The following is a 57,274-nucleotide window of genomic DNA, read 5'->3' as shown; positions in this document are numbered from 1 at the left end:
GGATCCTGGTGATCTCCGCCTCGGGCACGCACCTGGTCACGCCGATTGCGGCGCGGATCGGCATTGATGAAGTGTTGGGGATCAACCTTGACGTCAGCCATGGTGTGTACAGCGGGCGTACGGTCGATGTGCTGACGTATCGCGAGGGCAAGATCACGCGGCTGCTTGAGTGGCTTGAGCAGGCAGGCGAATCGCTGGAAGGCGCGTACTTTTATTCGGACTCGCGCAATGATTTGCCGTTGTTGCTCAAGGTGGACTACCCGCAAGTGGTGAACCCGGACCCGGTATTGCGCGAGCATGCCGAAACGGCCGGCTGGCCGATCCACCACTGGACCTGACACAGCCCCTTCAGAAATTGAAATGCGATCAACATGTGGGAGCGGGCTTGCTCGCGAAGGCGATGTGTCAGATGAAATATTCTTCACTGATACACCGCCTTCGCGGGCAAGCCCGCTCCCACATTGACTGCATTTCAATCCAGGTCAGACCAGGGTTTCGTCAATCACCAACACCAATTTCCCGGAAATCTGGTTAGTCGCCAACTCGGCGAACGCCGCTTCGGCATCCTTGATCGGGAAAGTCTTGGCCAGCTGCGGGCTCAACCGCCCTTCAACAAACAACGGCCACACATGCTGGCTCAAGTCACTGAACAGATCAGCCTTGAACTGATCACTGCGGCTGCGCAGGGTCGAACCCAATAGCTGAATCCGCTTGCCCAGCACCTGGGCCAGATCCAGCTGCGCGTCGCGACCGCCCATCAAGCCGATCAATACCCAGCGCCCATCGAGGGCCAGCAACTTGAGGTCGAGCGCCGCATAGCTGCCACCCACCGGGTCGAGGATCACATCGAACGGCCCGAAATCCCGCAGCCCTTCGATCCCGTCGGTGCGCACCACGCCGCCTTGGGCACCCAGTTCCTCACAATAGGCCAGGCGGTCCGCCGAGCCAACGCTGACCCAGCACGGGCTGCCAAACGCCTTGCACAGCTGGATTGCGGCAGAGCCAACGCCACTGGCGCCGGCATGCAGCAGCACCTTCTCGCCGGGCTTGAGGCCCGCCAACTGGAACAAATTGAGCCACGCCGTGCTGTACACCTCAGGCAGCGCCGCCGCTTCGATCAGCGACAAGCCTTCCGGCGCAGGCAGTACGTGGCGCGCATCCACCACCACTTCTTCGGCCATGCCGCCACCGGCGAGCAGTGCGCACACGCGGTCGCCCACTTGCCAGGATGAGCCCGCCCCCACTTCGCTGATCACCCCGGAACACTCCAGGCCCAACACGTGGCTGGCACCCGGTGGCGGCGGATAGAGCCCCGCGCGCTGTAACAAATCGGCGCGATTGAGGCCCGCTGCCGCCACGCGAATGCGAACTTGCCCTACATCGCAGGTAGGACTGGGTTCGTCCAACCACTCCACATGACCGTCAACGCCTTGCAATGCTTTCACAGTGCCTCCATAGTGAGTCTGGACTGAGCCCGTAGCTGTATCGCCGGGCTTTTTGCATTATGCGACCGGACCATATGGAACCGGCTCCCTCAAAGACGGCCTAATATGCGTTATCAATTGCCCCCGCGTCGAATCAGCATGAAGCATTTGTTCCCCAGCACCGCCCTCGCTCTTTTCATTGGTCTCGGCTTCGCGTCGATGTCGACCAATACGTTCGCAGCCAACAGCTGGGACAACCTTCAGCCGGATCGCGATGAGGTGATTGCCAGCCTTAACGTCGTCGAGTTGCTCAAGCGTCATCACTACAGCAAGCCGCCGCTGGACGACGCGCGCTCGGTGATCATCTATGACAGCTACCTCAAGCTGCTGGATCCGTCGCGCAGCTACTTCCTGGCCAGCGATATCGCCGAGTTCGATAAGTGGAAGACGCAGTTCGACGACTTCCTCAAGAGCGGCGACCTGCAACCCGCCTTTACCATCTACAAGCGTTACCTGGACCGCGTCAAAGCGCGTCTGGACTTCGCCTTGGGCCAGTTGGACAAAGGCGTCGACAAGCTCGACTTCACCCAGAAGGAAACCCTTCTGGTGGACCGCAAGGACGCGCCTTGGCTGACCAGCACCGCCGCCCTCGACGACCTGTGGCGCAAACGCGTCAAGGACGAAGTGCTGCGCCTGAAGATCGCCGGCAAAGAGCCGAAGGCCATCCAGGAGCTGTTGACCAAGCGCTACAAGAATCAGCTCGCACGTCTGGACCAGACCCGTGCCGAAGATATCTTCCAGGCCTACATCAACACCTTCGCGATGTCCTACGACCCGCACACCAATTATCTGTCGCCAGATAACGCAGAAAATTTCGATATCAACATGAGTCTGTCGCTGGAAGGCATTGGTGCCGTCCTGCAAAGCGACAACGACCAGGTCAAGATCGTGCGCCTGGTGCCGGCAGGTCCGGCGGACAAGACCAAGCAGGTCGCTCCGGCCGACAAGATCATCGGCGTTGCCCAGGGCGACAAAGAGATGGTCGACGTGGTCGGCTGGCGCCTGGACGAAGTGGTCAAGCTGATCCGTGGGCCGAAAGGCAGCGTGGTGCGTCTGGAAGTGATTCCGCACACCAATGCGCCGAACGACCAGACCAGCAAGATCGTGTCCATCACCCGTGAAGCGGTGAAGCTCGAAGACCAGGCCGTGCAGAAGAAAGTCCTCAACCTCAAGCAGGATGGCAAGGACTACAAGCTGGGCGTGATTGAAATCCCGGCGTTCTACCTGGACTTCAAGGCCTTCCGCGCTGGCGATCCGGACTACAAGTCCACCACCCGCGACGTTAAGAAAATCCTGACAGAACTGCAGAAGGAAAAAGTCGACGGCGTGGTCATCGACCTGCGCAACAACGGCGGCGGTTCACTGCAGGAAGCCACCGAACTGACCAGCCTGTTCATCGACAAGGGCCCGACTGTGTTGGTGCGCAACGCTGACGGCCGTGTCGACGTGCTGGAAGACGAGAACCCAGGCGCCTTCTACAAAGGCCCTATGGCGTTGCTGGTCAACCGCCTGTCGGCCTCGGCTTCGGAGATTTTCGCCGGCGCCATGCAGGACTATCACCGCGCGATGATCATCGGCGGCCAGACCTTCGGCAAAGGCACCGTGCAGACCATCCAGCCGCTTAACCATGGCGAGCTGAAACTGACACTGGCCAAGTTCTACCGGGTTTCCGGGCAGAGCACCCAGCACCAGGGCGTACTGCCGGACATCGATTTCCCGTCGATCATCGACACCAAGGAAATCGGCGAGAGCGCTCTGCCGGAAGCCATGCCATGGGACACCATCCGCCCTGCGATCAAGCCGGCCTCTGACCCGTTCAAGCCATTCCTGGCGCAGTTGAAGGCCGACCACGACACCCGCTCCGCCAAGGATGCCGAGTTCGTGTTCATCCGCGACAAGCTGGCCCTGGCCAAGAAGCTGATGGAAGAAAAAACCGTCAGCCTCAATGAAGTGGATCGCCGCGCGCAGCACGCCGACATCGAAAACAAGCAACTTGCACTGGAAAACATCCGCCGCAAGGCCAAGGGTGAAGATCCACTCAAGGAGCTGAAGAAAGAAGACGAAGACGCGCTGCCGACCGAAGCCGAAAAAACCAAGCCGGAAGACGACGCCTACCTGGCCGAGACGGGCCGGATCCTGCTGGATTACCTGAAGATCACCAAACAGGTGGCCAAGCAGTAAATGATGGCGATTTAATGTGATGGCTCCCTGGAGTGTCATCATATAGACATCATTCTGTCGTGAAATGAAGGACCGCAGGCTGCCAGCCTGCGGTCCTTTTTTTCGATCGAGATCGCCATGACCATGACCGAACAGCTGAATGCATTGGGCTCTATCCTGGCTCAAGGCAGTTTGCACAGCCTGTTCCAACCGATCATCAGCCTCTCTGACCGACGCATTCTCGGCTATGAAGCCCTCAGTCGTGGGCCGTCCAACAGCCCGCTGCACTCCCCCGTCGCCCTGTTCTCCGTGGCCAGCCAGGCCGGACGGCTCAGTGAACTGGAGATCGCCTGCCGTGAAAGCGCGTGCCGCCGCTTCAGTGAACAGAAGCTGCCGGGCAAGCTGTTCCTCAACGTTTCGCCGCAATCCCTGATGGAAACCGCGCATCAGCCGGGGCGCACCCTGCAACTGCTGCATGACTTCGGCATTCCACCGAGCCAAGTGGTGATCGAACTCACCGAGCAAACCCCCACCAACGATATCGACCTGCTGCAAACGGCGCTGCACCACTACCGCAACATGGGTTTCTCGATCGCCTTGGATGACCTGGGTGCCGGCTATTCCAGCCTGCGTCTATGGTCGGAGTTGCGCCCGGATTACGTGAAGATCGACCGACACTTCATCGACGGCATCCATCAGGATGCGCTTAAGCGGGAATTTGTCGGCTCCATCCTGCAAATCGCCAGGGCGTCGCGTGCCCAAGTGATTGCCGAAGGTATCGAGCTGCCTGAAGAGTTGGCGGTACTGACCGAGATGGGGGTGGACCTGGTTCAAGGCTACCTGCTCTGCCGTCCGCAGGAGCAACCGCCGCAGGAAGCACGCCTGATGCTGCCCAAGCCTGACAGCGCCAACGTGGCGCTGAACGATGAAGGCAGCGACCTCAGCGCCTTGCTCAACGAACAACCGGCGGTGGATCAGGACACCGCCACCGCCCAGGTGCTGGAAGCGTTCCGGCGCCAAGCCAACCTCAATTCCCTGGCGGTGCTGGATGGGCGCGGGCACCCGATCGGTATCGTCCACCGGCATTCGCTGTCGGACGCGCTGCTGAAACCCTTCGCCACCGACCTGTTTGCGCGCAAACCCATCAGCCGCTTGATGAGCACCGACTTCCTGGCGGTGGAGCTGAGCCAGTCTCTGCAGCAGGTCAGCCGTTTGCTCACCAGCCGTGCACGGCAACGCATCGAAGAAGACTTTATCATCACGCTCAATGGTGATTATCTGGGCCTGGGCCGGGTGATCGATGTGCTCAAGCTGATCACCGAGTTGAAGATCCAGCAAGCGCGCTACGCCAATCCGCTGACCCTACTGCCGGGCAATGTGCCGATCCAGCAATGCCTGACGCGCCTGTTGCAGCAACAGCGCGAATCGGTGATCTGCTATGTGGATATCGACAGCTTCAAGCCGTTTAACGATATCTACGGCTATGGGCGTGGGGATGAGGTCTTGTTGTGCCTGGCGCAGTGCTTGAACGACCGCGTCGACCCCAGCCGCGACTTTGTCGGGCATATCGGCGGCGATGACTTTTTGCTGGTGCTGGGCCCGCAGGATTGGCGTAAACGCCTTAATCAGCTGCTGGATGACTTCCACACCCAATGCCGACGTTTCTACCGCGCCGAACACCTGGAGGCCGGTTGTTTCGTGGCGCTCAACCGCCAGGGCGTACGCCAGGAGTTTGCGCTGCTGTCACTGTCCATCGGCGTGGTGCATTTGTATCCACAGGCCTGTGGACAACTCGATGCCAGCCAGTTGGCGGAGCTGGCATCGCAAGCCAAGCACCATGCCAAGGATATGGCCGGCTATAGCATCCATGTGATCGACAGCATGGACGCACTACCCCAGGCGCTTTAAGCCTCGGCGGATTCCGGGTACTCGTATTCGAACACCCGCACCACTTCGGAGGCGTGCCAGGACGCGGCGGCCACGCCATCGGACGGCCCACTGAAACGCCCCAGGCGCTCCACACATTCAAAAAAACCGGTACGCGGCAGGCGACTGGCGCCCTGGCTGATCACCAGCGAGCTGCGCAACGGCTGCTCGGCCTTGGCGTCCAGCGCCGCCAGGTGCTCCAAAGCGGCAGCCAGGGTTTGCATGGCGGGCGTGGGAAATTGCAGGCGCTCCAGCAGCGCGCGGTAGGTCAGCAGATGGCGCTGGCGGCGAGCCTGGTCCAGTTCGTTGAGTAATCCATCCCAGTGTTGACGGCTGATACGTAGGCTCAAGATTCATCCCTCCAACCTGCAACGCCCAATTCCCAGGCCAGGCTGCGGCGGATCGCGGCATCCGGCTGGCGTTCACCACTTTCAATCAATCCAAGATATGAGGGGCTGATCCCCACAGTGCGTGCCAGGGTTTCGATCGCCAGGCCCTTGGCCTCACGCAAGCCGCGCAGGTCTGCAAGCGGGCGCAGGTCCTGGTCAGGGGCGGCTTGGGCAGTCGATGAGAGAGGAGGTAACGTCGGTTGTTGCTGACCGGCAGCTTTTAGCAGCGCCTGGTACTGATCCCATGGCAACACCGCGTATTCGGGTTCGCCATTGCGTGAAATTATCTGAATATCCATGACCGCCCCGTAGGATAACAACACTTACTGAGTAAGCTCTTTCCTTAGGAGTGTAATCCTAACAGCCACAAAGGTCGCAGGGGGATATACCGTGTCATCCGTTTTTTTGCGGGTTTTCCTTGGCCAGCAGCGCGGGCGTCGCAGGCAGTCGCTCAACCACGGCGAGCTTTTCCGGGCGCTGGGCGTCACGCCAGGCACGAAAGGCGCTCAGTTCGCCTTCCAGGGTCTTCATGACCCATGCCAGCACGGCAATGTCGTCGAGCATGCCGAACATGGGGATAAAGTCCGGAATGGCATCAATCGGGCTGAGGAAATACATCAACCCCGCCACCACCGAGATCAGCGCCTTGGGGCTGATCGCCCGGTACTCGCCGCGCCAGTAGGCCAGGCACAGCGCCTGGAGCAACTTGAAGTCATCCTTGAGTTTGCCCAGGCGATTGCCCTGGCTGGAGCCCTTGGCCGCCACCGCGAACAGTAACGTCGGCAAACGTCCACGCCCTAGGAGACGCGCGGCCATGGGCAGGAAACGGGTGAAATTGAAGGGTGGTTTCATCTGTCACTCCAGTTCCAGGCGACATAAAAGGTTATCCACACAAATTGTGGATAACCTTGTGAACAGAGCCTATTTTCCGCGCTGAAAGCCACGTGTTACAAGGCTTTCAGTCAGATCGGGCATTTTTTGCGCACTGAAAAAAAACCCAAGATTTCATTGACTTGGCGTTGATGTGCGGCTACCCGTACTCGAGTCTTATATCAGACTGTTACCTGCCACAGACGTTCGTTTGGATCTGCGCAGCTCCCCCATTTAGAACGATGCCCCCCAGAAACAACAACGCCCCGTCTAGACGGGGCGTTGTATGTTCAGGCGCCGATTACTTCTTGGCGGCTGGTGCTGCAGGTGCTTCTGCTTTGGCTGGATCCTTGATGGCCAGCAGCTCCAGGTCGAATACCAGCACGGAGTTGGCTGGGATCGCTGGGCTTGGACTTTGTGCGCCGTAGGCCAGGTCCGAAGGGATGTACAGCTCAACCTTCTCGCCGACGTGCATCAGTTGCAGGCCTTCGACCCAACCTGGGATCACGCCGCTGACCGGCAGGTCAATCGGGCTACCGCGATCCACGGAGCTGTCAAAGGTGGTGCCGTTGGTGAGTTTACCGGTGTAGTGCACAGTCACCACGTCAGTCGGCTTAGGCTGTGCGCCATCGGCTTTCTTGACGATCTTGTACTGCAGACCGGAAGCGGTGGTGACGACGCCGTCTTTCTTGGCGTTGTCTTCGAGGAATTTCTTGCCGGCGGCTGCCGACTCTTCGCTCATCTTGGTCATGCGTTCTTCAGCACGCTTTTGCAGTGCGGCAAACGCTTCAACCAGCTCGTCGTCTTTGAGCTTCTGCTCTTTTTTGCCGACAGCATCTTCGATGCCTTGGGCTACTGCTTTGGAATCCAGGTCATCCATGCCTTCTTGGGCAAGGCTTTTGCCCATGTTCAGGCCGATGCCGTAGGAAGCTTTCTGCGCCGGGGTTTTCAGCTCTACGCTGGTCTGCGAATCACAACCCGCAAGTACCAGGCTAACCAGGGCCACCGCCGCCGCCAACCGATGCTGTTTCATGCTATTTCCTTGTTCATGCGCCAATAGGGCATTCGAATAAAGTCGCGAGCTTATCAGGCGGCCACGACCAATGGCTACCGGCATGTGAGCAGGAAACTTCTGATAAGTTCACGTGTTTAAAAGCATTTTCATTCATGATGGGGCCCCGCGAAGGATCGTGGGGCCGCCTGCTACCAGGCTCATGGCCACTTGCCGCCCTTGTGGCGTAGTGGCATAACAACGCGACACCTCGACAAGGCCGAGACAAGGATAGCCATCTTGCGCATTTTTTCCCGTGTTTTACTCCTGATATTAATAGCACTGGGCCTGATCCTGGCCGTGGTGCTTTATTACACCATCAACCCCAAGCTGCCGGACTACGTGCCCGTGGAGCAGGTGCACTACCAGGACCAATGGAGTGCCGCCGACCGCCAGACCTACTACTTCACGCCCCAGGGCACCCAGGTAAAAGGCCTGCACTACGACTGGTTCACTGCCCTGGAATTGCCGTTTTCCGAGCAGCGCTTTGCCACGCCAGCGTATTTGGCCCGCTTCGGTTTCCTGGTCGACCCCAAGCAACTGCCCACGGCGCAAAACCCCGGCAACCTGCCCGTGGGTTTCGCCCGGCACAAAAACGCCGGCAGCAACGTCGAGTACCTGGATATCACCTGCGCCGCCTGCCACACCGGCGAACTGCATTACAAAAACCAAGCCCTGCGGATCGACGGCGGTTCCGCCCAGCACGTGCTGCCCTCCAGCGTGCCGACCTTGCGCGGCGGCAGTTTCGGCCAGGCCCTGGTCGCGAGCCTGGCGGCCACCTATTACAACCCATGGAAGTTCGAACGCTTTGCCCGCCAGGTGCTGAAAGATCGCTACGACGCCGAGCACAAACAACTGCGCCAAGACTTCAAGCAGTCGCTGAACAAATTCCTCAAGGTGGCCTGGAACGATACCCACCGTGGCCTCTACCCCACTGAAGAAGGTCCCGGCCGCACGGACGCCTTTGGCCGCATTGCCAACGCCAGTTTTGGCGACGCCATTTCTCCCGACAACTATCGCGTCGCCAATGCGCCGGTGGACTACCCGCAGTTGTGGGATATCTGGACCTTCGACTGGGTGCAATGGAACGGCTCGGCCCAACAGCCCATGGCACGCAACATCGGCGAAGCGCTGGGTGTCGGCGCGACCCTGACCTTTTTCGACGACGCCGGCCAACCGCTCCAGGGCGATGCGCGCTACCCCTCCAGCGTAAGGGTGCGCGACCTCAACCTGATCGAAGAAACCCTGCAACGCCTCAAGGCCCCGACCTGGCCCGAGGATCTGTTCGGCACCATCGATAAGCCGCTCGCCGCCCAAGGCCGCGTACTGTTCGCCGAAAACTGCGCCGGCTGCCATGTGCCCACCGCCACCCAGGAAAACGGCCGTCCTGTGCAACAGCTGAAAATGCTGCCAGTGGCCTACATCGGCACCGACCCCGGCACTGCCAGCAACATCGCCGATCAGCGCTACGACCTCAGCGCCCTGCAATGGGACCTGGCGGAACTGGCCAAACTCAACGTCGAACTGCACCCCACGCCGACCGAGCCACTGGACCTGAAAAAAATGTCCGTGGCCAAGGGCCTCGCCTACGTCACCGCTTTCGTCGAAGAACATGCCTACCGCGCCGCCGGCGTGACCCCAGACGAGCGCCCGCGCCTGGACGGCTACGGCCTGCCCATTGGCGTGCGTGAACTGCGAGCTTATAAGGCGCGGCCATTGGCAGGCGTCTGGGCGACACCGCCGTTCCTGCATAACGGTTCGGTGCCGACGATCTATCAGTTGCTCTCGCCCCAGGACGAGCGCAGCACCACCTTCTATAAAGGCACCTTCAACTACGACCCGCGCCACCTCGGCTTTGAGACCGGTGCGTTCAAGAATGCCTTTCTGTTCGACACCAAAATCACCGGCAACCACAACAGCGGTCACGAATTCCGTGCCGGCAGTCGTGGCAATGGCGTGATCGGCCGTGGCCTGCTACCGCAGGAACGCTGGGCGCTGCTGGAATACCTCAAAGTACTGGGCGGCCCGCTGGAGCAACAACTGCCATGATGATTCGATCCCCCTACGACCGACCTTCCCTGCTCGCCCGCCTATGGCTGCGCATCGGCGCGTTTCTGGGCAAGACCCTGCTGTGGCTGGTGGGCCTCGGCCTGCTCGGCTGGCTGGCCGCTACCGCCTGGTACGCCTGGCAACACAGCGGCCCGGTGTCGCCGAATGAGCAGATTCCGCCGGGCGAAGCAGCGATGACGCAAGGCATTATCCAGACGGCCGTGCGCATCGTTGACCAGCACCGCGAAGGCACGCGCTACCTGCGCGATGCCCATGCCAAGGCCCATGGTTGCGTCAAGGCCGAAGTCAGCGTGTTGGCCGATCTCGACCCGGCGCTGCGCCAGGGCGTGTTCGCCGAGCCGGGCAAGACCTGGCAGGCGATGATGCGACTGTCCAACGGCAACGCCTACCCACAGTTCGACAGCATCCGGGATGCGCGGGGCATGGCACTCAAGCTGCTGGACGTGCCGGGCAAACAACTGCTGGCCGATCAACAGGCACGCACGGAACAGGACTTCGTGATGTTCAGCCACCCGAACTTCTTTGTCAGCGATGTAGCGGAGTATGCGCAGAACATCGGCGCACAAGCGGACGGCAAGAAAGTCCTGGCGTTCTTCCCCAAGGCAGACCCGCGGACCTGGCAGGTGCGCCACCTGTTTATCGCCCTGGCGACCCTGGCCCCCGCACCGGCCAGCCCGACGCAAACGACGTACTTTTCGGTCTCGCCCTACAAGTTCGGGGCGGCCAACGCCAAGTTCCGCGTCGCGCCCGACCCGCTCAGCTGCCCGGAATATCAACTGCCCAAGCAAAACCAGGACTTGCCGAACTTCCTGCGCAGCGCCTTGAGCCAGCAGTTGTCCACCGACCGCATACCTGCGTGTTTCGTGCTGCAGATCCAGCGGCAGAACCCGCAGACCTTCATGCCCATCGAAGACACCAGCATCGAATGGAAGGAGAGCGATGCGCCCTATGAAACGGTGGCCAAGGTGCGCATCCCGGCGCAGGATTTCGATACACCCGAGCAGAACCTGGCGTGCGACAACCAATCGTTCAACCCCTGGTTTGGTGTAGCGGAACACCGCCCTATCGGCGGTATCAACCGCTTGCGCAAAGCGGTGTACGAAGCGGTCAGCGATTACCGCCACAGCCGCAACGCCCCGTAAAGAATGCATAACATCAGGCCCGACGGCGTAAGGATTGCGTCGGGTCTATTGAGCCCTTATCACCCCTGCCTCTACCGTGAGCACCTACCCCATCACCCGTAGGAAGTCACCGTGGAAAGCTCAACCCTCGGCATGATCGTACTCACCCTGATCGCCGTGTTCGGCACCGCTTCTTTTTGCTTCGAACACCTGGCGACGCGCCAGACCAAAAGAAAAATACCGGCCAGCACTGACACTCAGTCAGCGAGTCCAGCCTCTGCGGTACGTGCCTGCAACCATTGACGAAAACTGCGCACCGCCGCGGGCGGATTGCGATGATGCGGCTGCATCAGGTGCAGGCGGCCGCGACTGTGCATGCTGTGGGGCAAGGCTATTTGCAGGCGTCCGGACTCAAGGTCAGTCTCCAGCAAGCGCTTCCACCCCAAGGCGACGCCGTGCCCCATCACCGCCGATTGCATCAACAATTGATAGCTGTTGGTGCGCAACGCATGGCGCGGAGAGTAGTAGTCGGCACCGGCGTCGGCGAACCAGTCGGCCCAGGTCAGCCAATCGTGGTGGTGGTCCTCGACGATCAGCAAGGTGTGAGCGTGCAACAAGTGGTGCAGGTCGCGAATTGGGCCGTGGCGCTCAAGGTAGCCGGGACTGCACACGGTGATGACCTGCTCGCTGTCGAACACCGGTGACAGCTCAAGGCCGTGGGGCGCGGCCAGTTCATCCAAGTGATAGAACAAACCAAGGTCATATTCGCTGACATCCAAGTGGCTGGGGCTTTCGCTGCACAGGATGCGGATATCCAGGTCCGGATGGTCGCGCTGGAACTGCGGCAACAGGCCGGCAAGCCAGATAGAACTGATGGTGGGCGTGCTGGCCAGGGTCAACTGGCGATCGGCACCACGCCTGCGCAACTCGGCGGACTCGCGATCAAGCTCACGCAACAGGCGTTGGACGGTACGGAAGTAACGTACCCCGGCAGGGGTCAGGCTCAAGCCTTGGGCCAGCCGATAAAACAGCGGACGGGCCAAGTCTTCTTCGAGGCGTTTGACCTGGCGGCTAACCGCGCTTTGGGTCAGATTCAGTTCATGGGCCGCCTGGGTAAAGCTCAAATGGCGTGCGGCCGCTTCGAACGTCTGCAGGCAGTTGAGGGGCGGAAGATCGACATTTCGGCGCGACATGAGCAAGTCCATTGGCAATGACGGGCCCAGGTTACCCCAGGCCCGCAGAGATCACGTTGACAGGCATCCTGCCACTTGCCTGCTTACAGTGCGACCCTGGCCACGCGCTTACTCCATTGTCGACGATGTTCCAGTTGGCCATTTTCCCAGGCGGTCTGCTCCGCTTCGATGTAGAACCACTCGGCATCGGCGTGCACGCTCAGGTGGCTTTCCACCTCCACGGCCCACTGGTCGCGGCCGACACAGTAGTGCCATTCGATGTCGGCCCGCGTCGACAGCGGATCCCAGGGCAAGGTGCGGTATTGCTCGGTGCAACGCTGGTCCACTGACAAGCCATGGTCGGTAAAACGCACCGAACCCAGGTCGTCTTCAATTTTCACACAGACTTCGCCACTGCCCACGTCTTCGATCAGTGTGCGTTTCGGCGCGGCACCGCGTAAGACTTCCATCGCTACCGGTGTAGCCGACTGCGGCGCTTCGAACGGGCACTCCACCGCCTCGCCGGTAAACACCGGCAGTTGCAGGCTTTGCAGGCCTGGTAGCAACGTCAAAGTGGTCAGCTCGCGGCTCGGCCACAGCAACGGGAAACTCGCCGTGCTGAGCGCCAGGCGCAAACGGTAGCCGGCAGGCAGGCGCATGCCGATGTGGTCGAGGTTCAACTGCACATCCATCGGTTGACCTGGGACGACAGGCGTTACCTGGGAAAAGTCCTCACGCAGTGTGAGATTAAGCACGCCGTAGCTGACTTGCGTGACCTGCCCATCCGGCGCTATCGCATTCAGCCTGGCGACCAATTGACCACAGGATGTGTCACTTGCCAGACGCAACTTAAGCCGTGCATCGCCGAGCAACGACAGCGGCTCGGTCAGCGGCTGCGAGTCGAAGCACAGCGACTGGGCGTCATCGCGACGTTGATCCGTCGGGCCATCGGGGCCAAACCAGATAGCGCAGTACTCGCCCTGGTGCAGGCCGGTGGTCAGCGGCGAACAAATGCTGCGCGGCGCCGCCAAAGGTTGTGCACCCGTACTCAGGCCATGTTCACCCAGGCTGAAATCCGTCCATTGCACTTGCGAGTCGGGCCAGCCCGCCGTCTGCACCCAGATCCCCGGCCGCTCGGCATAACTGCCCTTCGGCGGCAGAATATCCTGTAAGTAAAAGGTGCAGGATGCGTCATCCATCACCCCGTTATCGATGCCCTTGAGCCAGTGATCCCACCAGCGCTTGGCTTCTTGCAGGAAGCCGATGGCCGGGTTGGGCACGGCAAAATGCGGGTACTTGTGAATCCACGGTCCGATCATGGCCTTCTTCGGGCCGGGCAGGTTTTGCATCAGGCGCGAAACAGTGTTGCGATAGGCATCGCCCCAGCCGCCCACCGCATACACGGCCGCCTTGATCTTCGCGTAGTCCTCGCACACCGAGCCGTGGCGCCAGTAGTCATCGCGGGTCTGGTGTTGCAGCCAGGTTTCGGCGAGCAGCGGCATGGCGTCCAGGCGTTGGTGCCAGAGGTCTTTCCAGTCGTCGCCGACCAGCAAGGGATCAGGCACCGCTGCGCTGAAGTTGAGCATGGTGGCGGCCCAGCCGAAGTTTTCCATCAACAGGTTGCCGCCCTTGTAGTGGATGTCGTCGGCATAACGGTCATCGGTGGAGCACAAGGTGATGATCGCCTTCAATGCCTCGGGCTGGCGCGCCGCGACTTGCAGGCCATTGAAGCCGCCCCAGGAGATGCCCATCATGCCGACATTGCCGTCGCACCAGGGTTGCCGGCACAGCCAGTCGATCACTTCAAGGGCGTCTTCCTGTTCCTGCAGCAGGTACTCATCGGCCATCAAGCCTTGGGACTCACCGTTGCCGCGCATATCCACCCGCACACACACATAGCCCTGCCCCGCCATCCACGGGTGGGTCAGCGCATCGCGCACGGCGGTGCCGTCGCGCTTGCGGTACGGCAGGTATTCCAGGATCGCCGGAAAGGTCTGCAGGCCGGCGACTTCCGGCAACCAGATGCGTGCGGCCAGCTGGGTGCCGTCCTTCAAGGGGATCAGGCAGTGCTCGATTTCGCGCACGGTGTAAGCAAATTCAGTGACGATTTCCATCAGTAACTCCAACAGCGGTTCAATCGATCAGCGGGCGAAATCCGGCGCCGGGCTGGCGCTGTGCAGTTCCGTTGCGGGGGTCCGCTGATGGCGTTTCACATCCAGCAATGCGGGATTTTTCAACCAGAAGATCAGTGAGGTGCTGGCCAGCAACACCAGGAGCATCCCCGGCAGACCGCCGAGGTTGGAGAGCATCTTCACCCCGTCGATGCCGACGAATGAGACCATCACCCACGATACCGAGCCGATGATCACGCCCCAGACGATCTTCAACGCTGGGTTGCCATCCAGGTCGGAATCGGCGGTCACGCCTTTGCTGCACAGGTTGGCGATCACATCGGTGCTGGAGTCGGCGGCGGTGACAAAGGAGATGAACGCCACGAACAGCAGGAACGCGATCATCAGACCGCTGGCCGGCAACTGCTGGAACATCTGGTACAGCACGTGTTCCACGCCCTGCTCGTTCAGCACACGGTTGAGGCTGCCGTCGCCCAGCGCATCGAAGTACAGACTGGTGCCGGAAAAGATGCAGATCCACACCGCCGTGAACAACGCCGGGTAGAGCATGTTGATGTGGATGAATTCACGCACCGTGTAGCCACGCCCGATCTTGCCGAGGAACAACGCACTGACCGGCGCCCAGGCAAACCACACCGACCAGTAGAACACCGTCCAACTGTGTGGCCAGGTGTCGCCACTGGCGGCGCCGGTGAACAGGCTGCGGCTGAAGAAGGTGTCGAGGTACACGCCGAGGGACTCGACGCCAAGGCTGAACATGTACAGGGTCGGCCCGCACAACAGCACGAACAGCCCCAGGGCGAGCATGATCCAAGTATTGAACGAGGACAGCATCACGATCCCTTTCTGCAGGCCGCTGGCGGCCGAGGCGACAAAGGTAATAACGATGATCGCGATGATGATAGCCAGGCGCAACGGTGTGGTTTCACCGCCGATGTACTGAGCCAGCCCCCCGGCCAAGGTCAGCGCGCCGGTACCCAGGGACGAGGCCATGCCGGCCACCAGGGCGAACATCGCCAGGGTGTCGATCAGCCCTGCATAGCGCTTGACCCGCGCTTCACCGAGCAACGGTTCAAGCATGGCGCCGATGGAGAAATTGCTGCGTCGGTTGTAGAACACCAACGCAAACACCAGCGAGGGCACCAGGTAGATGGCGTAGGGGGTGATGGTCCAGTGCAGGAACATCGTCGACATGGCAAAGGTCTTCGCCGCCGAACTACCCGCCTCGATCGGCAGGCTGGTGGGCGGGCCATACAGATGATAGAGCGGTTCGGCCGTGGTCCAGAACAGCACGCCCACCGCGAGGGTGGTGCACAGCGCCACCATGAACCAGCGCCATTTGCTCAGCAACGGCTGGGCGTCTTCGCCGCCGATTCGCACCTTGCCCAGCGCGGAGAAGTAGACGATCGCGGTCAGCACCACCATGGCAAACGAGCCGGCACTGAACAGCCATGAGAAGTTTTTCAGGATCAGGTTGTTGAGCTGTTTACTGACCGCAAGGAATGCATTCAGGTCGATGTAGCTGGCGATCACCGCCGCCAGCAGGATCAGGAACGTTGGCCAGAACACCAACGGACGCAGTGGATATTTCATAGAGAGCCGTTCCCCTTGCAGACTATTTTTATGTTGGAGAGCGAGCCCCCGCAGCATCCTGCTGCCGGTCACTCGCCTGGAAGTCTTCGCGTGGCTATAGATAAACGGTTAAGCGGCCGAGGGCGCAATCAACCAATGTGCATGGGGGTATTCCCCCACGTCATGGCGCACCCACACAGTTCAGGGCGAATAGGCAGTGCACAATGGCAGAGCGCGGAGAGGATAAAACGCAGACGAAAAAAAGCCCGCTCAATGAGCGGGCTTCTTGTGGTGACCTGGCGTTCAGTGTTCCAGGTTACCGAATATGGCGCAGCGGACGGGACTCGAACCCGCGACCCCCGGCGTGACAGGCCGGTATTCTAACCGACTGAACTACCGCTGCGCGTAACACTTGAAGCGAATGGTGGGTGATGACGGGATCGAACCGCCGACATTCTGCTTGTAAGGCAGACGCTCTCCCAGCTGAGCTAATCACCCTTCACTTTCGGTGTGGGCGGCATCATACACCAAAAATCCGCAATGTCTTGATTTAAATGCAATTTATTTGAAATATTTTCTCAGCCACGAGAAACCCCAGCAAAAACGGGCTTCTACGTCGTCAAATGCGAGTCTGTTGCGCTTACCCGCTGACTGGCCGCCCAATGAGATACCATTCTCGATAATGCTTGAGCCACGCCGATTCTATGGGTGAACCGCGCACCTTCAGGGTGACTACACGCGGGGATGTCTAATCGCCCAATAAAAACGCCGCCGGTCATCGGAAATGATCGGCGGTGTTTTTTGGCTTTTTGCAAACCCCAGACAGCAAAAAAGCCCGCTCATTGAGCGGGCTTCTTGTGGTGACCTGGCGTTCAGTGTTCCAGGTTACCGAATATGGCGCAGCGGACGGGACTCGAACCCGCGACCCCCGGCGTGACAGGCCGGTATTCTAACCGACTGAACTACCGCTGCGCGTAACACATGAAGCGAATGGTGGGTGATGACGGGATCGAACCGCCGACATTCTGCTTGTAAGGCAGACGCTCTCCCAGCTGAGCTAATCACCCTTCGTTTCGGTGTGGCGCGCATTCTACGGAGCGACCTTAAGTCTGGCAAGCACTTTCTGAAATCTTTTTTTTGATAGCTTCCAATGGCTTAGGCAGGGTTGGCCTGGGACGTTATCAAGAGAATAATGCCCCCCTTTGTATAAAGGAGAGACTCACCCCATGTGGTTCAAGAACCTGCTTATCTATCGCCTGACCCAAGATCTGCCTGTTGATGCCGAGGCGTTGGAAGCGGCCATGGCCACCAAACTGGCGCGCCCTTGCGCAAGCCAGGAATTGACCACTTATGGTTTCGTCGCGCCTTTTGGTAAAGGTGAAGACGCTCCCCTGGTTCACGTCAGCGGTGACTTCCTGCTGATCGCCGCGCGCAAGGAAGAACGTATCCTGCCGGGCAGCGTGGTGCGTGATGCACTCAAGGAGAAGGTCGAAGAGATCGAAGCCGAGCAGATGCGCAAGGTCTATAAAAAGGAACGCGACCAGATCAAGGATGAAATCATCCAGGCCTTCCTGCCACGCGCCTTTATCCGTCGCTCGTCGACCTTCGCCGCCATTGCGCCAAAACAGGGCCTGATCCTGGTCAACTCGGCCAGCCCGAAACGCGCCGAAGACCTGCTGTCGACCCTGCGTGAAGTGATCGGCACCCTGCCGGTTCGTCCACTCACGGTTAAAACCGCGCCAACCGCGATCATGACCGATTGGGTTACCACCCAAAAGCCGGCCGATGACTTCTTTGTCCTTGACGAATGCGAGCTGCGTGACACCCACGAAGACGGCGGCATCGTGCGCTGCAAGCGCCAGGACCTGACCGGCGAAGAGATCCAACTCCACCTGACCACCGGCAAAGTCGTGACCCAACTGTCCCTGGCCTGGCAGGACAAGCTGTCCTTCATGCTCGACGACAAGATGACCGTCAAGCGCCTGAAGTTCGAAGACCTGCTGCAGGACCAGGCGGAACAGGACGGCGGCGACGAAGCCCTGGGCCAACTGGATGCGAGTTTTACCCTGATGATGCTGACGTTTGGGGACTTCATCCCCGCGCTGGTCGAAGCACTCGGCGGTGAAGAGACCCCACAGGGCATCTAACGCCTTGTGAAGATCAAACTGTGGGAGCGGGCTTGCTCGCGAATGCGGTGGATCAGTCAACATATTCAGCGACTGACACACCGCATTCGCGAGCAAGCCCGCTCCCACATTTGATTGGGTTCCCAGGCAGACATCAGCATTACCGAACCTAACTGACAACAAGGACACCCCCATGCGCGCACTCGCCGCCTTGAGCCGCTTCGTCGGTAATACCTTCGCCTACTGGGTGTTGGTTTTCGCCGTCGTCGCCTTCTTCGAACCCAGCTGGTTCATCGGCCTGAAAAGCGCCATCGTTCCGTTGCTGGGCCTGGTGATGTTCGGCATGGGGCTGACCCTCAAGATTGATGACTTCGCCGAAGTCGCCCGCCATCCGTGGCGCGTGGCCTTGGGCGTGGTCGCGCACTTTGTCATCATGCCCGGCATGGCCTGGTTGCTGTGCCAGGCCTTCCACCTGCCGCCGGAAATCGCCGTCGGCGTGATCCTGGTCGGTTGCTGCCCGAGCGGGACTTCGTCCAACGTGATGACTTGGTTGGCCCGTGGCGACCTGGCGTTGTCGGTCGCCATCGCCGCCGTCACCACCCTCCTCGCCCCGCTCCTCACCCCGGCGCTGATCTGGCTGCTGGCGTCGGCCTGGCTGCCGGTGTCGTTCATGGAGTTGTTCTGGTCGATCCTGCAAGTGGTGCTGCTGCCGATCGTGCTCGGTGTACTGGCGCAACGCGTGCTCGGTGAGCGGGTGCGCCATGCAGTGGATGTGTTGCCGCTGGTGTCGGTGGTGAGCATTGTGATCATCGTCGCAGCGGTGGTTGCGGCGAGTCAGGCGAAGATTGCCGAGTCGGGCCTGTTGATCATGGCGGTGGTGATGTTGCACAACAGCTTCGGTTACCTGCTGGGTTACTTCACCGGCCGCGTGTTCCAGTTGCCTCTGGCACAGCGCAAGTCGCTGGCGCTCGAAGTCGGCATGCAGAACTCAGGACTGGGCGCCGCCTTGGCCAGCGCCCATTTTTCGCCATTGGCGGCGGTGCCGAGTGCACTGTTCAGCGTCTGGCACAATATTTCCGGGGCGTTGCTGTCCACCTACTTCCGCCGCATGAGCGAAAAGGAAGACCGCCGCGTGCTGGAGAACACCCCGCAAACTTGATCAGCCGAGCACTTTTCGGCACTCTACCGAGCTTCGCGGGGACGACCCCGCGACGCTTCCAGCGCCTAATCCGGGGACGACCCCACCTAACGTTAGGAGGTCATCATGTCCTGGATCATTCTGTTTTTCGCGGGTCTGTTTGAAGTCGGCTGGGCCGTCGGCCTGAAGTACACCGACGGTTTCAGCAAACCGCTGCCGACTGCGTTGACGATTGCCGCCATGGCCGTCAGCCTCGGCCTGCTGGGCCTGGCCATGAAAGAATTGCCGCTGGGCACGGCCTACGCCATCTGGACCGGCGTAGGTGCCGTGGGCACCGTGATTGCCGGGATCATCCTGTTTGGGGAGTCCATGGCGTTGTTCCGGTTGGCCAGCGTGGCGCTGATCATTTGCGGGCTCATTGGGCTCAAGATCAGCACCTGATCCATTACCGCTGTCGAACCGCCGCTCCCACACCAGACCGCGTTCGCTAGAACAACGCGGCCTGGTGTGGGAGCGGGCTTGCCTGCGAAGAGGCCAGTAACCCAGCCCACAACTACCTGACACTCCCCCGCAACACCCCCACCCGTTCCTGCAACTGCGCAGGCGTCGCGGCCTCTACCGCCACCGGCTCACCGGCCACCAACACCACCCGCGACCAGATGCGATGGAAGAAGCCCTTGTTCGGATCGCGGCTGAAGAAACTCCCCCACAACCCCTGCAACGCCATCGGAATCACCGGCACCGCCGTCTCTTCCAGAATCCGCGTCACACCACCGCGAAACTCGTTCATCTCGCCATCGGCGGTCAGCTTGCCCTCGGGAAAGATGCACACCAACTCGCCTTCCTTCAGGTACTGCGCAATGCGTGTGAAGGCCTTTTCGTAGATCTGGATATCTTCGTGACGGCCGGCAATCGGAATCGCCCCGGCGGTGCGGAAGATGAAATTCAGCACCGGCAAGCGGTAGATCTTGTAGTACATGACAAAGCGAATCGGCCGACGTACCGCGCCGCCGATCAACAGTGCATCGACAAACGACACGTGGTTGCACACCAGTAACGCCGCGCCTTCATCCGGGATCGCCTCCAGGTTGCGATGCTCCACCCGGTACATGGAATGGCTGAGCAGCCAGATCATGAAACGCATGGTGAACTCGGGAACGATCTTGAAGATGTAGGTGTTGACCGCGATGTTGAGCAGCGACACCACCAGGAACAGCTCGGGGATCGACAGCTTGGCCACGCTCAGCAACAGGATCGACACGATGGCCGAGACCACCATGAACAGTGCGTTGAGGATGTTGTTGGCCGCGATCACCCGCGCGCGCTCGTTCTCGGCGGTACGCGACTGGATCAGTGCGTACAGTGGCACGATATAGAAGCCGCCAAACACGCCCAGGCCAAGGATATCGAACAACACCCACCAGGCCTGGCCGTAGCTGAGCACGGCGAGCCAGTCGTTGGCCTGCACGTTCTGCGGGAAGCCGCCGGAGTGCCACCACAGCAGCAGGCCAAACACCGTCAGGCCGAATGAACCGAACGGCACCAGGCCGATTTCTACCTTACGCCCGGAGAGTTTTTCGCAGAGCATCGAGCCGAGCGCGATGCCCACCGAAAATACGGTGAGGATCAGCGTCACCACGGTTTCGTCACCGTACAACCATTCCTTGGCGTAGGCGGGAATTTGCGTGAGGTAGATCGCGCCTACAAACCAGAACCACGAGTTACCGACGATCGAACGCGAAACCGCGGGCGTCTGCCCCAGGCCCAAACGCAAGGTGGCCCAGGATTCGCTGAAAATGTTCCAGTTCAGACGCAACCCAGGGGTCGACGCCGCTGCCCTTGGGATACTGCGGCTGGCCAGATAGCCCAGCACCGCCACGCCGACGATCGCCACTGACACCACCGGCGCGTAATGGGTGGACGACATCATGATCCCGGCGCCAATGGTGCCGGCCAGGATCGCCAGGAACGTGCCCATCTCCACCAGGCCATTACCGCCCACCAATTCATCATCGTGCAAAGCCTGGGGCATGATCGAGTACTTCACCGGCCCGAACAGCGCCGAGTGGGTGCCCATGGCGAACAGCGCCAGCAGCATCATTTCCAAGTGGTTGGTGAGGAAGCCCGTCGCCCCCACGGCCATGATCACGATCTCGCCAATCTTGATCGCGCGAATCAAGGCGTCTTTGTTGAATTTCTCGCCAAACTGCCCGGCCAGCGCCGAGAACAGGAAGAACGGCAGGATAAACAGCAAGGCGCAGAGGTTGACCCAGATAGAGCGGTCACCGTCGATGGTGAGCTTGTAGAGAATGGCGAGGATCAGCGATTGCTTGAAGATGTTGTCATTGAACGCGCCCAGCAACTGGGTGATGAAAAACGGCAGGAAACGCCGTGTGCGCAGCAAAGTGAATTGCGAGGGGTGGCTCATCGTCCGTGTTCCTGCGTGGCCTGTTTTTTTGTAAAAGCATTCAGGCCACGACTTTACCTAATCCGGCTTACTTATTCGCTAGTCCTGCAATGCACGGCGAAACAAAAAGCTCACCTTTATAAGCACCCTGCACCGTGCGCTTGGCCACGATCAACCACATCAGCGCCAACGCGACCACCAGCACACTGCCGAATACGCTGAAGAAACCCAGGTGCAACAGGCTCGCCAGCTTCAACGTGGCCAGGGCGTAGACCCCCAACGGAAAGGTGAAGCCCCACCACCCCAGATTGAACGGAATACCAGCGCGCAGGTAACGCAGGGTGATCAATACCGCGATCAGCATCCACCACAGGCCGAAGCCCCACAGCGTAATCCCCGCGACCACGCCGAGACCGTTGGCCATCTCACCGACGCCCGGTAAACCATTGGCCGCGAAGATCGCCGGCGCATCGCCCCCCAGCAGCAACATACCCAAGGCACCGGTGCCGATGGGCCCCAACGCCAGCCAGCTCGACGCGGCCATATTGGCGTGAGGCAGCTTATGCAGGGCCATGCGCAACATCAGGATAGTGAGGATGCTGAACGCCACCGGCAGGGAAAACGCCCACAGCACGTAGCTGGTCACCAGCATCACCAGCTGTGAATGGGCGTCCGCCAAGTGCGGTGCCAGCAGCCCACCGCTGGCGGCGGCGACTTCGGCGGCCACCACGGGTAGCAGCCAGACAGCCGTCATCTGGTCGATGCTGTGTTCTTGGCGGGTGAACATCATGAACGGGATCAGCACGCCGCAGGCCAGGGCCATGGCGACATCCAGCCACCATAGCGCTTCAGCCAGGGGGATCACGTCGCTGCCCCACCGCGGCAGGCCGAACAACAGCAGGCCGTTGAGAATGGTCGCGAGCCCCATGGGGATGGTGCCGAAGAACATCGACACCGTGGAGTGCCCGAATATCCGCCGCGCCTCATCGAAAAACATCACCCAACGGGCCGCGTACAACACGCTGAACAGCACAAACAAGCCGATGGTGAAAAACCACAGCGCTTCGGCAATCGCGTGCAAGCCAGGCACATCGGCCGGCAATTGGGCCAAGGCCAGCGCCAGCACGCCGGTGCCCATGGTGGCAGCAAACCAGTTGGGGGTGAATTGGCGGATCACTTCCCGTGGACGGGTCAAGTGACTGAAGGGTTTGTAGCTGATGGTATTCGAGCAGGTCATGATGGCAATCCTCTTCCTCGCATGAGGTTGAGACCATGGTAGAACTTGATCGAATATCTATATAACGGGTAATATCTCTAACTGTTATCTACTTTACCAATATAGGGGTCAAACGCTGCCTTCGCTTTCGATCACCAGGATGCGCGCCGGGCCTTGGGGATGTGCCACGTGCTCGGTGCCGACACTGGCGTAGAAGATGTCGCCGACGGCCAGCTCCGCCACCTGCTCGAAGCCATTGTCGCGATAGTGCATCTGCACCCGGCCATCCAGCACCACAAACACTTCTTCGCCGTCATTGACGTGCCAGCGGTACGGCTGGTCGGTCCAGTGCAGGCGCGTGGTGATGCCGTTCATGTTGGCGATGTCCAGCGCCTCCCAGGCCCGGCTGCCGGTGAAGTCCTTGCTGCGGATGATCTTCATGCTTGAATCTCAGTCAGGCGATACGGAAGGCGATTATTACTCATCAGCCGCCTGTCGTCGCCCTCGCGCGCGCCGAATCCTGCCACAGCAGGCCGACCAGTGCGCCGAGGGCCAGCAGGATGAGTACCGCGCCGTAGCCGTCGGTGGTGACGATCAGACCAAAGCGGCGAATCAGATTGCCCGCCAGCAAAGACGGCAGGCAGAACGCCAGGTAACTCAGCACATAGAACGCCGACATCAAACCCGCGCGCTCATGGGGCAAGGCCAGCGGCACCACACTGCGCAGGGCACCGAGGAAGCCCGCACCAAAACCGCTGCCGGCGATCAGGGTGGCGATGAAAAACAGCAGCACGCTGGCGCTGTGCACGGCCGTGAGGATCAGTGCCACACCGACTGCCAGCAAGCCGGCCCCCAGGCGCAGCACTTTGTCGGCTGGGCGATTGCGCAGCGTGAAGATCATCAATGCGCCGCTCACGGTCAACACCGCCACCAGGCCGCCACCGATCAGGTTGGAGGTCGAACCGGTGGCGGTTCGTACCAGTGACGGCGCCAGGGACAGGTAGAACCCGCCCATCGCCCACACCGCCACATCCACCGGCAGCGACAACCACAAGGCCCGGCGCGCTTGGGGCGGTACGTGCAAGGTCGGGCGCAGCGAAGCCAGTGCGCCAGGGATACGGCTGACGCTTTCCGGCAGGCGCCATACGTAAACGGCCTGCAGCAGCATCAGCACGAACAGCGTGCAGTAGATCAACTGGGTCGGCAGCGGCGCGAACTCCACCAGCAGACTGCTGCCCATCGCACCGCAGGCCATGCCCAGCAACGGCGCTACGCTGTTGACCAGTGGACCTTGCTGGCGATCCGTGTCCAGCAGTGCCGCGCCCAGTACGGCAGTGGCCATGCCCGTAGCAAAGCCCTGCAGCGTACGTGCGGCAATCAACCAGGCCACGCTGCCTTCATTGATAAACAGCAGCATCGCCAGCATGTTCAAGATCAACGCGGTAAAAATCACCGGCTTGCGTCCCAGATGGTCCGACAGTGAGCCAACGGTCAGCAGTGCCACCAGGAGACTCAACGCATAGACGCCAAAGATCAGCGTGAGCATGCCTGCGGAAAAATGCAGGCCCTCCTGATACAGGTGATACAACGGCGTCGGCGCACTGGAGGCGGCGAGAAACGTCAGCAAGGTGATCGCGAGGAACACCAGGCTGGAACGCTGAGAAATCGGGTTGGACATACGCACGCTCCGCTAAAGCTAATATTTTGCTTTTGTGCAGTGTGCTACCAGGCCAGGCTTAAAGCAAATTCTTTGTGTTAAGGTCACAATCATGGCGATAAAAGAAGGCCTCCGCCCGGGGGGCCGTAGTGCCCGGGTACAAGAATCCGTCCATTCAGCCGTGCGTGAACTGCTGGAAGCCCATGAGCGCTCCAGCGTCACTGTGCCGATGATCGCTGCGCGCGCGGGGGTTACGCCCTCGACCATCTACCGGCGTTGGGGCGATCTTTCTGTGCTACTGGCGGATGTGGCGTTGGCGCGGATGCGCCCGGACAGCGAGCCGGCGAATACCGGCAGCCTGCGCGGTGACCTGCAGGCCTGGGCCGAGCAGTATCTGGATGAGATGAGTTCGGAGCCTGGACGGAACATGATGCGGGATGTGCAGTGCAGCCAGACGCCAGGCTATTGCGTGAGCATCCTGAGCGGGCAGTTTCAGGCGATTGTCGATCGCTATCCGGACAGCAGCCCGCCGAGCGTGGATCACCTGATCAATCTGCTGGCGGCGCCAACGGTGTTTCGTATTCTATTCTCGACCACGCCGCTGACGGTTGAAGAGCTGCATAGGCTGATCGAACTGGCACTGAAGGTCTGAAGCCCTTACACAAAACCAAATGTGGGAGCGGGCTTGCTCGCGAAGGTGGTGGATCAGTCAGTACATTCTGTAACTGACATACCGCCTTCGCGAGCAAGCCCGCTCCCACATTTTTGACCGCGTTCAGGTCAGCGCTTACGTGCGCATCCCGCGTCCGCTCACCAGTAACTTCGCGCAACCGATATACAGCACAACGGTCGCCACCAACATGAACGTGATCGCCACGCTGATCTTGATGTCCGACACCCCCAGGATGCCGTAGCGGAAGGCGTTGACCATGTGCAGCACCGGGTTGGCCAACGACACGGTCTGCCAGAACGGCGGCAGCAAGCTGATGGAGTAGAACACCCCGCCCAGGTAGGTCAGCGGCGTCAGCACGAAGGTCGGAATAATCGAAATATCATCGAAGTTGCGTGCAAACACGGCGTTGATGAAACCCAGCAGCGAGAAGATCGTCGCCGTCAGTACCACCACCAGAATGGTGACCCCGAGGTGATGCACCTGCAGGTGGGTGAAGAACAGCGACAACAGGGTGACGATCACGCCCACCATCAACCCACGCAGCACACCGCCGAGGGTGTAGCCGATCAGGATGGTATGGGGCGACACCGGCGACACCATCAGTTCTTCGATGGAGCGCTGAAACTTGCTGCCGAAGAAACTGGAGACCACGTTACCGTAGGAGTTGGTGATCACCGACATCATGATCAGGCCCGGCACGATGTACTCCATGTAAGTGAAGCCACCCATGTCGCCAATCTGGCGGCCGATCAGGTTACCGAAGATCACGAAGTACAGGACCATGGTGATCGCCGGCGGCAGCAGGGTCTGCGGCCAGATCCGGGTAAAGCGCTTCACTTCGCGATAGACGATGGTTTGCAGCGCGACGAGGTTGGGTTGCAGTTCGGAACTCATACCGCCACCTTCGCCAGATTTTTCTCCACCAGGGACACGAACAACTCCTCAAGGCGATTGGTTTTGTTACGCAGGCTCAGCACTTCGATGTTCTGGGTTGCCAACTGCGTGAACAACGCGGTGATGCCCATGGCCTTGTCCACCTGCACTTCCAGGGTGTGGCTGTCCACCAGGCGGCTCGGGTAGCCGAGCAGTTGCGGCGGCGCCGACAAGTTGTTTTTCAGGTCGAGCAAAAAGGTTTCCACATGCAACTGCCCCAGCAGGTTTCGCATGCTGGTGTTTTCGACGATGGTGCCGTGGTCGATGATGCCGATGTTGCGGCACAGCTGCTCAGCCTCTTCCAGATAGTGGGTGGTGAGGATGATGGTGATGCCCTTCTCGTTCAGCTCGGTGAGAAAAGTCCACATCGAGCGACGCAGTTCGATGTCCACGCCGGCAGTAGGCTCGTCGAGGATCAGCAGGCGCGGCTCGTGCACCAATGCGCGGGCGATCATCAGCCGGCGTTTCATGCCGCCGGACAGCGAACGCGACGGCACATCGCGCTTGTCCCACAGGCCCAGTTGGGTCAGGTACTGCTCGGCGCGTTCCTTGGCGACTTTCGCCGGGATGCCGTAGTAGCCGGCCTGGGTCACGACGATGTCGAAGGTCTTTTCGAACTGGTTGAAGTTGAATTCCTGGGGCACCACGCCGATGGAACGCTTGAGCGCCGCCGGGGATTTGTCCAGGTCATGGCCGAAGATATTCACCGTGCCGCTGGTCTTGTTGACCAGGGTCGAGAGGATACCGATGGTGGTGGATTTGCCGGCGCCATTGGGGCCGAGCAAGGCGAAGAAGTCACCTTCGGCAACGTCCAGATCGATACCACTCAGGGCCTGGAAACCGTTGCCGTAGGTTTTGGTTAGCTGCCGGATGGACAGAGCGGAACTCATATCGGATTACGCACCAAAGAAGGGAATAGAAAGAGTAGATGAGGGCGCAGCCCAGGTAGTTCAACGGCGGCGCATGACAAGCATGGTGCTTGCCCGCGCCGCACAAGTACAGTCACCTGTATTAATAGTCAGTATTAAGTCAACGCGGTCATGACCGCTTTGCGGTAAGCCGGACGCTGCTGCAGGCGCGCATACCAGGCCTCTAGATGGGGCATTGCGGGCCGTTCGATGGGCATTTCGAACCAGGCGTAGATAAAGCTGCCCAACGGGATATCGCCCATGCCGATCTCGTTGCCCGACAGATACGGCTGTGTAGCAAGCGCTTCATCAACGGTTTTGAGCACATCGATACAGGCCTGGCGACCGGCGTGGATGGTGTCCCAGTTCTGTTTTTCCGCCGGGGTGCGCAGCACGCCCCAGAATACGATCTTGAACGGTTCGGCAAAGGTCGACGTGGTCCAGTCCATCCACTTTTCCGCGTTGGCGCGGGCTTTCACGTCTGTCGGATACCAGCGGCAAGCCTGCTTGGCGCAGAGGTAGCGCACGATGGTGTTGGACTCCCACAGCACGAAGTCACCGTCTTCGATCATCGGCACCCGGCCGTTGGGGTTCAACGCCCGGTATTGCGGCGTGTCGACCACACCAAAAGCCCCGCCCGCATCAATTGCTTCATAGTCCAGGCCGAGTTCCTCGGCGCACCACAGTGCCTTCCTGACGTTTGATGAATTTTTACGACCCCAGATTTTCAGCATGACCGCGCCTTTGTTGTTGATGAACATGGCTAGATGAAGGCAGCAGCATACGCCGGTTCACACGCGGCTCAAATCGCTCTGCATGTCGCCCAGTAACGGCGGCATATCCTCGGCAAACAGATGGGGGTAACACGCTTGGATGTGGGCGAAGAAGAAGGCCTCGGGCACGTCAGGAAATTGCCCGTGGTCGACCACGTACTCCATCGATCGCTGGCCTTGGCGATTGAACGCGTGGAAGACGCTGTCGTGGAGGCCGTCGAAATCCAACGGCGGTACATCGAACACATCGCACAGTTGCTGGTTGAACGCCGGCGTGGCCTTGACCCAACGATCGTTGAGGTAAAGCTCGGTATAACCGTGCATGGCAAATACATCACTCTTGAGCAACGCGATCAGGCGTGGCGTCGACAAATGATTGCGCACATCCGCCAGGCCGATGCGCGCCGGAATGCCGCAGTGGCGGGCACAGGCGGCGAGCAAGGTGGCTTTGGGCACGCAATAGCTTTCGCCGGTGGACAGGGCGAAGCTGGCATTTAATGTGTCTGGATCGCGGCTGAAGGTATAGGGGTTATAGCGAATCGCCTCACGCACGGCGTAATAGAGGCTGACTGCCTGGTCACTAAAATCCCTACGGGTTCCACGGTGTTTTTCGGCGAACTCCACCACCGCAGGGTGGTCACTATCGATGAAGCGGCTGGGACTCAGGTAGGTATCCATGAGCTTTATCTCCGAAGGAAGCCTGGAGTCTAACCACAGGCCTGTCTTGGAGATAACGACGAATCGGCCAAATCTCGTTACACCCTGATCACCCCGCTTGTTCGGATGCCGACTAAGCTCCCTGGTGGTTTCGCCCCTGTTTTCACGGAGGATTGAATATGCTGTTGTTGTGGATACTGGTGCTGGTGGTCGGCATTGCCTACCTCGCACACCGCCGCGTCGCGCCCCTGCCCGCCCTGGGCGTGGTCGCCGTCTACCTGCTGGCGATGGGCGCCTGGAGCCATGCACCGGGTTGGCTGCTGCTGATCTTCTGGGTGTTGATCGCCTTGGTGGCCGCTCCCCTGCTGCTGCCCGACCTGCGCCGCCAATACTTCACCAAGCCACTGTTCAGCTGGTTCCAGAAAGTCCTGCCGCCGATGTCCGAGACCGAGCGCGATGCCATCGACGCCGGCACCGTCTGGTGGGACGGCGAACTGTTCAGCGGTCGCCCGGACTGGGACAAGTTGCTGGCCTACCCCAAGGCGCAACTGACCGAAGAAGAACAGGCGTTTATCGATGGCCCCACCGAAGAACTCTGTGCCATGGTCAGCGACTGGGAAATCGGCCAGGCCATGGACCTGCCGCCCGCGGCCTGGGAACACATCAAGACCCACGGTTTCTTCGCCCTGATCATTCCCAAGGAATATGGCGGCAAGGGCTTCTCCGCCTATGCCCACTCCCAGGTCGCGATGAAGCTCGCCACCCGCAGCGGTGACCTGGCATCGACCGTGATGGTGCCCAACTCTCTCGGCCCGGCCGAACTGCTGCTGCACTACGGCACCGAAGAACAGCGCAACCACTACCTGCCGCGCCTGGCCCGTGGCGATGACATCCCCTGCTTCGCGTTGACTGGCCCACTGGCCGGCTCCGACGCGGGCGCGATGCCGGACACTGGCGTGATCTGCAAAGGTGAATGGGAAGGCAAGGAAACACTCGGCCTGCGCCTGAACTGGGAAAAACGCTACATTACCCTCGGCCCGGTTGCGACCTTGCTCGGCCTGGCCTTCAAGGCCCACGACCCGGACCATCTGCTGGGTGAAGAGGAAGACTTGGGCATCAGCCTGGCGCTGATCCCCACCGACACCCCCGGCGTGGAAATCGGCCGTCGCCACCTGCCTTTGGGCGCCGCCTTCATGAACGGCCCCAACGCCGGCAAGGATGTGTTCATCCCCCTGGAATTCCTGATCGGTGGCCAGGAAATGCTCGGCAAAGGCTGGATGATGTTGATGAACTGCCTCTCGGTGGGCCGTTCGATCTCCCTGCCCGCCGTGGGTACCGGCGCGGCCAAGTTCACCAGCCTGGTGACCGGCCAATACGCCCAGGTGCGCGAGCAATTCAATGTGCCGCTGTCGGCCTTCGAGGGTATCCAGGAAGCCCTTGCGCGTATCGGCGGCAACGCCTGGCTGATGGACAGCGCACGCATGCTCACCGCCAATGCCGTCGACCTGGGGGAAAAACCCTCGGTGCTGTCGGCGATCCTCAAGTACCACCTCACCGAACGCGGCCGCGAGTGCATCAGCCACGCCATGGACGTGCACGGTGGCAAGGGCATCATCATGGGCCCGAACAACTACCTGGGCCGCAACTGGCAAGGCGCGCCGATCTTCATCACCGTAGAAGGCGCGAATATCCTGTCGCGCAACCTGATGATCTTCGGCCAGGGCGCGATCCGCTGCCATCCGTTCGTGCTCAAGGAAATGGCCCTGGCCGGTCGCGACGACCATGACCAGGCATTGAAGGAGTTCGATGGGCTGTTGATGCAACACATCGGTTTTGCCGTGAGCAACGCCGCCAGTACCTTGGTGTTGAACCTCGGGGTGGGGCATTTCGAGAAGGCGCCGGGCAATCGTTTGAGCCAGGGCTACTTCCGTGCACTCAACCGCCAGGCTGCCGCATTCGCGCTGCTGGCTGACCTGAGCATGATGCTGCTGGGTGGCGAGTTGAAGCGTCGCGAACGCTTGTCGGCACGCCTGGGTGATGTACTGAGCCATATGTACCTGGCGTCGGCCGCACTCAAGCGTTATCACGACCTGGATTCGCCGGATCACCTGGAACCGCTGTTTGCCTGGGCCATGGAAGAAAGCCTCGGCGAATCGGAACGTGCGCTGGATGAACTGCTGAGCAATTTCCCGAACAAGGTGCTGGGCTGCCTGCTGCGCGTGATCGTGTTCCCGTTCGGCCGTCGCCATACCGGGCCGTCGGATGCGCTGGATGCCGAAGTGGCTGCGGTGATCGGCCGTGCAAAGGGCGACCCGACCCTGGAAGAGTTGCTGGCCGGCTGCTACCGACCGCAATCGGCGGAAGATCCGGTAGGCGCCTTGCAACATGCCTACGACCTGCTCGGCGCCAGCCATCCGCTGCAGAAGAAACTGCACATGGCGCTCAAGAGCGGGCAGGTCAAGCCGACTGCCGGGGAACACGCCATCGACGCAGCGCTGCACGCAGGCGTGTTGCAGCCGGCCGAAGCGCACACCTTGCGTGAGGCGGAAGCGGCACGGCGCAAGGTGATCGACGTGGACGATTTCAGCAAGGAAGAGCTGACCCAGGCTGAGGGTAAAGTCCGCTGATCCCAGTGGTCATATAAATACGGGCGCGAGAGCTATATACTCTCGCGCCCGTTTTTGCTTTAGAGGACTTATCTCGTGTCCAACGTCGTTGCCGATCATCTCGTCTTGCTCGACCACCTGCGCAGCATCCTGGTTGCCGTCGGCGAAGCCGAACAGGTGCCCGAGGAAAGCCATTCACTGTTCCTGGAGCGCTTCGACGAATTGCGCGCCCTGCTGCCGATCGACCCGATCGAAAGCCAGTACCTGGGCCAGGACCTGATGAGCCAGGTCATCCTGCGTTACCCGCAGATTGCCCACTTGGTGCCGCGCGACCTGCTGTGGTTCTTTGGCGGTGACTGCCTGCACTTCATGCCCGACGAAGAACTGGACCTGTACCAGGCGCTGGAAGAACGTCGCTTCGAAGCCGAACAGAACGACGAACCGTTCGACTGGAACCAGGAAAAGCAGCTACTGGCCATGCCGGACGACCAGAGCAAGCACTGATCAGCGACCTGGAATGGGCCGACGCAACGTCGGCTCCTTCGCCATGCACGCCACCAGATAATCGATAAATACCCGTAACTTCGGCGGCAGATACCGCGTGGGCGAATGCAGCAACCACGCCTCGCCATGGTAGGACGCAATAAAGTCCCACGCCGGCAACACCTGCACCAACCGCCCCTCCTCCAACGCGTGGCGCGCCGTGAAATACGGCAAGCTGGCGATACCCACATGCTGCAACACCGCATCCAGCCGAACCCCGGTGTGGTTCGCCGCATAACGCCCGCGCACCGCAACCGTCACGGCCTTGCCAGCCTGGCGGAATTTCCAGCGTGAATCACCGGGTGTCTCCCCCAGGTAGATGCAGCTGTGCGCCAGCAGATCATGGGGATGCCCCGGCGTACCGTGTGCGGCCAAGTACTGCGGCGTCGCGCACAGCAAATGCTCGATGGGCAACAACTGCCGACCCACCAACCCCGGCGGTGGGCTGTCGGTGATGCGGATGCTCAGGTCGACATTGTCATCGATCATGTCCACCTGGCGATCCTCCAGGATCAACTGCACATCCACCTTGGGATAACGCCGCAGGAATTCCGGCATATGCGGGTGCACCACAAACCGCCCCAACGCCTTGGGCACGCTGACTCGCACCAGCCCTTCGGCTTCATGGGTGAACTGGCCGCTGATCTCCATCACCGAGCGCGCCGCGCTGACCATCTCCTGGCAGCGCTTGAACACCTCCTCCCCGCCTTCGCTGAGGCGCAACTTTCGCGTGGTGCGCTGCAGCAAGCGCGTCGCCAGGGCCTTCTCCAGGCAAGAAATGCTGCGGCTCACCGAGGAAGGCGAAGCCCCCAGCTGCCGGGCGGCCTCGGAGAAGCTGCCGGTTTCCACCACTTTGACGAAAATCGCCATTTCGCCCAGCAGCGGCAAAGGAAGATTGATGCTCATGGTGCACAGGTCCATTGATAATTGAATGGATTATCACCTATCCACGCACTATTTATACTGCCCGCAGAACCCTGATGCGGATGTAGATCATGACCGAGCGCCTGTTTTTTACCCACGACCACCTGACTGCCGAGCTAGAGGTGTTGAGTTGCACACCTCACGGGGAGCAGTTTGCAGTCATCCTGCAGTCGACGATTTTTCACCCACAGGGCGGCGGGCAACCTTTCGATACCGGCTGGCTCGGTGAAAGCACTGTACTTCGCGTCACCCAGGAAGCCGACCGCGTGGTGCACTATGTCGACCGCCCATTGGAACCCGGTCCGATCACCGCTCGGGTCGATGAACAGCGCCGCACGTTACACACCCGATTGCATTCCGCCGGGCACCTGATCGGCAACGCAGGCGAGGCCCTGGGCTGGATGCCGATCAAGGCTCATCACTGGCCCGGCGAAGGCAAGATCACCTTCATCCGTGGCGAAGCGGCGCAAGCCATGGAAGCCGAGGCGCTCCAGCAACAGGTCAACCAATGGATCGCCGCGGATTACCCGCGCCGCATGAACCTGGAAGACGGCACCCGCGAAGTCGGCTTCGGCGAATTGCCCGCGTATGCCTGCGGCGGCACCCACGTGCAGGCGCTGAGCGAATTGGGCCAGGTGAGCATCCTGGCCCTGTCGGAGAAAAAGGGTGCGCTGTCGGTGCGCTACGAAATCGCTTAAACCTCAATCGCCCCCGCCCGCCCCGACTCCACCACAAATGACTTGAGGGTCGACACCGTGGCCGCCGAGTCGCGGGGGTCGGTAATCACACGCAGGTTCGTGAGCATCTTGTGTGCTTCCACCTCCACCGACACATACCCCCGCTGGCGACTGTCGAAAAACTTCACATGCGGGTTGAGCGGCAGCAGCTTGCTGAACGCGTCAAAGGGCGGGCCGTCGGACGTCACTGAAGTGCCGACAAATTCCGTGGCCACCACCTGCGAGTCCGGGTTGTTGCCATCAGCCTGCAGATCCGTCACCCAGAACGAATGGATATCACCGCCCCAGAACACCGGGTTGCTGACCCGGTTACGTTCGATGGAAGCCAGCATCCGTGAGCGATTGGCCATGTAGCCATCCCAACCGTCGGTCCAACGTCCCGGTTTGTGGTTGGTCAGGTCACGCTGGGTCAACGGGGCCACCAGCAGGTCCTGGGCGATGATGTTCCATTGCGCCTTCGACTGGGCAAACCCTTGGTCCAACCAGGCCTCTTGCTGCCAACCAAGCAGGGTTCGGCCAGGGTCGCGCAAGTCGTGACAGAGGTTATCGGCAATATGCCCCTGGTGACTGCCATTGGCCAAAATGCACGGTTGTTCGGAACGATATTGCCGACCGTCCAGCACGTGGAAGCGGGCCAGTCGGCCGTAGTCCAGGCGTCGATAAATGCGCATGTCCGGCCCCTTCGGCAAGCTGCTGGCACGCAACGGCATATGCTCGTAGTAAGCCTGGTAGGCCGCCGCCCGCTGCTGCATAAATTGTGCGACAGGGACCCTGGGATCCTGGGACCAGCGGTTGGCGTAGTCGTTCTGCACTTCGTGATCATCCCAGGTCGCCACGCTCGGTGCGGCGGCGTGCAGGGCCTGTAGATCCGGATCGGTTTTGTACAGGGCATAGCGGTTGCGATAGTCGCTCAGGCTCACTGCATTGCCGCTGCCGTGGGAGCGAATGATCTTGCCCGAATCCGCCGCGTAGGAACTGTCGTAGATGTAGTCGCCGAGAAAAAACACCAGGTCGGGCTGCTCCTCTGCCAAGTGGCGATAGGCACTGAAATAACCGCGCTCCCAGTGGGAACACGAGACAAACCCAAGGCGCGCCGACGTCATGGCATGCACGTTCGGCGCCGTGCGCGACTGCCCCACCGGGCTTTGTGCCCCAAGCCCTTCGAACTGATACCAGTAAGGCCGGCCCGCCTCCAGCCCCGCGACTTCCACATGCACTGAATGCCCCCAGCGCTCGCTGGCCATGACCTCGCCCTGGCGCACCACGCGGCTCATGGCGGCATCGCTGGCGACCCGCCAACGCACCGGCACCGATCGGCTCAAGCCACCCCGGCCATCCGCGGCATTGAACAAAGGCGCCAGGCGTGTCCAGATCACAAACCCGTCGGGCAACGGGTCTCCGGACGCCACGCCGAGGGTGAACGGATAGTCCACTCCGGCACTGCGCGCAAACGGACTGAGGATCGAAAACGTGGTGGCGACGGCCAGCCCGGCAAGCACCCGGCGCCGGCCATGATCAACCTCACCACTCACCGCCGTAACTCCCAATCCTCACGCACCGTGGCGAACACCAGCATGTCCTCATGCACGCCGTTCTTGAGGAACGCCCCGCGCATGCAGCCTTCGTACCGCAAGCCGATTTTCTCCATGACCCGCGCCGACTCTTTGTTGCGACTGAAACACTGGCTGCCCACACGGTGCAGGTCGAGTTCGGCAAAACCGTAGTCCATCAGCGCACGCGCCGCCTCTGCTGCATACCCTTGGTTGCGCGCATCCGCCGCTACCCACCCGCCCAAATGTCCATAGCGGTGGGCCGGGTTGATGCGCAGGCTGACGATGCCGATCAGTTCACCGCAGTCACGCCGATGCATGCCCAGGCTCAACAGGTGGGCCGAGTGAAATTTTTGCTGCATGCCCTCGATAAAGTTCTGCGCCGTTTCGAGGGTGTAAGGCGAGGGAATGCTCGCCGTGTTATCTGCGATGTTCGGACCGTTGGCGAGGCCCCACAACGTCTCGGCCTGATGGTTTTCCAGTGCGCGCATTAACAGTCGCGGCGTGGATATTTGTGGCAGCTCACGGCTCATTTCCAGGGGCCCTCGAAGTAAAGTTTTTGAGAGTGCTCCTGCCACATGTCAATTCTGTTACGTCACAAAAATGTCTTGAGATTCGCCTGTAAGACGCGTCCTAGAGCCCTCAAAACGTCAATTAAAGTTAACCAATCGGTCATTTTTGGTTGTTAGCGTGTCGCCCCTAATTCAATAACGGGGTAGCGGAATGAGAACCTGGGACGAACCGAAAAAACGCAAGGCGCACATCGAACTGATCCCGATGATCGACGTGATGATGTTCCTCCTGGTGTTTTTCGTACTCGTGAGCCTGAACGTGATTCCGGCCCTCGGCATGAAGACGCAACTGCCCAGCGCCAGCAGTTCGCAGCAGCTCAAACCACAGAAAAAATTCATCCTGACACTGGGCCTGGAAGGCCAGCTGCAACTGGATGGCAAGGACCTCACGGTCGACGCGCTGGTGCCGGCGCTGAAAGCGGCGGAAAAGCCCGACACCAAGTCGACCATCATCGTTAACAGCGACAAAGGCGTGGAGGTTTCGCGCCTGGTGGAAGTGATGGACACCCTGCGCCTGGGTGGCTTTACCTCCGTGTCCATTGCTACGCGTAAGTCCTGATCATGTACGTATTGTTTCGTGCGCGTCAGCTGCTGGGCAGCGTTCCGGCCCTGATCGCCCTGGTCCTGATTGCAGTGGGTATCCAGTCCCAGACGTTGAAGGTCGAGCCGGTTTATGACGAATCGGCGGTCGAGTTGGCGTTGGTCGAGCCGGAGCCGGAAGTGATCCCGGAGCCGGTGGTGGAACAAGCGCCGCCACCGCCGGTGATCGAGGATGAAGAGGCCGAGCCAGCCCCGCCGCCACCGCCGCCAAAACCGCTGCCCAAACCCAAGCATGAGCCCAAGCCGAAACCTGTGCCCAAGCCCGTAGTCGCCCAACCGACACCTGCACCGGCTCCGCCACCGGTCACTGCCAAACCGGCACCGGCGGCTGTGGCACAGGTCGCGCCGACGCCCGCGCCGCCTGCGCCACCTAAGGTCGATGGCCAAGCACTGGAAGGCGGCTATCTCAAGGGGCTGCGCAACGAGTTGGACACCTACAAGCAGTATCCCACCGGGCGTCAGGCCTCCCTCGAACGCCCGACCGGCGAAGTGGTGGTCTGGTTGCTGGTCGATCGCCAGGGCCGGGTTCTCGACTCCGGCTTGCAAACCCAGGCCTCGAGCATGTTGCTCAACCGGGCCGCCACCAACAGCTTGCGTCGCATCAAGCAAGTCAAGCCGTTCCCCGAGCAAGCCTTCGGGGGCCGCAATGAGCAGCGCTTCACCGCCACCTTCAACTACAGCGTGCAATAAGCACCCGACACCAGGACGACAGAGATGAGGTTCACACGGATTCATCTGGCACTCGTTGCCGCAAGCATGGGCCAGGGAATGGTCATGGCCGACACCAACAACAGCGACGTCGGGACTATTGGGGTTCAGGGCAAAGCCACGGCAGGTGGCGGCTACATGGTGCAGGAAGAAAGCATCAAGGGCCGCTCCACCGTAACCAAGGAAGCGCTGGATAAACAGACCGCCACCGGCAACGCCGTGGACAAGCTCAAGTACACCCCAGGCTTGAACATTTCCAGCGAAGACAACACTGGCCTGTCCGGCTTTCGTTTCACCATGCGCGGGCTCAACTCCGACCAGGTGGGAATGTCGGTGGACGGCATGCCGATCAACGACTCGGGCAACTACGCGCTGTACTCCAACCTGTTGGGCGACCCGGAAAACATTGAGCAGATTTTCGTCACCCAGGGTTCCTCGGAAGCCGACGGTCCGCACATCGGTTCCAGCGGCGGCAACATCGGCATCGTGACCATTCGCCCGACCAAGGAAACCGGGGCATTCGTCAAACAGGTGATGGGCAGCAACGCCACGCGCAAGACCTTTGCCCGTCTCAATACCGGCGAGATCAACGGCCTGAGCAACTGGTTGTCGGCGTCGCATACCGAAGGCCAGATGTGGCGCGGTTCGGGCGCCGTGCGCGCGGACAAGGTCGAATGGAACAGCTTCTTCGACGCCGGCGATGGCAACACCGCCAACCTGATCCTCAAGTACCACGAGCAGGACAACAACAGCTACAGCCAACTGACCAAGGCCCAGTACCAGCAGAACGGCCGCAAGTACGACCCCTACCCCGCCACACCTACCGTGGGCAGCAACGGCAAGTACAACAGCTACTACGCGCTGGCGCAGAACCCGTTCCAGACGTTCACCGCCGTGCTCAATACCCAGTTCAAACTGGCGGACAACCTCGCGCTGTCGGTGATCCCGTATTACTACTGGGGTAACGGCAGCGGTGTCGGCTCGTCCAGCTATGCGCTGAACCGCGGCTCGAACCAGGGTGGCGTATTCGACCTGGGCAACCTGCCCACCGGCGCCCAATACAACGCCGACGGCACCCCGAACAGCGGTGTGTACTACCGCCCTTCGCGCACCCAGACCTGGCGTCCGGGCATCACCACCAAACTGAACTGGGACCTGGGCGACCACAGCCTGCAAGTCGGCTACTGGTACGAACGCGCACGCCAAAGCCAGACCCAGCCGTTCATTCCGCTCAAGTCCAATGGCAAGCCGGTGGACACCTGGCCGGATTCCAACGACGCCGTGGCCGATGCCAACGGCAACACCATCCAGGGTCGCGACCGCTTCACCATCACCCCGGCGCAGAAGGTCTGGGCCCAGGACACCTGGTACATCAACTCGGACTGGACCCTGATCGCGGGCCTGGCCTACATGAACGTCAAGCGCGACGGCACCAACCACGGCAGCCTCACCGAGCAGCCGGAAAAACGTAACCAGACCTACAACAAGTTGCTGCCCAACGCCGGCCTGAAATACCAGTTGGACGAACGCGACCAGTTGTTCTACAGCCTGTCGCGCAACATGCGCATCCCGCAGAACTACGTGCTGTACGACAAAGGCGTCGGCTCCATCGACTCCAAGCCGGAAACCAGCTGGAACCATGAGTTGGGCTGGCGCTACACCGATGAAGACATGACCGTGGCCGCCACTTTGTTCTACATGCAGTTCAAGGATCGCCAGGTGTCGTCGCGCGACATCAACGGCGACTTCGCCGACATCAACGCCGGCTCCGTCAACAACAGCGGCCTGGAGCTGGAGTGGAGCGGCCTGTTGCCGAATCACTTCAACTACTACACCTCCTACACCTACACCAAGGCCGAGCAGCAAGACGACCTGACCGTCTACAACGCCGGCAAAGCCATCGTGTTGCCCACCAGCGGCAAGCAGTTCGCCAACGTGCCGAAAAACATGCTGGCCGCCAACATCGGCTACGACGACGGCCGTTTCTACGGCACCTTCGGCGGCAAGTACACCAGCAAGCTCTACGGCGACCTGACCAACGACGAAGCCATCTCCGGCCGCACCGTGTTCAACGCCGGCGCGGGTATTTACCTGCCGGTGGACAAAAAGGTGGTCAAGGACGCGACCCTGCGCCTGAACGTCGACAACCTGTTCGACAAGAAATACCTGGACGGCGTCTACACCACCAAGACCAATGCGGCCAGCTACAGCGGTTTCCGCGACGGCGACCCTGCCTACATCGTAGGCCTGGAACGCACCGTGACGGTTTCTCTGGAAGCCAACTTCTAATTGCGAGGTAAGTGAACATGGACATGAACCTGCTCCACGACATCACCTTTTATGTGATGTATGCCGCGATGGCCATCGCGATCTTTATCACCATCGAACGCGGGATTTACTTCGCCTATGTACGCAGGCAAGCCCGTGCGCTGACCGAGGTGCTGGGCGCCAATGTGCACAGCGAGCGCGACCTGCCGGAAAGCCTGATCCGCCGTGACAGCCTGCCGCTGAGCATGGTGTTGCCGGTCCTGGCACAGAAAGCCTCGCAAGGTTCGCGCAAGGACCTGGATGACGTGATCGAAACCCAATACCTGACCACTCGTGCGCCACTGGCCCGCAGCCTGTGGATCATCGAAACCATCACCACCGCCGCCCCGCTGTTGGGTTTGCTGGGCACCATCCTCGGCATTATCGACACCTTCAAGGCGCTGGCCACGGCGGGTGTGTCTGATCCAGGGCAGATTTCCGGTGGTATCGGGACGGCCTTGTTCGCCACCGGCCTGGGGATCGCCATCGCGCTGTTCTGCGTGGTGTTCCACAACTTCTTCCAGGACAGCCTGGAGCGTATCAACGATCAGCTGAAAATCCTGCTGATCCGCGCCGCCACCGGCGCCCGCGTGCAGAGTGACGTGCCGCACCTGGTGCCGACGCCGCTGCACAGCCGCACGGCGTAACCGTAACAGCGGGCGCGCAATGCGCCCGCTTTTCTTTTCCGATGGGAATCCCTATGTCCGTTTCCTTGAAATTGCGCATTGCAGGCCTGGCAGGCTTGCTCATGAGTCCGCTGGTCCAGGCGGACTTTTCGATTCCGGGGTTTGAACTGGTGCACACCGTGCCGGTGGACACCGCCCTCGGCACCGACGACTTGCGTCAACCGGGCCCGGTATGGAGCGAACTGTTCGACGGTGCAAAAAGCAGCATCGATATCGGCCAATTCTACGCCGTCGATCATCCGGGCTCGGTGATGGACCGCGTGATTGAACGCCTGGAAGCCGCCGGTAAACGCGGTGTGAAGATTCGCTTTCTGCTGGAAGAAAAAGGCATCAAGTTGTCGGAAGCCTCCACTCTGGAACGCTTGCGGGCGATCCCCAACCTGACCTTTCGTGTGTTGCCCTACGCGCGTGTGAGCGGCGGCATCATCCACGCCAAATACTTGGTAGTGGACGGCAAGCAGGCCTTCGTGGGCAGCCAGAATTTCGATTGGCGCTCACTGGAACACATCCACGAAACCGGGCTGCGCATCACCGACCCGACCGTGGTAAGCCAGGTGCAAGCGATCTTCGAGCAGGACTGGAAAGCCCAGCAGGCCTTGACCGACAACCAACCGGTGCCGCTGCCTGTCACACGCAATGCACCACCGCGCACCGGCAACTACCTGGTCGCCAGCCCGCAACGCTACAACCCACCGGGCGTGGGCGACTCACAGTTGGAACTGCCACGCCTGCTGAACGAAGCGAAGCACGAGGTGCGCGTGCAACTGTTGGACTACGCGCCACTGTCCTACGGACCCGACAAGACGCGTCCGTACTACGCGGTGATCGACAACGCCGTGCGCGCGGCAGCGGCACGTGGGGTGTCGATCAAGCTGATGGTGTCCAACTGGAACACCGACGCGCTGGAACTGCCCTACCTCAAAAGCCTGGCGGTGTTGCCCAACGTCCAAGTCAAGATCGTCACCCTGCCGCAAGCCAAGCAAGGCTTTATCCCGTATGCGCGGGTGATCCACAGCAAGACCATGGAGATCGACGGCCAGGTTGCCTGGATCGGCACCAGTAACTGGTTGGGTGGGTATCTGGATAATTCGCGCAACCTGGAAGTGGTGATGCGCAGCGAAGCGATGGCCAAGCGTGTCGGGGAATTGCATGCGCAATTGTGGGATGGGCCCTACGCTAGAGCCTTGAACGTGACCGAGGAGTACCCCGAGCCCCACCCTGGCCAGCATTGACCAGTGGCACCTGAGTAGTGGTAGTGTGTGGAAATGTTTCTGACAGATTGATCAGAAACTTCCCACTCACTACCTGCAAAGGAATGCTTCTCTCCATGCACTTCCCACTCAAGCAATTGGCGGCTGCCACCCTGTTCGCCGCGAGCCTCTCGGCCCTATCCAGCCCCGCGTTCGCTAACATCACTCCAGACCAGAGCACGGCGATTCTCAAGAGTTTCAGCGAAACGTCCGTCACCGATTTTCGCGGTTTCCTCGGCACACTGGCCAAGGGCGATATGGGCAAAACCAGCGACGTGGGCCCGGCGATCAATGCCTTCCTCGACAATAAAACCCTGAGCGCCGACCAGCAGAACGAAATCAATCGCCTGCTCGGCATCTACACCCGTGTGAAATACGGCAAGGCCGCCACCGAAACCCTGCGCGAGCTGGTGGAAATCCCGACCTTTAATGTCGACGGTCTGCCGCAATACAAGAACCCGGAATTCATCAAGATTGCCGGCAAGATCCAGGACCTGGCCAAGGCCTTTAACCTGAACTTTCGCAACATCGACAACCGTGTGTACGAAATATCCCTGGAAGGCAGCGGTGATGAAGTGGTCGGCATCCACGCCCACGCCGATGTGGTGCCGGTGACGCCGGAAAATTGGGTGCTGAAAGACGGCACCAAGCTCGATCCGTTCAAGGTCACGCTGATCGGCGACCGCATGTACGGACGTGGCACCGAGGATGACAAGAACGGCATCGTGGTAGCGATGTATGCCATGAAGGTGATCAAGGAAGAAAAACTGCCGCTGGCGCGCAATTTCAAGCTGCTGGTGGACACCACCGAAGAAACTTCCGGCGACGCGATTCCGTATTACTTCGAAAAGAACCCGACACCGCAGTACAACCTGGCGCTGGACGGCGGCTACCCGGTGGTGATTGCCGAGAAAGGCTACGGCACGGTGATGGCTACCTTCCCGCGTCGCAAGGGTGAAGGCAAAGGCGCGGAAATCATCGCGATGACCGGCGGCATGGCCACCAACCAGATTCCGTCGGCCTCGGTGGCAACGTTCGTCAGCGACAAGCCTGCCGAATTGGCCGCCAGCCTGCAGAAGGCCGGCACCGAATACGCCAAGCGCAACGGTGGTGATTTTGAAGTGGCCACCAAGGTCGATGGCAAAGACGTCAAGCTGACCGTCACCGGCGTGTCCGCGCACTCGTCCGAGCCGGAATCCGGGGTCAACCCAGTGGCGCGCATGCTGGAGCTGATTCACAGCGTCGATGGCAAGATCGCCCTCAAGCACAACCACATCACTGACGCCGCCCGTTATGCATCCGACAACTGGGGCCTGGACTACTTGGGCGGCAAGCTGGGCGTGGGCTTCTCCGATGAGTTCATGGGCCCGCTGACCACTTCGCTGACCTTTGTCGGCCTGGATGACAAAGCCTTCAAGCTGGCGGTGAACCTGCGCGTGCCGAAGGGCAAGTCGCCGGAAAAACTCAAGGCCGAGATCGCCGACAAGCTGAGCGCCTGGGACAAGAAAACCAAGGTCAAAGTGGACTTCACCTACTCGGTGGCCGAACCGATGTACCGCAACCCTGAAGGTGAGTGGGTCAAAGCGCTGTTGGCGGTGGCCAGCGAAAACCTGGGCATGGATCACACGTTCGGCACATCGGCCGGCGCGACCTCCGTGCATGAACTGCCCAACGGCGTGCAATTCGGCCTGGCGCGTCCGGAAGTGAAGTACACCGGGCACACCGACAACGAATTCAAGACCGTCGACCAGTTCCTGCTGGACCTGCAGATCGTGACTGAAATGATGGGCCGTATCGGCCAACTGCCGAAGCTCTGAGCCAAGCGCTGATGTAAAGCAGCCCGCCGCAAAGGCGGGCTCTTCACGCTTGCAGCATCAATATATCCTCGAAAAAACCACCGACCGGTTCCGTGGGATGGCACAGCTGGATTTCCAGCACCCAGGCCATTTCGCTCGGTGGGATCTCCAGATCGGCCAGGTCCTTGCACTCGAACAATGCGTGAGGAAAATCCGCAAGGCGATGCCCCGCGAGATTGCGCGCCAGCCTCCAGCCTTTTGACACCGCGCTTTGCTCGGCAAAGTCATAGAGTTCGCGCCCGGTGAGGCCGCGCAACCAGGCCTCGCGGGTCTCGTCGAAGACCTCGTGCAGTGCCGCGCGGCATGCCAGGTGCAACGGCAAATCACCGAACACAAAGGTATCGCCATAATCGCCTTCATAGCCGTCCCACACCGGGCCCAGGTCGACCACGGCGATATCGGAGGCGCGCAGCCTGCGCTGGCGGTCAATCCCTTCGCGGGGGGGCCGGACCGTGTCGTCGCCAAAGCGGATATAGGTCGGATGCCAGGTGTGGGATGCGCCCATGGCCTGCAGCTGCTCGGCGGCCATGTCGAGGGCTTCGCCGGTGGTCATGCCAACCTTGAGGCGGCTCGCAATCGCCGCCAGGGCACGGATGGATTGGTCACGTGCCGCCAGCATGCCGTCAAACGAGTAGCGGGGGCCGACTTTTTCCCAGATCGGGTCAAACGCGGGCAAGGGCGTTTGCGCGCCTGAGCAACCACTGGGCACAAAGGCTTCGGCAACAAACCGGTGCGCCGGCAAGCCCGCGTCGAGACACTGCTCGCGGGCCTGGCGGATCATTGCGGCGTTACCGCACGCGTACACCTGCGCTTGCTCCCAGGCATGCCCGTGACTCAACGCAACCTCCTGCACCCTACCCTGCGACGCCAGCACCGGATGCCAGCAAAAACCCGGGTGCGCGGCGCTCGCGTCAGCCAGGAATGCACGGTCATAAAAATCCGCAGGTTGCGCCCCTCCCCAGTACAGCGTGACCTCGACGTTGCGCGCCAACGCTGTCAGCAGGATCGGCTTGATGCCCGCATAACCGGTGCCGGTGGCGAACAGGACGACAGGGCTGTCATCCGTTTCCTGCCAGGTACAGGCACCAAACGGCCCTTCCAATTGCAACAGATCACCGGCATCGAGGTCGCTGAGGAGCGTCTCGGAAAACAGCCCACCGCTTACCTGACGAATCTGAAACACCAGGCGCCCATCGTCTTCGGCCGGCAGGTTAGCGATCGAGAAGCACCGCGAGTCGCCATCGACCAGGCAGAACTTGAGATACTGGCCCGCCCGCACCACCAGCGGCCTGTCCGGCATCATCACCAGTTCAATGATGTCGGGGCTCAGTGCGCGCTTGCTCACGACCTGCGCCTCGACCACCCGCGCGGGCGTGTCCAGCGACCATCCGGGGATTTCCAGGCGCATGTCGCCGCAGGCGTGGCTCTGGCACAACAGCATTTCATTGGCTGCCAACGGATAACACGGCGCGGGTGCATCCGGCGCCAGGTATTTGGCCCGGTATGTCCCTTCTGCGACCACCACCTTGCATGAGCCACAGGCCCCTCGTCGGCAGGAAAACGGCACCGACAAACCGTTGGCGAGCATCGCATCCAGCAACAGTTCGTCACCGGCCTCAAAGGTTTTCCCCGAGGGGGACAGTTCGACGATATGGCGTGTATTCATAACAACCTCGGGGTGAGTGAGGCTTGATTGTTGCGTTAGACTAGGCCCATTAAAACCTCCAGTTTTGGATACTTCAGATGGTCCAGATGCGAAAATGGCGCCCGCTGCTCAAGCTGGACGACACTGCCAGGCAGGCGTCCTACCGCAAGATTGCCGAAGGCCTGGTGGCCGCAATCGTGGAAGGACGATTGGCGCCCGGCACCTTGCTACCGGGCACACGGGAGATGGCGCAGTTGCTCGACGTCAACCGCAAGACCGTGATCCTGGCCTACGAAGAGGCCTTGACCAAGGGTTGGCTGGTCAGCGAGCCGCGGCGCGGAACGTTCGTCAATGCGCAGTTGACGTCAAAACAACTGCCGAGTCGCGCGCAAGCGTCCTTCGCTCCGCCCATCCTGGCGCAGACCACCGCTGCGTATTTCACCCAGAACGCCCAGGTGACCGCGCTGAATCATCGGCATGACGCGCTGTTTTTCGATAACGGCACCAGCGACCACCGCTTGCTGCCCCAAGCCGTGTTGCACCGCTATTACCGCAACGCCCTACGCAACAGCTTCGCGTCCAACACCCTGCGCTACGGCAGCGAGGGCACCGGCTACCATTTGCGCTGCGCCCTGGCCGAGATGCTGCGCAACAACCGTGGGTTGACGGTCAGCGCCGAAAACATCTGCCTGACCCAAGGCACCCAGATGTCGCTGTACCTGACCGCCAGCCTGTTGCTCAGACCCGGCGACGTGGTCCTGGTGGAGCGCCTGAGTTACCCACCGGCGTGGGAAATCTTCCGCAAGCTGGGCGCGCAACTGGTCACGGTGGACATCGACGAAGAAGGCTGTCGCACGGACCAGATCGACCGCCTGTGCCGCGAACATCAGGTACGGATGATCTATCTCACGCCGCACCACCAGTTCCCCACCACCGTGAGCCTGCACGCAGCACGGCGGCAACAGTTGCTGGCATTGGCGGCGCTGCACGACTTCTGCATCATCGAAGAAGATTACGACCACGAGTATCACTTCAATGGGCGGCCCTACTTGCCCCTGGCAAGCGATCGCGCCCAGCGCCATGTGATCTATGTCGGCTCCTTATCCAAGGCCCTCGGCTCGACGTTTCGCTGCAGTTATGTGGTGGCTCCCGCGCAGGTGGTCGACGCCCTGCACAGCAACGCCGCATTGATGCTGGGCGATGCCGATGCAGTCGCGCAAACCATGCTCGCAGACCTGATCAACGACGGCGAACTCAAGAAACATCTGCGCCGGGTGTCGAAGGAATACCGCGCCCGCCGTGAAACCTTGCAGACGTGCCTGCATGAGGCGTTCGGCGAGCGGATCAGTGTACGGGAGCCAGAAGGCGGGCTGGCGCTATGGGTGCGGTTCGACGCTCAGATAAACGTCGACCGGATGGTAGCAAGCGCATTGGACCACGGGCTGGTCGTCCGCAGCGGCCGACAGTTCTCACCGATGGACCAGGCGGAAAATGCGCTGCGCCTGGGCTTCGCATCGCTGAACCAGGAAGAAATCCGCGAGGCCACATTGCGCTTGGCCAAAGCGGCGAATGCACGATAAAACGCGCACAAGCAAAAACGCCGATCATTGCTGATCGGCGTTTTTGTTGAATATGGAGCGGGAAACGAGACTCGAACTCGCGACCCCGACCTTGGCAAGGTCGTGCTCTACCAACTGAGCTATTCCCGCAAATGGCGTCCCCTAGGGGACTCGAACCCCTGTTACCGCCGTGAAAGGGCGGTGTCCTAGGCCACTAGACGAAGGGGACACGCTACTGAAACACATGGTGTGTATTTCAGTGCCCAGAGGTTAGATCCGAAGATCATGCCCTGGTTTCACTCAGTGCCACCCGAAGGCCACACTGCTTAAATTGGAGCGGGAAACGAGACTCGAACTCGCGACCCCGACCTTGGCAAGGTCGTGCTCTACCAACTGAGCTATTCCCGCAAATGGCGTCCCCTAGGGGACTCGAACCCCTGTTACCGCCGTGAAAGGGCGGTGTCCTAGGCCACTAGACGAAGGGGACACACAACTGAAACACATGGTGTGTATTTCAGTGCCCAGAGGTTAGATCCGAAGATCATGCCCTGGTTTCACTCAGTGCCGCCCGAGAGCCACACTGCTTAAACTTGGAGCGGGAAACGAGACTCGAACTCGCGACCCCGACCTTGGCAAGGTCGTGCTCTACCAACTGAGCTATTCCCGCAAATTGGCGTCCCCTAGGGGACTCGAACCCCTGTTACCGCCGTGAAAGGGCGGTGTCCTAGGCCACTAGACGAAGGGGACACACGTACAACATTCACTACCTAGCCGCGTTTCGCTGTGTGCTTTACGCGTTAAGTGGCGCGCATTCTATGGATGGATTGAAAGGTCGTCAACCCCCAAGGATAAATTTATTAAAATCAATGACTTCGACCTGCTTTGCGGGCTTGCGGGCAGATTGTGCGCGGCCGGGCTTTGACGCCTATATTCTGGCGCCCGACAAGACGCTATAGTTCACGCTGGCAAATGATGGCAATGTGCATCCATGCAGGGAGCGCCTATCTATATAGAAGCAAACTACCCGGGCAACTGGTCGATCAGTCCTATCCGCCGGATGGCCCAGTCACTACACTCTACTGTAAACCCTATAAAGAGGTCACACCGGTGACACCACTCATGATCACCCTGCTGGTAATAGCCGGGATCGCAATACTGATCGCCATTGGCTACATGAACCACGTGGTGGAAAACAACAAGCTTGAAAAGAAGCGCACCGAGATCGAGCTTAATGATCGTCTGCGCCGTTGCGGTGAAATCACCGAAACCTTCCCCGGCCAGTTGATGACCCCGGCACTCAAACTGTTGATCATCCGCCTGGAGCTCAACGTCAACCAGCGCCTGCTGAACCTCAACAAAGGCAGCGCAGCGCTGAAAGCCCGCATCGCCGAGCTGAATGCGCTGGTGGCCCAGGGCGAATCGATCCCGGTGAACAACCCGCCTGCGCCGATCCAGACCGAAGCCAAGGCCAAGGACGTGCGTTTCCTGCTCGAAGCCCTGCACGGCCAGGTCACCCGCGCCGCCCAGGACGGTTTCCTGCCGGCCAACGAGGCCAAGCACTGGATCCGGGAAATCCGCCATATCCTGGTGTTGCTGCATATCGAGTTCTTCAACAACCTTGGCCAGCACGCCCTGCAACAGGCTCAGCCGGGCCAGGCACGCCTGGCATTCGAGCGTGGCGTGCAGTACCTGCGTAAACAGCCGGAGCCGGCGATCTACAGCGCGCAGCTGCAACACCTGGAAGCCCAGCTGGTCCGCGCGAACTCGACGGTGCTGACCAACAGCAAGCCCGCCGAAGACGAAATCAACGAACTTACCGAAGGCCTCAAAGTGGTGGATGCCGACGCCGAGTGGAAGAAAAAAGTCATCTACGACTGATTGTGCGGTCGTGGGGCGAGCCTGTGTTGAGCGGGCTTGCCCGGCTCACTACAACCTCATGGCTTCACAAGATGCCATCACTTTGCATCTATCCCCGCGCGCCCGACTAGCGTAAAAAAGTGCCCCTTACTCCGTGAAGTCAGAGGCCCGTTATGCCCGTCGCCGTCATTGATGGACAACCGCTGCACTACGTAGACCAGGGCACCGGCCCAGTCGTCCTGCTCGGTTCAAGCTACCTGTGGGACGCCGACATGTGGTCGCCACAGATCGAGGCCCTGTCGCAACAGTACCGGGTGATCGTGCCCGAACTGTGGGGCCATGGTGAATCCGCTTCGTTGCCGGCGCAAACCCGCTCCCTTGATGACTTGGCACGCCAGGCCCTGACCCTGATTGACCAGTTGGATATTGCACAGATCAACCTGGTGGGGCTCTCGGTCGGCGGTATGTGGGGCGCACGCCTGGCGCTGCGGGCTCCCGAGCGGATCAACAGCCTGGTGCTGATGGACACCTACCTGGGCGCCGAGCCCGAGGCCACGCGCCAGTACTATTTCTCACTCTTCAAGATGATCGAAGACGCCGGCGCGATCCCCGAGCCGTTGCTGGATGTGGTGGCGCCGATCTTCTTCCGCCCGGGCATCGACCGCGAATCAGCGCTGTACCAGGATTTCCGCAAGCAATTGCAGGGTTACTCCAAGGAGCGCCTGTTGCAGAGCATCGTGCCCCTGGGTCGGTTGATCTTCAGTCGCGAAGACATACTGGAGCAGCTCCCACGCCTGGACGCCGATACCACGCTGGTGATGTGCGGCGAGCAGGACAAACCACGCCCTCCCGCCGAGTCCGAGGAAATGGCCGGGCTGATCGGCTGCAGCCTGATCCTGATTCCGGAAGCAGGCCATATCAGCGCAAGGGAAAACCCGGACTTCGTCAACGAAGCCCTGTTGACTTTCCTCGCCAACAACGCCTGACCGCCCTTCCCCTGCGGTCGCTGCCAACGTGCAGCGATCACAGGCGGAAGTGTCCCACCATGCCCTTGAGTTCCGCCCCCAACTGCGCAAGCTGAATGCTCGACGCGGCGTTGCCTTGCATACTCAACGCCGACTGATCGGCACTGGCGCGGATACTGGTGACGCTGCGGTTGATCTCTTCGGCCACCGAGCTTTGCTCCTCGGCCGCCGCGGCAATCTGCTGGTTCATCTGCTGGATCAACGACACCGCCACCGCGATGCTGCCCAAGGCACTTTCGGTTTCCAGGGCATCGCTCACCGCCAGCTTCACCAACTCCCCGCTTTGCTGGATCTGCTGCACCGAGGACTGTGCCGCGCTGCGCAAGGTGCTGACCAGTCGTTCGATTTCTTCGGTGGAGTGTTGAGTGCGCTTTGCCAAGGCCCGTACTTCATCGGCAACCACCGCAAAACCACGACCCTGCTCGCCAGCGCGGGCGGCCTCGATGGCGGCGTTGAGCGCCAGCAGGTTGGTCTGTTCGGCCACACTTTTGATCACACTCAACACGCTGCCGATATGCTGGATCTCCGCGCTCAGGCTCTCGATGCTGGCGCTCGCACTGGAGCTGGAAGTGGCCAACAACTCGATGCGCTGCAAACTCTGGCGCACGACCCGCTGGCCGCTATCGACTTTTTCATCGGCGGTCTGTGCGGCTTGCGCGGCCTCTTCGGCGTTGCGTGCCACGTCATGCACGGTGGCGGTCATCTGGTTCATCGCCGTGGCGACCTGTTCGGTTTCTTCTTTCTGGCTGCTGACCTCGACATTGGTCTGCTCGGTGACGCTGGACAAGGAATGCGCCGAACTGGCCAGTTGCTCGATACCGGCTTGCAGGCCGCTGACCATCTGGCTAAGCCCGTTGCCCATCTGTTGCATGGCCTGCATCAACTGCCCGATTTCATCACGGCGGTTGACCTCCATGCGCCCGCTCAAATCGCCGGCGGCGATCTGCTGCGCCACGGCAATCACGCTGCGCAGCGGTGCGACGATCAAACGGGTGATCACCCACGCCGCTATCAACCCCACCAGCAAGGCCAGGGCCGAAGAACCGAGGATCAGCATTGAGCTTTTCTTCAACTGCGCCTGCATGGACTGGTCTTCGGCGTCGTATGCCTGGTTGACCCGGCTGACCACTTGGTCCGCCCGATCATGCAACTGTTTGTAGACCACCTTCTCTTGAGCCAGTAGCCCGGTGTACTCACCGAGTTTTTCACTGAAGGCGGCGATATGCCCGGCCACTTCGTTGAGCACGGTCTGGTAGCCAGAGTCCTTGACCGAGGTCTTCAGTTGCTCGACCTGGGCCAGGGCCTGGTCGGCTTGCTCGATCTTGCCTTGTTCGCTGGTGTCTTCATCGACTTTACGGCTCTGGTTCAGGCGTACATGGGCTTCATTCATGGCCTGCAGCATCAGGCGCGACACCTGGCTGACCTGCCCCGCCTGCTCGATAAACTCAGCGCCTTCCTTACCCTGGCTTTCCTTCAGGCCATAGGCGCCGTCATCCGCCAGCCCGGCCTGCAACACATCCAGATTGTTCGCCACGCTGGACACCGACCAACTGGCCATTTCCAACGCCAGGTCCTTGGTCTGGGTCAATTCGACAAACTCATCGAACGCCTTGCGGTAGGCGGCCAAGGCTTCCTCGACATCGGTCATCACCGGCACGTTGGCCGCCGACTGGGCCTTGAGACTGGCCGCAAGAGCCGCCAAGGCATCGACACTTTCATGCAGGGCGTCGACGGCCTTGGGGTCGGCGTGCAACGCGTAGTCCTGCTCGATCAGGCGCACCTTGAGTAAACCGCTGTTCAGCGACGACATGGCCTTGAGCCCTTCGAAACGCTGACCAATGGTTTGCAGGGACCACACCCCGATCGCTGCGATCAACGCCGTCAGCAGCAGTACCAGGGTGAAGCCCAGGCCCAGTTTTTTTGCCATACCGAGGTTGGCGAATTGTCGTTGCACGGCCGAAATCATTGCACTTGAATCCTCTTGCAATGGCGGTTGCCATCGAGCCCTGTTTACACAGGCGAGAGTCGCAACCACAGGGCACTGAACACAAGTCGTTGGCGCCACAATAATGGCAAAAAGCTACACACTCGTCGTTTTCAGAATGGTCGAGGTCGATCTGGCGGGCCCCATGGCGCGGAACAACGCCAACGCCCGTTGATCAGCGGCATAGGCCACGTTGATGCGCAGCCACTCACTGGGCTCGCTGGTTGGGCTGAACAGCGCCCCCGGCGACAACAGAACGCCGAGCCGTCGGGCACATGCCTGCAACTGTGACCAGTCCCCTACTCCCGGACGAGCCCACAGGAACATACCGCCTGCAGGTATGGCGAACACCTCCCACTCCTCGTCCTCCAGCACCTGTAGCGTAGCTGCCATTTGCGTGTTCAGCCGCTTGCGCAAGCGCTGTACCCATTTGCGGTAGGTGCCATTTGCGAGCAGCGTGACCACCACCGCTTCGGCAAAGCGTGAAGTGCCGAAACCGGTCAGGGTCTTGAGGCTGGCCAACTGCGCGATGATCGCGGCGCTGGCACTCAGGTAACCCACGCGCAAGGCACTGCTCAAGGTTTTGGAAAAGCTGGCGACGTAGATCACCCGATCATCATGGGGCAGTGCTGAAAGGCGTGTGCAACTGGCGTGTTGCAGGTCACCGAAAACATCCTCTTCAACGATCAGGAAATTGTCGCGCCGCGCCAGCTCCAGCAAACGCTCTGCCACCGTGCGGCACAGGCTGGAGCCGGTGGGATTGTGGTACAGGCTGTTGATGAACAGGCACTTGGGCCGATGCCGCTGCAGCAGCGCTTCCAGCGCCGGAATATCCGGGCCTCCGGGGGTTCGCGGGACTTGCAGGAGTTGCACGCCGTGAAAAGCCAATTGCCGATAGAGGTTGCCGTACCCGGGCGTTTCGACCACCACGCAGTCGCCGGCCTTGAGCAGGGTGCGTATCAGCAAGTCCTGGGCATGGCTTGCGCCCGCCGTGGTGAGGATACGGTCCTGGTGGGTGGCAATGTGGATTCGGCTCAGACGCTTGAACAGTTGTTCACGCAGCGCCGGCAACCCCAATGGCGTGCTGTAGTTGAACAGGCCGGCGGTGTCGGTTCGAGTGACCTCACGAATCGCGTAACTGATGTCATCGCTTTCACGCCAGGCATCCGGCAACCAGCCGCAGCCCAACTTCAGCTCGCCCAGTGGGCTATCAACGAAGGTGCCCCATCCCCGCTCCGCACCTTCGTACCAAAGGTCCTCAGGCAAAGCGGGCGGCTGGGCCACGCTGAAACCCGAACCGGGCCTGGAAACCAGCACACCCTGGGCAACCATCCGCTCGAACGCTTCGATCACGCTGGATTGGCTGAGCAAGTTATCGAGGGCCACCTGTCGAATGGACGGTAAGCGCGTGCCGGGGCTCGCGCCACTCGAGCGAATCCATTGCGTCACTGCGCTGATGATTTGCTGCACCACCGGTACAAGGGCTTGTCGATCGATCCCTAAATCCATGCGCCACTCACTTCAACTGTCTGTTATTCAACCCGGAACAGTTAAGCACAGAAGCCCATTTCGACCGCCTGCCAATACTTATTAAATCATTGATTTTGTTGGATTATTTACCTGCTGATACACATTCTGACGGGGCACTCCGCCATCTATGGAAACGCCCCACAGCCCCCCAAACCTTTTCGAATGGAGGGCGGCGTGAGGTCCTAGATTGCGGTCGCACCACCGTCCACCGCCAAGGCTTGACCCGTGGTAAACGCCGCACCGTCGCTGCACAGATAAAGCACCGCACTGGCAATTTCCTCGACCTTGCCGATGCGACCCACCGGGTGCATGGCAGCGGCAAATTCAGCTTTGCGTGGGTCGGCTTCATAGGCTCGCCGGAACATATCGGTATCGATCACGGCCGGGCAGACCGCGTTGACGCGGATTTTCTTCTTCGCATACTCGATGGCAGCCGATTTGGTCAGGCCAATCACCGCATGTTTGGAAGCCGCATAAATACTCATCTTCGGCGCCGCGCCCAACCCCGCGACTGACGCGGTGTTGACGATCGCCCCGCCGCCCTGGGCCAACAGCAACGGCAACTGGTGCTTCATGCACAACCACACGCCCTTGACGTTGACACCCATGATCGCGTCGAACTCATCCAGGCTGCCGTCGGCCAGCTTGCCCTTTTCGATTTCGATCCCGGCATTATTGAAGGCGTAGTCCAGGCGACCATAGGCGGCAAGGGTCTGGGCCATCAATTGCTGGACATCCGCCTCCAGCGTGACGTTGCAGCGCACAAACAGCGCTTCGCCGCCGGCCTGATGGATCAGGGCGACGGTGTTTTCACCGCCCGTTGCATCCAAATCGGCAACCACGACCTTCAAACCTTCGGCGGCGAACGCCAGCGCGGTGGCGCGGCCAATACCGGCAGCGGCGCCGGTCACCAGAGCGACCTGGCCGGAAAACGTCATGCTCATAGAAGATGTCCTGTGGGAGAAAAAGCGGTGGGTCGAGTCTAGCCAACGCCGCGCCGGACGCGTCAGCACTATCAAACCGCCGGTTGGGGCTGCATGGATCGCAGTGATAAGGGCCACCTGGCGACTATCAGCAACACCTATCGACCGGCATTCGCGCCCTCGGTGAACCTTGCTCCCTGCCCATTGAAGGGCTATCACTTCAGGTTCATTTCCAGAAGAGTCGCCACCATGACCGCCCAGACCAACCGCCAATTCCTGCTCGCCAAGCGCCCGGTCGGCGCGGCTACCCGGGACACCTTCACTTACCAGGAAGTCCCGGTGGGCACGCCCCAGGACGGCCAAGTGCTGGTGCATAACGAATACCTGTCCCTCGACCCGGCCATGCGCGGCTGGATGAATGAAGGCAAGTCCTATATTGCGCCGGTCGGCATCGGCGAGGTGATGCGCGCGCTGGGTGTGGGCAAGGTGATTGCCTCGAACAACCCGAAGTTCGCCGTCGGCGACTACGTCAACGGTGCGCTGGGCGTGCAGGATTATTTCCTGGGCGAGCCGCGTGGCTTCTACAAGGTTGACCCGAAACTGGCGCCTTTGCCGCGCTACCTGTCTGCCTTGGGCATGACGGGCATGACCGCCTACTTTGCACTGTTGGACACCGGTGCGCCAAAGGCCGGCGAAACCGTGGTGATCTCCGGCGCGGCCGGTGCCGTGGGCAGCATTGCCGGGCAGATTGCCAAACTCAAGGGCTGCCGTGTGGTGGGCATTGCCGGTGGCGCCGACAAGTGCAAATTCCTGGTGGATGAGCTGGGCTTCGATGCCGCCATCGATTACAAAAGCGAAGACGTGCCCGCTGCACTCAAACGCGAGTGCCCCAAAGGCGTGGATGTGTATTTCGATAACGTCGGCGGCGATATTCTCGATGCCGTCCTCAGCCGCCTGGCACTGAAAGCCCGCGTGGTGATCTGCGGCGCCATCAGCCAGTACAACAACAAGGAAGCCGTGAAAGGTCCGGCCAATTACTTGTCACTGCTGGTCAATCGCGCGCGCATGGAAGGGTTTGTGGTGATGGATCACGCTGCAGGCTTTGCCGCTGCCGGGCAGGAAATGGCCGGCTGGATGGCCCAGGGCAAGCTCAAGAGCAAGGAAGATATCGTGGAGGGGCTGGAGACGTTCCCGGAGACGTTGATGAAGCTGTTCAACGGGGAGAACTTCGGGAAGTTGGTGCTCAAGGTCAGCTGACGCAGCTGAACCCAATGTAACCACTCCCCCAAAAACGCTGGCCGCAATTCGACAGGGATTGGGCGGCTAAACCGGCAGGGATGCCGGTTTAGCCGCCAGCGGTAGCAAGCGCCCCATCGCTGGCAAGTCAGCAGCGCCTACCCGTTGTTTAGGCGATTTCAGCGACAACTGCCGCCAACGCCTTGGCCGGATCCGCCGCCTGACTGATCGGACGACCGATCACCAGATAATCGGAACCCGCGTCCAGTGCCTGGCGCGGCGTCAGGATGCGGCGCTGATCGTCCTGGGCGCTGCCCGCCGGACGAATCCCCGGGGTCACCAATTGCAGCGACGGGTGCGCGGTTTTCAGCGCCTGGGCTTCCAGCGCCGAGCACACCAGGCCGTCGAGGCCGGCTTTCTGCGCCAGGGCAGCCAGGCGCAGCACTTGCTCCTGGGGTTCGATGTCCAGGCCGATGCCAGCCAGGTCTTCGCGTTCCATGCTGGTGAGTACGGTCACACCGATCAGCAAAGGTTTAGGACCGCTGCGCTGCTCCAACACCTCACGGCAGGCGCTCATCATGCGCAGGCCACCGGAGCAGTGCACGTTGACCATCCACACGCCCATTTCGGCGGCGGCCTTGACCGCCATAGCGGTGGTGTTCGGGATATCGTGGAATTTCAGGTCGAGGAACACCTCGAAGCCTTTATCACGCAGGGTGCCGACGATTTCCGCGGCGCAACTGGTGAACAGTTCCTTGCCGACCTTGACCCGGCAAAGCTTCGGGTCCAACTGGTCAGCCAGCTTCAGTGCGGCGTCACGAGTGGGGTAATCCAGGGCGACGATGATAGGAGTCTGGCAGACGGACATTGGAATGGGCTCTCAGGCAAGTCGAAATCGGCGCGGATTGTAGCGCAAGCGGCGCCGTTGCGGGATCCGATGATCGGTAAATACTGACCAACCGCCATCGGGCGGGCATTTTCTGCAATTATTTCAAAGTTGATACATTCACGACACGCCCCCAACACGCCCCTCGGCTAGCCTCGCACGCACGACCCACCGACCAGCACTTCCAGCCATGGGGCTGGGCGCCTATGCTGACCGCAACGACCAGGCAGATGATCGCATTATGCAGACCCCTTCCGTCTCTTTGAACGACGAGCAAAAAGGCGCAGTGATCGCCGATGACACACGCTGGAACACCCGCGCGCTGATCGTTGACGACGATGTGCCGATCCGTGAACTGCTGATCGATTACCTCGCGCGCTTCGGCATCCTGGCCACCGGCGTCACCGACGGCACCGCGATGCGCCAGGCCATGCAAGCCGAAACCTTCGATGTGGTGGTGCTTGACCTGATGTTGCCGGGTGAAGACGGCCTGTCGCTGTGCCGCTGGCTGCGCGCGGAGTCGGACATCCCGATCCTGATGCTCACCGCCCGCTGCGAACCCACCGACCGGATCATCGGCCTGGAACTGGGCGCCGACGACTATATGTCCAAGCCATTCGAGCCGCGTGAGCTGGTAGCGCGGATCCAGACCATCCTGCGCCGAGTGCGCGATGATCGCACCGAACAGCGCGCCAACATCCGCTTCGACAACTGGCGCCTCAACAGCGTGTTACGCCAACTGGTCGCCGATAATGGCCTGGTGGTGCCGCTGTCCAACGCAGAATTCCGCCTGCTGTGGGTGTTCATCGAGCGCCCGCGCCGGGTATTGAGCCGTGAGCAATTGCTGGATGCCGCCCGAGGCCGCTCCATTGAGGCCTTTGATCGCAGCATCGACTTGCTGGTGTCGCGCCTGCGGCAAAAACTCGGGGATGACCCCAAGGCCCCGCACCTGATCAAGACCGTGCGTGGCGAAGGCTACCTGTTCGATGCACGGGACATCGGTTAATGCGTAACGGCTTCAACACGTTATTCGGTCGACTGTTTGGCGTGTTGCTGGTAGCGATTATCCTGGCCCACGTGCTGGCGTTCTCCTGGTTTCGCTATTACGGCCCGCCCCCGCCGCCTCAGGAAACCTTTGTCGAACAGCCCGACGGCACGATGAAGCCTCTGCCCAAGCACAAGCGCCCGTGGTTTGGCGGCCCGGTGGTGCCGCTGACGTTCCAATTCATCTCGCTGATCATTGCGGCCTGGTACGGTGCCAAGTTGCTGAGCCGTCCGATTCAGCGCCTGAGCGAAGCCGCCGAGCGCTTGAGCCTGGACCTCGACAGCCCGCCCCTCGACGAATCGGGACCGCGTGAGGCACAGCAGGCCGCGTCGACTTTTAACCTGATGCAACGGCGTATCCGCGAACAGGTCAGCCAGCGTGCGCGCATGCTTGGCGCGGTTTCCCATGACCTGCGCACCCCGCTGTCACGCCTCAAGCTGCGCCTGGAACAGATCGACGACACCAAGCTGCAGGGCCAGATGCGCCAGGACCTCGACGACATGATCGGCATGCTCGACGCCACCCTGAGCTACCTGCACGAGCAACGCACCAGCGAAGCCCGGCATTGGCTGGACGTGCAGGCGCTGGTGGAGTCGATGAGCGAAAACGCCCAGGACCAGGGCGCCGACGTGCAGTTCGCCGGCACCTGCGCGCCGCTGCAGGTGCAGCCGATGGCCTTGCGTTCGTGCCTCAACAACCTGATCGACAATGCCCTGCGCTATGCCGGTACGGCGCGCATCGAACTGACGGACAGCCGCGAGGCCTTGGTGATCCGTGTGATCGACCACGGCCCCGGCATCGCCGCTGACA

Annotated in this window: 48 protein-coding genes, 10 tRNA genes and 1 pseudogene (2 of these 59 cut by a window edge); 24 read left to right on the top strand and 35 right to left on the bottom strand. The window is 60.7% G+C overall.

What is annotated here, in order from left to right:
• On the top strand, positions 1-338 hold the 3' portion of the coding sequence (locus AB4N92_RS21430; RefSeq protein WP_010211613.1) for an HAD family hydrolase. The gene continues 316 nt to the left of window position 1, outside the view; the window shows 338 of its 654 coding nt (coding positions 317-654); the start codon falls outside the window, past its left edge; it ends in the stop codon at positions 336-338.
• A 144-nt stretch (positions 339-482) separates the two neighbouring features.
• Here the strand turns inward: AB4N92_RS21430 and AB4N92_RS21425 are convergent, their stop codons facing one another.
• Positions 483-1,445, bottom strand: coding sequence for a zinc-binding dehydrogenase (locus AB4N92_RS21425; RefSeq protein WP_010211614.1), 963 nt, complete (start codon positions 1,443-1,445; stop codon positions 483-485).
• Between the two features lie 138 nt (positions 1,446-1,583).
• Here AB4N92_RS21425 and AB4N92_RS21420 point away from each other — a divergent pair, with 138 nt between their 5' ends.
• Complete coding sequence (locus tag AB4N92_RS21420; RefSeq protein ID WP_175439673.1) at positions 1,584-3,665, top strand: carboxy terminal-processing peptidase; 2,082 nt, start codon at positions 1,584-1,586, stop codon at positions 3,663-3,665.
• Between the two features lie 117 nt (positions 3,666-3,782).
• Positions 3,783-5,552 (top strand): bifunctional diguanylate cyclase/phosphodiesterase, encoded by a 1,770-nt coding sequence (locus AB4N92_RS21415; RefSeq protein WP_042571656.1) that lies wholly within the window; start codon positions 3,783-3,785, stop codon positions 5,550-5,552.
• Here AB4N92_RS21415 and AB4N92_RS21410 read toward each other — a convergent pair.
• From AB4N92_RS21410 to AB4N92_RS21395, 4 genes are all read right to left on the bottom strand, one after another.
• The gene (locus AB4N92_RS21410) at positions 5,549-5,920 is read right to left on the bottom strand and encodes a hypothetical protein (protein WP_005786715.1); all 372 of its coding nucleotides are present in this window, start codon (positions 5,918-5,920) and stop codon (positions 5,549-5,551) included. The two genes, AB4N92_RS21415 and AB4N92_RS21410, sit on opposite strands and share 4 nt — an antisense overlap.
• The gene (locus AB4N92_RS21405) at positions 5,917-6,258 is read right to left on the bottom strand and encodes a helix-turn-helix domain-containing protein (RefSeq protein ID WP_010211618.1); all 342 of its coding nucleotides are present in this window, start codon (positions 6,256-6,258) and stop codon (positions 5,917-5,919) included. The genes AB4N92_RS21410 and AB4N92_RS21405 overlap by 4 nt, the downstream gene beginning before the upstream one ends.
• Before the next feature lie 94 nt (positions 6,259-6,352).
• The gene (locus tag AB4N92_RS21400) at positions 6,353-6,811 is read right to left on the bottom strand and encodes a YkvA family protein (protein ID WP_010211619.1); all 459 of its coding nucleotides are present in this window, start codon (positions 6,809-6,811) and stop codon (positions 6,353-6,355) included.
• Positions 6,812-7,130: 319 nt separating this feature from the next.
• The gene (locus AB4N92_RS21395) at positions 7,131-7,862 is read right to left on the bottom strand and encodes an FKBP-type peptidyl-prolyl cis-trans isomerase (RefSeq protein WP_236267019.1); all 732 of its coding nucleotides are present in this window, start codon (positions 7,860-7,862) and stop codon (positions 7,131-7,133) included.
• A gap of 258 nt (positions 7,863-8,120) precedes the next feature.
• Here AB4N92_RS21395 and AB4N92_RS21390 point away from each other — a divergent pair, with 258 nt between their 5' ends.
• Both AB4N92_RS21390 and AB4N92_RS21385 read left to right on the top strand, forming a co-directional pair.
• Positions 8,121-9,929 (top strand): di-heme-cytochrome C peroxidase, encoded by a 1,809-nt coding sequence (locus AB4N92_RS21390; protein ID WP_460128123.1) that lies wholly within the window; start codon positions 8,121-8,123, stop codon positions 9,927-9,929.
• The gene (locus AB4N92_RS21385; protein WP_044286921.1) at positions 9,926-11,092 is read left to right on the top strand and encodes a catalase family protein; all 1,167 of its coding nucleotides are present in this window, start codon (positions 9,926-9,928) and stop codon (positions 11,090-11,092) included. The genes AB4N92_RS21390 and AB4N92_RS21385 overlap by 4 nt, the downstream gene beginning before the upstream one ends.
• A 236-nt stretch (positions 11,093-11,328) precedes the next feature.
• On the opposite strand, the gene AB4N92_RS21380 is transcribed toward AB4N92_RS21385, so the two are convergent.
• From AB4N92_RS21380 to AB4N92_RS21350, 7 genes are all read right to left on the bottom strand, one after another.
• Positions 11,329-12,264, bottom strand: coding sequence for a LysR substrate-binding domain-containing protein (locus AB4N92_RS21380; RefSeq protein WP_021492112.1), 936 nt, complete (start codon positions 12,262-12,264; stop codon positions 11,329-11,331).
• Between the two features lie 83 nt (positions 12,265-12,347).
• Positions 12,348-14,357 (bottom strand): CocE/NonD family hydrolase, encoded by a 2,010-nt coding sequence (locus AB4N92_RS21375; protein WP_021492113.1) that lies wholly within the window; start codon positions 14,355-14,357, stop codon positions 12,348-12,350.
• Between the two features lie 27 nt (positions 14,358-14,384).
• Complete coding sequence (locus tag AB4N92_RS21370; protein WP_010211631.1) at positions 14,385-15,968, bottom strand: BCCT family transporter; 1,584 nt, start codon at positions 15,966-15,968, stop codon at positions 14,385-14,387.
• A 305-nt stretch (positions 15,969-16,273) separates the two neighbouring features.
• Positions 16,274-16,350, bottom strand: a tRNA-Asp gene (locus AB4N92_RS21365).
• Positions 16,351-16,369: 19 nt separating this feature from the next.
• Positions 16,370-16,445, bottom strand: a tRNA-Val gene (locus tag AB4N92_RS21360).
• A gap of 397 nt (positions 16,446-16,842) precedes the next feature.
• Positions 16,843-16,919 (bottom strand) — tRNA-Asp (locus AB4N92_RS21355).
• A 19-nt stretch (positions 16,920-16,938) separates the two neighbouring features.
• A tRNA-Val gene (locus AB4N92_RS21350) sits at positions 16,939-17,014 on the bottom strand.
• 159 nt (positions 17,015-17,173) lie between these two features.
• On the opposite strand from AB4N92_RS21350, the gene rdgC reads away from it, so the two are divergent.
• The 3 genes from rdgC (at position 17,174) to sugE (ending at position 19,652) form a co-directional block, all read left to right on the top strand.
• Complete coding sequence (gene rdgC, locus AB4N92_RS21345) at positions 17,174-18,094, top strand: recombination-associated protein RdgC (RefSeq protein WP_010211632.1); 921 nt, start codon at positions 17,174-17,176, stop codon at positions 18,092-18,094.
• Between the two features lie 172 nt (positions 18,095-18,266).
• Entirely contained in the window at positions 18,267-19,232 is a 966-nt protein-coding gene (locus AB4N92_RS21340; RefSeq protein WP_044286919.1) for a bile acid:sodium symporter family protein, read from the top strand.
• Positions 19,233-19,337: 105 nt separating this feature from the next.
• The gene (gene sugE, locus AB4N92_RS21335; RefSeq protein WP_010211634.1) at positions 19,338-19,652 is read left to right on the top strand and encodes a quaternary ammonium compound efflux SMR transporter SugE; all 315 of its coding nucleotides are present in this window, start codon (positions 19,338-19,340) and stop codon (positions 19,650-19,652) included.
• A gap of 112 nt (positions 19,653-19,764) precedes the next feature.
• Here the strand turns inward: sugE and AB4N92_RS21330 are convergent, their stop codons facing one another.
• The 4 genes from AB4N92_RS21330 to AB4N92_RS21315 form a co-directional block, all read right to left on the bottom strand.
• Positions 19,765-21,639, bottom strand: coding sequence for an MFS transporter (locus tag AB4N92_RS21330; protein WP_045792354.1), 1,875 nt, complete (start codon positions 21,637-21,639; stop codon positions 19,765-19,767).
• A gap of 67 nt (positions 21,640-21,706) precedes the next feature.
• The gene (locus AB4N92_RS21325) at positions 21,707-22,855 is read right to left on the bottom strand and encodes a TDT family transporter (protein WP_198730110.1); all 1,149 of its coding nucleotides are present in this window, start codon (positions 22,853-22,855) and stop codon (positions 21,707-21,709) included.
• 108 nt (positions 22,856-22,963) lie between these two features.
• A complete protein-coding gene (locus AB4N92_RS21320; RefSeq protein ID WP_010211643.1) occupies positions 22,964-23,275 on the bottom strand; it encodes a cupin domain-containing protein in 312 nt (103 codons plus the stop codon).
• 43 nt (positions 23,276-23,318) lie between these two features.
• Positions 23,319-24,512, bottom strand: coding sequence for an MFS transporter (locus tag AB4N92_RS21315; protein WP_010211645.1), 1,194 nt, complete (start codon positions 24,510-24,512; stop codon positions 23,319-23,321).
• A gap of 91 nt (positions 24,513-24,603) precedes the next feature.
• Here AB4N92_RS21315 and AB4N92_RS21310 point away from each other — a divergent pair, with 91 nt between their 5' ends.
• A complete protein-coding gene (locus AB4N92_RS21310; RefSeq protein ID WP_021492115.1) occupies positions 24,604-25,143 on the top strand; it encodes a TetR/AcrR family transcriptional regulator in 540 nt (179 codons plus the stop codon).
• 135 nt (positions 25,144-25,278) lie between these two features.
• Here AB4N92_RS21310 and AB4N92_RS21305 read toward each other — a convergent pair whose 3' ends face one another.
• The 4 genes from AB4N92_RS21305 to AB4N92_RS21290 all read right to left on the bottom strand — a co-directional run bounded on the left by AB4N92_RS21305 (position 25,279) and on the right by AB4N92_RS21290 (position 28,456).
• A complete protein-coding gene (locus AB4N92_RS21305; RefSeq protein WP_010211648.1) occupies positions 25,279-26,058 on the bottom strand; it encodes an ABC transporter permease in 780 nt (259 codons plus the stop codon).
• Positions 26,055-26,987 carry an ABC transporter ATP-binding protein gene (locus AB4N92_RS21300; RefSeq protein WP_010211649.1) on the bottom strand — a complete coding sequence of 311 codons (933 nt, stop codon included), beginning with the start codon at positions 26,985-26,987 and terminating at the stop codon, positions 26,055-26,057. Before AB4N92_RS21300 ends, AB4N92_RS21305 begins: the two co-directional genes overlap by 4 nt.
• 134 nt (positions 26,988-27,121) lie before the next feature.
• Positions 27,122-27,739 carry a glutathione S-transferase family protein gene (locus AB4N92_RS21295; RefSeq protein WP_010211650.1) on the bottom strand — a complete coding sequence of 206 codons (618 nt, stop codon included), beginning with the start codon at positions 27,737-27,739 and terminating at the stop codon, positions 27,122-27,124.
• Between the two features lie 57 nt (positions 27,740-27,796).
• Positions 27,797-28,456 carry a transglutaminase-like domain-containing protein gene (locus AB4N92_RS21290; protein ID WP_010211651.1) on the bottom strand — a complete coding sequence of 220 codons (660 nt, stop codon included), beginning with the start codon at positions 28,454-28,456 and terminating at the stop codon, positions 27,797-27,799.
• A gap of 158 nt (positions 28,457-28,614) precedes the next feature.
• Between AB4N92_RS21290 and AB4N92_RS21285 the strand changes: the two genes are divergently transcribed.
• Entirely contained in the window at positions 28,615-31,062 is a 2,448-nt protein-coding gene (locus AB4N92_RS21285) for an acyl-CoA dehydrogenase (RefSeq protein ID WP_205517972.1), read from the top strand.
• A 75-nt stretch (positions 31,063-31,137) separates the two neighbouring features.
• Positions 31,138-31,545 carry a PA2817 family protein gene (locus tag AB4N92_RS21280; RefSeq protein WP_010211653.1) on the top strand — a complete coding sequence of 136 codons (408 nt, stop codon included), beginning with the start codon at positions 31,138-31,140 and terminating at the stop codon, positions 31,543-31,545.
• Here AB4N92_RS21280 and AB4N92_RS21275 read toward each other — a convergent pair whose 3' ends face one another.
• Positions 31,546-32,490 carry a LysR family transcriptional regulator gene (locus AB4N92_RS21275; RefSeq protein WP_236267017.1) on the bottom strand — a complete coding sequence of 315 codons (945 nt, stop codon included), beginning with the start codon at positions 32,488-32,490 and terminating at the stop codon, positions 31,546-31,548.
• 89 nt (positions 32,491-32,579) lie between these two features.
• Between AB4N92_RS21275 and AB4N92_RS21270 the strand changes: the two genes are divergently transcribed.
• The gene (locus tag AB4N92_RS21270) at positions 32,580-33,206 is read left to right on the top strand and encodes an alanyl-tRNA editing protein (protein ID WP_010211656.1); all 627 of its coding nucleotides are present in this window, start codon (positions 32,580-32,582) and stop codon (positions 33,204-33,206) included.
• Here AB4N92_RS21270 and AB4N92_RS21265 read toward each other — a convergent pair.
• Positions 33,203-34,777: an alkaline phosphatase D family protein gene (locus AB4N92_RS21265; RefSeq protein WP_236267016.1), complete on the bottom strand. Its 1,575-nt coding sequence runs from the start codon at positions 34,775-34,777 to the stop codon at positions 33,203-33,205. The two genes, AB4N92_RS21270 and AB4N92_RS21265, sit on opposite strands and share 4 nt — an antisense overlap.
• Positions 34,774-35,328 (bottom strand): GNAT family N-acetyltransferase, encoded by a 555-nt coding sequence (locus AB4N92_RS21260; protein WP_031290853.1) that lies wholly within the window; start codon positions 35,326-35,328, stop codon positions 34,774-34,776. The genes AB4N92_RS21265 and AB4N92_RS21260 overlap by 4 nt, the downstream gene beginning before the upstream one ends.
• Positions 35,329-35,518: 190 nt before the next feature.
• On the opposite strand from AB4N92_RS21260, the gene AB4N92_RS21255 reads away from it, so the two are divergent.
• The 6 genes from AB4N92_RS21255 to AB4N92_RS21230 all read left to right on the top strand — a co-directional run bounded on the left by AB4N92_RS21255 (position 35,519) and on the right by AB4N92_RS21230 (position 42,735).
• Positions 35,519-35,926, top strand: a complete 408-nt coding sequence (locus AB4N92_RS21255; RefSeq protein ID WP_236267015.1) for an ExbD/TolR family protein — start codon at positions 35,519-35,521, stop codon at positions 35,924-35,926.
• Between the two features lie 2 nt (positions 35,927-35,928).
• Complete coding sequence (locus AB4N92_RS21250; protein ID WP_010211659.1) at positions 35,929-36,657, top strand: energy transducer TonB family protein; 729 nt, start codon at positions 35,929-35,931, stop codon at positions 36,655-36,657.
• A 24-nt stretch (positions 36,658-36,681) separates the two neighbouring features.
• Positions 36,682-38,964, top strand: a complete 2,283-nt coding sequence (locus tag AB4N92_RS21245) for a TonB-dependent receptor (RefSeq protein WP_021492120.1) — start codon at positions 36,682-36,684, stop codon at positions 38,962-38,964.
• A gap of 17 nt (positions 38,965-38,981) precedes the next feature.
• Complete coding sequence (locus AB4N92_RS21240; protein WP_021492121.1) at positions 38,982-39,629, top strand: MotA/TolQ/ExbB proton channel family protein; 648 nt, start codon at positions 38,982-38,984, stop codon at positions 39,627-39,629.
• A 53-nt stretch (positions 39,630-39,682) separates the two neighbouring features.
• Positions 39,683-40,900 carry a phospholipase D-like domain-containing protein gene (locus AB4N92_RS21235; protein WP_010211664.1) on the top strand — a complete coding sequence of 406 codons (1,218 nt, stop codon included), beginning with the start codon at positions 39,683-39,685 and terminating at the stop codon, positions 40,898-40,900.
• A gap of 95 nt (positions 40,901-40,995) precedes the next feature.
• Positions 40,996-42,735, top strand: a complete 1,740-nt coding sequence (locus AB4N92_RS21230) for a dipeptidase (RefSeq protein WP_021492123.1) — start codon at positions 40,996-40,998, stop codon at positions 42,733-42,735.
• A 43-nt stretch (positions 42,736-42,778) separates the two neighbouring features.
• On the opposite strand, the gene AB4N92_RS21225 is transcribed toward AB4N92_RS21230, so the two are convergent.
• Complete coding sequence (locus AB4N92_RS21225; protein ID WP_236267014.1) at positions 42,779-44,440, bottom strand: M24 family metallopeptidase; 1,662 nt, start codon at positions 44,438-44,440, stop codon at positions 42,779-42,781.
• A 77-nt stretch (positions 44,441-44,517) separates the two neighbouring features.
• Here AB4N92_RS21225 and pdxR point away from each other — a divergent pair, with 77 nt between their 5' ends.
• On the top strand, positions 44,518-45,999 hold the full coding sequence (gene pdxR, locus AB4N92_RS21220) for a MocR-like pyridoxine biosynthesis transcription factor PdxR (RefSeq protein ID WP_069673187.1): 1,482 nt from the start codon (positions 44,518-44,520) through the stop codon (positions 45,997-45,999).
• 53 nt (positions 46,000-46,052) lie between these two features.
• Here pdxR and AB4N92_RS21215 read toward each other — a convergent pair.
• From AB4N92_RS21215 to AB4N92_RS21190, 6 genes are all read right to left on the bottom strand, one after another.
• A tRNA-Gly gene (locus AB4N92_RS21215) sits at positions 46,053-46,128 on the bottom strand.
• Positions 46,129-46,131: 3 nt separating this feature from the next.
• Positions 46,132-46,207, bottom strand: a tRNA-Glu gene (locus tag AB4N92_RS21210).
• A gap of 103 nt (positions 46,208-46,310) precedes the next feature.
• Positions 46,311-46,386: transfer RNA gene (locus AB4N92_RS21205), tRNA-Gly, on the bottom strand.
• A 3-nt stretch (positions 46,387-46,389) separates the two neighbouring features.
• Positions 46,390-46,465 (bottom strand) — tRNA-Glu (locus tag AB4N92_RS21200).
• A gap of 104 nt (positions 46,466-46,569) precedes the next feature.
• Positions 46,570-46,645 (bottom strand) — tRNA-Gly (locus AB4N92_RS21195).
• A gap of 4 nt (positions 46,646-46,649) precedes the next feature.
• Positions 46,650-46,725, bottom strand: a tRNA-Glu gene (locus AB4N92_RS21190).
• 360 nt (positions 46,726-47,085) lie between these two features.
• On the opposite strand from AB4N92_RS21190, the gene AB4N92_RS21185 reads away from it, so the two are divergent.
• Positions 47,086-47,856: a hypothetical protein gene (locus AB4N92_RS21185; protein ID WP_236267013.1), complete on the top strand. Its 771-nt coding sequence runs from the start codon at positions 47,086-47,088 to the stop codon at positions 47,854-47,856.
• A gap of 152 nt (positions 47,857-48,008) precedes the next feature.
• Entirely contained in the window at positions 48,009-48,821 is an 813-nt protein-coding gene (locus AB4N92_RS21180; protein ID WP_010211671.1) for an alpha/beta fold hydrolase, read from the top strand.
• Between the two features lie 37 nt (positions 48,822-48,858).
• Here AB4N92_RS21180 and AB4N92_RS21175 read toward each other — a convergent pair whose 3' ends face one another.
• The 4 genes and pseudogenes from AB4N92_RS21175 to AB4N92_RS21160 form a co-directional block, all read right to left on the bottom strand.
• Positions 48,859-49,563, bottom strand: coding sequence for a methyl-accepting chemotaxis protein (locus AB4N92_RS21175; RefSeq protein ID WP_422393860.1), 705 nt, complete (start codon positions 49,561-49,563; stop codon positions 48,859-48,861).
• A 201-nt stretch (positions 49,564-49,764) separates the two neighbouring features.
• A pseudogene (locus AB4N92_RS21170) lies at positions 49,765-49,917 on the bottom strand (HAMP domain-containing protein); the annotation flags it as partial.
• Between the two features lie 1,023 nt (positions 49,918-50,940).
• Entirely contained in the window at positions 50,941-52,353 is a 1,413-nt protein-coding gene (locus tag AB4N92_RS21165) for an aminotransferase-like domain-containing protein (RefSeq protein WP_010211674.1), read from the bottom strand.
• Positions 52,354-52,556: 203 nt separating this feature from the next.
• On the bottom strand, positions 52,557-53,318 hold the full coding sequence (locus tag AB4N92_RS21160; RefSeq protein WP_010211676.1) for an SDR family oxidoreductase: 762 nt from the start codon (positions 53,316-53,318) through the stop codon (positions 52,557-52,559).
• 228 nt (positions 53,319-53,546) lie between these two features.
• On the opposite strand from AB4N92_RS21160, the gene AB4N92_RS21155 reads away from it, so the two are divergent.
• Positions 53,547-54,554, top strand: coding sequence for an NADP-dependent oxidoreductase (locus tag AB4N92_RS21155; RefSeq protein WP_010211680.1), 1,008 nt, complete (start codon positions 53,547-53,549; stop codon positions 54,552-54,554).
• 148 nt (positions 54,555-54,702) lie between these two features.
• On the opposite strand, the gene pyrF is transcribed toward AB4N92_RS21155, so the two are convergent.
• On the bottom strand, positions 54,703-55,401 hold the full coding sequence (pyrF, locus tag AB4N92_RS21150; protein ID WP_010211681.1) for an orotidine-5'-phosphate decarboxylase: 699 nt from the start codon (positions 55,399-55,401) through the stop codon (positions 54,703-54,705).
• 259 nt (positions 55,402-55,660) lie between these two features.
• Between pyrF and AB4N92_RS21145 the strand changes: the two genes are divergently transcribed.
• A complete protein-coding gene (locus AB4N92_RS21145; protein ID WP_031290855.1) occupies positions 55,661-56,425 on the top strand; it encodes a response regulator in 765 nt (254 codons plus the stop codon).
• Positions 56,425-57,274: the 5' portion of a sensor histidine kinase gene (locus tag AB4N92_RS21140; protein ID WP_010211683.1), read on the top strand. It continues 182 nt past the right edge of the window; the window shows 850 of its 1,032 coding nt (coding positions 1-850); the start codon lies at positions 56,425-56,427; its stop codon lies off the right edge, out of view. The genes AB4N92_RS21145 and AB4N92_RS21140 overlap by 1 nt, the downstream gene beginning before the upstream one ends.

It is taken from the genome of Pseudomonas sp. S3_A09 (assembly GCF_054668065.1).
The sequence above is the reverse complement of the archived record's forward strand: the minus strand, read 5'-3'. Positions and strand labels throughout refer to the sequence as shown.

Bases quoted from the DNA above. Each gene is read 5' to 3' on its own strand.
- AB4N92_RS21420 (WP_175439673.1), top strand. From the start codon at position 1,584: ATGAAGCATTTGTTCCCCAGCACCGCCCTCGCTCTTTTCATTGGTCTC.
- AB4N92_RS21415 (WP_042571656.1), top strand. From the start codon at position 3,783: ATGACCATGACCGAACAGCTGAATGCATTGGGCTCTATCCTGGCTCAA.
- AB4N92_RS21405 (WP_010211618.1), bottom strand. From the start codon at position 6,258: ATGGATATTCAGATAATTTCACGCAATGGCGAACCCGAATACGCGGTG.
- AB4N92_RS21400 (WP_010211619.1), bottom strand. From the start codon at position 6,811: ATGAAACCACCCTTCAATTTCACCCGTTTCCTGCCCATGGCCGCGCGT.
- AB4N92_RS21395 (WP_236267019.1), bottom strand. From the start codon at position 7,862: ATGAAACAGCATCGGTTGGCGGCGGCGGTGGCCCTGGTTAGCCTGGTA.
- AB4N92_RS21385 (WP_044286921.1), top strand. From the start codon at position 9,926: ATGATGATTCGATCCCCCTACGACCGACCTTCCCTGCTCGCCCGCCTA.
- AB4N92_RS21380 (WP_021492112.1), bottom strand. From the start codon at position 12,264: ATGTCGCGCCGAAATGTCGATCTTCCGCCCCTCAACTGCCTGCAGACG.
- AB4N92_RS21375 (WP_021492113.1), bottom strand. From the start codon at position 14,357: ATGGAAATCGTCACTGAATTTGCTTACACCGTGCGCGAAATCGAGCAC.
- AB4N92_RS21370 (WP_010211631.1), bottom strand. From the start codon at position 15,968: ATGAAATATCCACTGCGTCCGTTGGTGTTCTGGCCAACGTTCCTGATC.
- rdgC (WP_010211632.1), top strand. From the start codon at position 17,174: ATGTGGTTCAAGAACCTGCTTATCTATCGCCTGACCCAAGATCTGCCT.
- AB4N92_RS21340 (WP_044286919.1), top strand. From the start codon at position 18,267: ATGCGCGCACTCGCCGCCTTGAGCCGCTTCGTCGGTAATACCTTCGCC.
- sugE (WP_010211634.1), top strand. From the start codon at position 19,338: ATGTCCTGGATCATTCTGTTTTTCGCGGGTCTGTTTGAAGTCGGCTGG.
- AB4N92_RS21330 (WP_045792354.1), bottom strand. From the start codon at position 21,639: ATGAGCCACCCCTCGCAATTCACTTTGCTGCGCACACGGCGTTTCCTG.
- AB4N92_RS21325 (WP_198730110.1), bottom strand. From the start codon at position 22,855: ATGACCTGCTCGAATACCATCAGCTACAAACCCTTCAGTCACTTGACC.
- AB4N92_RS21320 (WP_010211643.1), bottom strand. From the start codon at position 23,275: ATGAAGATCATCCGCAGCAAGGACTTCACCGGCAGCCGGGCCTGGGAG.
- AB4N92_RS21315 (WP_010211645.1), bottom strand. From the start codon at position 24,512: ATGTCCAACCCGATTTCTCAGCGTTCCAGCCTGGTGTTCCTCGCGATC.
- AB4N92_RS21310 (WP_021492115.1), top strand. From the start codon at position 24,604: ATGGCGATAAAAGAAGGCCTCCGCCCGGGGGGCCGTAGTGCCCGGGTA.
- AB4N92_RS21305 (WP_010211648.1), bottom strand. From the start codon at position 26,058: ATGAGTTCCGAACTGCAACCCAACCTCGTCGCGCTGCAAACCATCGTC.
- AB4N92_RS21300 (WP_010211649.1), bottom strand. From the start codon at position 26,987: ATGAGTTCCGCTCTGTCCATCCGGCAGCTAACCAAAACCTACGGCAAC.
- AB4N92_RS21295 (WP_010211650.1), bottom strand. From the start codon at position 27,739: ATGCTGAAAATCTGGGGTCGTAAAAATTCATCAAACGTCAGGAAGGCA.
- AB4N92_RS21290 (WP_010211651.1), bottom strand. From the start codon at position 28,456: ATGGATACCTACCTGAGTCCCAGCCGCTTCATCGATAGTGACCACCCT.
- AB4N92_RS21285 (WP_205517972.1), top strand. From the start codon at position 28,615: ATGCTGTTGTTGTGGATACTGGTGCTGGTGGTCGGCATTGCCTACCTC.
- AB4N92_RS21275 (WP_236267017.1), bottom strand. From the start codon at position 32,490: ATGAGCATCAATCTTCCTTTGCCGCTGCTGGGCGAAATGGCGATTTTC.
- AB4N92_RS21270 (WP_010211656.1), top strand. From the start codon at position 32,580: ATGACCGAGCGCCTGTTTTTTACCCACGACCACCTGACTGCCGAGCTA.
- AB4N92_RS21260 (WP_031290853.1), bottom strand. From the start codon at position 35,328: ATGAGCCGTGAGCTGCCACAAATATCCACGCCGCGACTGTTAATGCGC.
- AB4N92_RS21255 (WP_236267015.1), top strand. From the start codon at position 35,519: ATGAGAACCTGGGACGAACCGAAAAAACGCAAGGCGCACATCGAACTG.
- AB4N92_RS21250 (WP_010211659.1), top strand. From the start codon at position 35,929: ATGTACGTATTGTTTCGTGCGCGTCAGCTGCTGGGCAGCGTTCCGGCC.
- AB4N92_RS21245 (WP_021492120.1), top strand. From the start codon at position 36,682: ATGAGGTTCACACGGATTCATCTGGCACTCGTTGCCGCAAGCATGGGC.
- AB4N92_RS21240 (WP_021492121.1), top strand. From the start codon at position 38,982: ATGGACATGAACCTGCTCCACGACATCACCTTTTATGTGATGTATGCC.
- AB4N92_RS21235 (WP_010211664.1), top strand. From the start codon at position 39,683: ATGTCCGTTTCCTTGAAATTGCGCATTGCAGGCCTGGCAGGCTTGCTC.
- AB4N92_RS21230 (WP_021492123.1), top strand. From the start codon at position 40,996: ATGCACTTCCCACTCAAGCAATTGGCGGCTGCCACCCTGTTCGCCGCG.
- AB4N92_RS21225 (WP_236267014.1), bottom strand. From the start codon at position 44,440: ATGAATACACGCCATATCGTCGAACTGTCCCCCTCGGGGAAAACCTTT.
- pdxR (WP_069673187.1), top strand. From the start codon at position 44,518: ATGGTCCAGATGCGAAAATGGCGCCCGCTGCTCAAGCTGGACGACACT.
- AB4N92_RS21180 (WP_010211671.1), top strand. From the start codon at position 48,009: ATGCCCGTCGCCGTCATTGATGGACAACCGCTGCACTACGTAGACCAG.
- AB4N92_RS21175 (WP_422393860.1), bottom strand. From the start codon at position 49,563: ATGACCGCCACCGTGCATGACGTGGCACGCAACGCCGAAGAGGCCGCG.
- AB4N92_RS21165 (WP_010211674.1), bottom strand. From the start codon at position 52,353: ATGGATTTAGGGATCGATCGACAAGCCCTTGTACCGGTGGTGCAGCAA.
- AB4N92_RS21160 (WP_010211676.1), bottom strand. From the start codon at position 53,318: ATGAGCATGACGTTTTCCGGCCAGGTCGCTCTGGTGACCGGCGCCGCT.
- AB4N92_RS21155 (WP_010211680.1), top strand. From the start codon at position 53,547: ATGACCGCCCAGACCAACCGCCAATTCCTGCTCGCCAAGCGCCCGGTC.
- pyrF (WP_010211681.1), bottom strand. From the start codon at position 55,401: ATGTCCGTCTGCCAGACTCCTATCATCGTCGCCCTGGATTACCCCACT.
- AB4N92_RS21145 (WP_031290855.1), top strand. From the start codon at position 55,661: ATGCAGACCCCTTCCGTCTCTTTGAACGACGAGCAAAAAGGCGCAGTG.